At 43.7% G+C, this 57,671-nt stretch carries 50 protein-coding genes (1 of these 50 running past the window's edge); 31 read left to right on the top strand and 19 right to left on the bottom strand.

Going from position 1 to position 57,671, the window contains the following annotated elements; translation table 11 throughout:
* From ACFQZS_RS19060 to feoB, 12 genes are all read left to right on the top strand, one after another.
* Positions 1 to 814, top strand: the end of a protein-coding gene (locus ACFQZS_RS19060) for a PAS domain S-box protein (protein WP_377102622.1). Its footprint begins 1,517 nt before the window's first position; only the last 814 of its 2,331 coding nucleotides appear in the window; the start codon falls outside the window, past its left edge; the stop codon is at positions 812 to 814.
* 300 nt (positions 815 to 1,114) lie between these two features.
* Complete coding sequence (locus ACFQZS_RS19055) at positions 1,115 to 1,849, top strand: ROK family protein (RefSeq protein ID WP_377102621.1); 735 nt, start codon at positions 1,115 to 1,117, stop codon at positions 1,847 to 1,849.
* A gap of 31 nt (positions 1,850 to 1,880) precedes the next feature.
* Complete coding sequence (gene tkt / locus ACFQZS_RS19050; protein WP_377102620.1) at positions 1,881 to 3,878, top strand: transketolase; 1,998 nt, start codon at positions 1,881 to 1,883, stop codon at positions 3,876 to 3,878.
* A 76-nt stretch (positions 3,879 to 3,954) separates the two neighbouring features.
* Complete coding sequence (gene rpiA, locus ACFQZS_RS19045; protein WP_377102619.1) at positions 3,955 to 4,653, top strand: ribose 5-phosphate isomerase A; 699 nt, start codon at positions 3,955 to 3,957, stop codon at positions 4,651 to 4,653.
* Between the two features lie 102 nt (positions 4,654 to 4,755).
* Positions 4,756 to 5,847, top strand: a complete 1,092-nt coding sequence (gene tal / locus ACFQZS_RS19040) for a transaldolase (RefSeq protein WP_377102618.1) — start codon at positions 4,756 to 4,758, stop codon at positions 5,845 to 5,847.
* A 12-nt stretch (positions 5,848 to 5,859) separates the two neighbouring features.
* Complete coding sequence (locus ACFQZS_RS19035) at positions 5,860 to 6,483, top strand: HAD family hydrolase (protein WP_377102617.1); 624 nt, start codon at positions 5,860 to 5,862, stop codon at positions 6,481 to 6,483.
* A 3-nt stretch (positions 6,484 to 6,486) separates the two neighbouring features.
* On the top strand, positions 6,487 to 7,908 hold the full coding sequence (gndA, locus tag ACFQZS_RS19030; protein ID WP_377102615.1) for an NADP-dependent phosphogluconate dehydrogenase: 1,422 nt from the start codon (positions 6,487 to 6,489) through the stop codon (positions 7,906 to 7,908).
* 34 nt (positions 7,909 to 7,942) lie between these two features.
* Complete coding sequence (gene zwf, locus ACFQZS_RS19025; RefSeq protein WP_377102613.1) at positions 7,943 to 9,466, top strand: glucose-6-phosphate dehydrogenase; 1,524 nt, start codon at positions 7,943 to 7,945, stop codon at positions 9,464 to 9,466.
* Between the two features lie 101 nt (positions 9,467 to 9,567).
* The gene (gene pgl / locus ACFQZS_RS19020) at positions 9,568 to 10,299 is read left to right on the top strand and encodes a 6-phosphogluconolactonase (protein ID WP_377102612.1); all 732 of its coding nucleotides are present in this window, start codon (positions 9,568 to 9,570) and stop codon (positions 10,297 to 10,299) included.
* A 51-nt stretch (positions 10,300 to 10,350) separates the two neighbouring features.
* Positions 10,351 to 11,277: a carboxylesterase family protein gene (locus ACFQZS_RS19015; protein WP_377102610.1), complete on the top strand. Its 927-nt coding sequence runs from the start codon at positions 10,351 to 10,353 to the stop codon at positions 11,275 to 11,277.
* Between the two features lie 492 nt (positions 11,278 to 11,769).
* Positions 11,770 to 11,991, top strand: coding sequence for a FeoA family protein (locus ACFQZS_RS19010; RefSeq protein WP_377102608.1), 222 nt, complete (start codon positions 11,770 to 11,772; stop codon positions 11,989 to 11,991).
* Positions 11,992 to 14,106, top strand: a complete 2,115-nt coding sequence (feoB, locus tag ACFQZS_RS19005; RefSeq protein ID WP_377102606.1) for a ferrous iron transport protein B — start codon at positions 11,992 to 11,994, stop codon at positions 14,104 to 14,106.
* A gap of 3 nt (positions 14,107 to 14,109) precedes the next feature.
* On the opposite strand, the gene ACFQZS_RS19000 is transcribed toward feoB, so the two are convergent.
* Positions 14,110 to 16,329, bottom strand: coding sequence for a transglycosylase domain-containing protein (locus ACFQZS_RS19000; RefSeq protein ID WP_377102605.1), 2,220 nt, complete (start codon positions 16,327 to 16,329; stop codon positions 14,110 to 14,112).
* Between the two features lie 226 nt (positions 16,330 to 16,555).
* Between ACFQZS_RS19000 and ACFQZS_RS18995 the strand changes: the two genes are divergently transcribed.
* The gene (locus tag ACFQZS_RS18995) at positions 16,556 to 16,783 is read left to right on the top strand and encodes a hypothetical protein (protein WP_377102603.1); all 228 of its coding nucleotides are present in this window, start codon (positions 16,556 to 16,558) and stop codon (positions 16,781 to 16,783) included.
* Positions 16,784 to 16,786: 3 nt separating this feature from the next.
* Here the strand turns inward: ACFQZS_RS18995 and ACFQZS_RS18990 are convergent, their stop codons facing one another.
* The 3 genes from ACFQZS_RS18990 to ACFQZS_RS18980 form a co-directional block, all read right to left on the bottom strand.
* A complete protein-coding gene (locus ACFQZS_RS18990; RefSeq protein WP_377102601.1) occupies positions 16,787 to 17,590 on the bottom strand; it encodes a M90 family metallopeptidase in 804 nt (267 codons plus the stop codon).
* 66 nt (positions 17,591 to 17,656) lie between these two features.
* On the bottom strand, positions 17,657 to 18,787 hold the full coding sequence (locus ACFQZS_RS18985; RefSeq protein ID WP_377102600.1) for an alpha/beta hydrolase fold domain-containing protein: 1,131 nt from the start codon (positions 18,785 to 18,787) through the stop codon (positions 17,657 to 17,659).
* A 10-nt stretch (positions 18,788 to 18,797) separates the two neighbouring features.
* On the bottom strand, positions 18,798 to 19,409 hold the full coding sequence (locus ACFQZS_RS18980; protein ID WP_377102598.1) for a SprT-like domain-containing protein: 612 nt from the start codon (positions 19,407 to 19,409) through the stop codon (positions 18,798 to 18,800).
* A 91-nt stretch (positions 19,410 to 19,500) separates the two neighbouring features.
* Between ACFQZS_RS18980 and ACFQZS_RS18975 the strand changes: the two genes are divergently transcribed.
* Together ACFQZS_RS18975 and ACFQZS_RS18970 are read left to right on the top strand one after the other, a co-directional pair.
* Entirely contained in the window at positions 19,501 to 19,866 is a 366-nt protein-coding gene (locus ACFQZS_RS18975; RefSeq protein WP_377102597.1) for a response regulator, read from the top strand.
* 109 nt (positions 19,867 to 19,975) lie between these two features.
* Complete coding sequence (locus ACFQZS_RS18970) at positions 19,976 to 21,118, top strand: YncE family protein (protein ID WP_377102595.1); 1,143 nt, start codon at positions 19,976 to 19,978, stop codon at positions 21,116 to 21,118.
* Between the two features lie 121 nt (positions 21,119 to 21,239).
* On the opposite strand, the gene ACFQZS_RS18965 is transcribed toward ACFQZS_RS18970, so the two are convergent.
* Entirely contained in the window at positions 21,240 to 22,022 is a 783-nt protein-coding gene (locus ACFQZS_RS18965; protein WP_377102594.1) for a cupin domain-containing protein, read from the bottom strand.
* Positions 22,023 to 22,099: 77 nt separating this feature from the next.
* Positions 22,100 to 23,110, bottom strand: a complete 1,011-nt coding sequence (locus ACFQZS_RS18960) for a tetratricopeptide repeat protein (protein WP_377102593.1) — start codon at positions 23,108 to 23,110, stop codon at positions 22,100 to 22,102.
* A 112-nt stretch (positions 23,111 to 23,222) separates the two neighbouring features.
* Between ACFQZS_RS18960 and ACFQZS_RS18955 the strand changes: the two genes are divergently transcribed.
* The 7 genes from ACFQZS_RS18955 (at position 23,223) to ACFQZS_RS18925 (ending at position 29,002) form a co-directional block, all read left to right on the top strand.
* Complete coding sequence (locus tag ACFQZS_RS18955) at positions 23,223 to 24,431, top strand: serine hydrolase domain-containing protein (protein WP_377102714.1); 1,209 nt, start codon at positions 23,223 to 23,225, stop codon at positions 24,429 to 24,431.
* A gap of 96 nt (positions 24,432 to 24,527) precedes the next feature.
* Positions 24,528 to 24,833, top strand: coding sequence for a YbaB/EbfC family nucleoid-associated protein (locus ACFQZS_RS18950; RefSeq protein WP_377102592.1), 306 nt, complete (start codon positions 24,528 to 24,530; stop codon positions 24,831 to 24,833).
* 107 nt (positions 24,834 to 24,940) lie between these two features.
* Entirely contained in the window at positions 24,941 to 25,618 is a 678-nt protein-coding gene (locus tag ACFQZS_RS18945) for a metal-dependent hydrolase (protein ID WP_377102591.1), read from the top strand.
* Positions 25,619 to 25,778: 160 nt separating this feature from the next.
* Positions 25,779 to 26,183, top strand: a complete 405-nt coding sequence (locus ACFQZS_RS18940) for a response regulator (RefSeq protein WP_377102590.1) — start codon at positions 25,779 to 25,781, stop codon at positions 26,181 to 26,183.
* Positions 26,184 to 26,400: 217 nt separating this feature from the next.
* The gene (locus ACFQZS_RS18935; RefSeq protein ID WP_377102589.1) at positions 26,401 to 27,078 is read left to right on the top strand and encodes an OmpA family protein; all 678 of its coding nucleotides are present in this window, start codon (positions 26,401 to 26,403) and stop codon (positions 27,076 to 27,078) included.
* Between the two features lie 102 nt (positions 27,079 to 27,180).
* Positions 27,181 to 27,567, top strand: a complete 387-nt coding sequence (locus ACFQZS_RS18930) for a hypothetical protein (protein ID WP_377102588.1) — start codon at positions 27,181 to 27,183, stop codon at positions 27,565 to 27,567.
* Between the two features lie 82 nt (positions 27,568 to 27,649).
* On the top strand, positions 27,650 to 29,002 hold the full coding sequence (locus ACFQZS_RS18925; protein ID WP_377102586.1) for a hypothetical protein: 1,353 nt from the start codon (positions 27,650 to 27,652) through the stop codon (positions 29,000 to 29,002).
* A 129-nt stretch (positions 29,003 to 29,131) separates the two neighbouring features.
* On the opposite strand, the gene ACFQZS_RS18920 is transcribed toward ACFQZS_RS18925, so the two are convergent.
* Complete coding sequence (locus tag ACFQZS_RS18920) at positions 29,132 to 30,067, bottom strand: hydrogen peroxide-inducible genes activator (RefSeq protein ID WP_377102585.1); 936 nt, start codon at positions 30,065 to 30,067, stop codon at positions 29,132 to 29,134.
* 361 nt (positions 30,068 to 30,428) lie between these two features.
* On the opposite strand from ACFQZS_RS18920, the gene ACFQZS_RS18915 reads away from it, so the two are divergent.
* From ACFQZS_RS18915 to polA, 3 genes are all read left to right on the top strand, one after another.
* Positions 30,429 to 30,986: a DNA-3-methyladenine glycosylase I gene (locus tag ACFQZS_RS18915; RefSeq protein ID WP_377102584.1), complete on the top strand. Its 558-nt coding sequence runs from the start codon at positions 30,429 to 30,431 to the stop codon at positions 30,984 to 30,986.
* Positions 30,987 to 31,048: 62 nt separating this feature from the next.
* The gene (locus ACFQZS_RS18910; protein ID WP_377102583.1) at positions 31,049 to 32,914 is read left to right on the top strand and encodes a carboxypeptidase regulatory-like domain-containing protein; all 1,866 of its coding nucleotides are present in this window, start codon (positions 31,049 to 31,051) and stop codon (positions 32,912 to 32,914) included.
* A 138-nt stretch (positions 32,915 to 33,052) separates the two neighbouring features.
* On the top strand, positions 33,053 to 35,869 hold the full coding sequence (polA, locus tag ACFQZS_RS18905; protein WP_377102582.1) for a DNA polymerase I: 2,817 nt from the start codon (positions 33,053 to 33,055) through the stop codon (positions 35,867 to 35,869).
* A gap of 504 nt (positions 35,870 to 36,373) precedes the next feature.
* On the opposite strand, the gene ACFQZS_RS18900 is transcribed toward polA, so the two are convergent.
* The 4 genes from ACFQZS_RS18900 to kbl are packed head-to-tail and all read right to left on the bottom strand — an operon-like array spanning position 36,374 to position 39,643.
* On the bottom strand, positions 36,374 to 36,955 hold the full coding sequence (locus ACFQZS_RS18900; protein WP_377102581.1) for a TetR/AcrR family transcriptional regulator: 582 nt from the start codon (positions 36,953 to 36,955) through the stop codon (positions 36,374 to 36,376).
* A gap of 5 nt (positions 36,956 to 36,960) precedes the next feature.
* Positions 36,961 to 37,377 (bottom strand): hypothetical protein, encoded by a 417-nt coding sequence (locus ACFQZS_RS18895; protein WP_377102580.1) that lies wholly within the window; start codon positions 37,375 to 37,377, stop codon positions 36,961 to 36,963.
* Positions 37,377 to 38,411 carry a phenylalanine--tRNA ligase subunit alpha gene (gene pheS / locus ACFQZS_RS18890; RefSeq protein ID WP_377102578.1) on the bottom strand — a complete coding sequence of 345 codons (1,035 nt, stop codon included), beginning with the start codon at positions 38,409 to 38,411 and terminating at the stop codon, positions 37,377 to 37,379. The genes ACFQZS_RS18895 and pheS overlap by 1 nt, the downstream gene beginning before the upstream one ends.
* A gap of 41 nt (positions 38,412 to 38,452) precedes the next feature.
* Positions 38,453 to 39,643: a glycine C-acetyltransferase gene (gene kbl / locus ACFQZS_RS18885; protein ID WP_377102577.1), complete on the bottom strand. Its 1,191-nt coding sequence runs from the start codon at positions 39,641 to 39,643 to the stop codon at positions 38,453 to 38,455.
* 126 nt (positions 39,644 to 39,769) lie between these two features.
* Between kbl and ACFQZS_RS18880 the strand changes: the two genes are divergently transcribed.
* A complete protein-coding gene (locus ACFQZS_RS18880) occupies positions 39,770 to 42,259 on the top strand; it encodes a DUF5686 and carboxypeptidase regulatory-like domain-containing protein (protein WP_377102576.1) in 2,490 nt (829 codons plus the stop codon).
* Here the strand turns inward: ACFQZS_RS18880 and ACFQZS_RS18875 are convergent, their stop codons facing one another.
* The 4 genes from ACFQZS_RS18875 to ACFQZS_RS18860 all read right to left on the bottom strand — a co-directional run bounded on the left by ACFQZS_RS18875 (position 42,260) and on the right by ACFQZS_RS18860 (position 46,052).
* A complete protein-coding gene (locus ACFQZS_RS18875; RefSeq protein WP_377102574.1) occupies positions 42,260 to 43,570 on the bottom strand; it encodes a UDP-N-acetylmuramoyl-tripeptide--D-alanyl-D-alanine ligase in 1,311 nt (436 codons plus the stop codon).
* A 200-nt stretch (positions 43,571 to 43,770) separates the two neighbouring features.
* On the bottom strand, positions 43,771 to 44,511 hold the full coding sequence (locus tag ACFQZS_RS18870; protein ID WP_377102573.1) for a ferritin-like domain-containing protein: 741 nt from the start codon (positions 44,509 to 44,511) through the stop codon (positions 43,771 to 43,773).
* Positions 44,512 to 45,114: 603 nt separating this feature from the next.
* Complete coding sequence (locus ACFQZS_RS18865; protein WP_377102572.1) at positions 45,115 to 45,423, bottom strand: winged helix-turn-helix domain-containing protein; 309 nt, start codon at positions 45,421 to 45,423, stop codon at positions 45,115 to 45,117.
* Complete coding sequence (locus ACFQZS_RS18860) at positions 45,420 to 46,052, bottom strand: hypothetical protein (RefSeq protein ID WP_377102570.1); 633 nt, start codon at positions 46,050 to 46,052, stop codon at positions 45,420 to 45,422. Before ACFQZS_RS18860 ends, ACFQZS_RS18865 begins: the two co-directional genes overlap by 4 nt.
* A 162-nt stretch (positions 46,053 to 46,214) precedes the next feature.
* Here ACFQZS_RS18860 and epsC point away from each other — a divergent pair, with 162 nt between their 5' ends.
* The 3 genes from epsC to ACFQZS_RS18845 all read left to right on the top strand — a co-directional run bounded on the left by epsC (position 46,215) and on the right by ACFQZS_RS18845 (position 48,331).
* Positions 46,215 to 47,030 carry a serine O-acetyltransferase EpsC gene (gene epsC, locus ACFQZS_RS18855; RefSeq protein WP_377102569.1) on the top strand — a complete coding sequence of 272 codons (816 nt, stop codon included), beginning with the start codon at positions 46,215 to 46,217 and terminating at the stop codon, positions 47,028 to 47,030.
* A 1-nt stretch (position 47,031) separates the two neighbouring features.
* Positions 47,032 to 47,904: a cysteine synthase CysM gene (gene cysM / locus ACFQZS_RS18850; RefSeq protein WP_377102568.1), complete on the top strand. Its 873-nt coding sequence runs from the start codon at positions 47,032 to 47,034 to the stop codon at positions 47,902 to 47,904.
* Between the two features lie 91 nt (positions 47,905 to 47,995).
* A complete protein-coding gene (locus ACFQZS_RS18845) occupies positions 47,996 to 48,331 on the top strand; it encodes a GIY-YIG nuclease family protein (protein ID WP_377102567.1) in 336 nt (111 codons plus the stop codon).
* A 560-nt stretch (positions 48,332 to 48,891) separates the two neighbouring features.
* Here ACFQZS_RS18845 and ACFQZS_RS18840 read toward each other — a convergent pair.
* From ACFQZS_RS18840 to ACFQZS_RS18825, 4 genes are all read right to left on the bottom strand, one after another.
* A complete protein-coding gene (locus ACFQZS_RS18840) occupies positions 48,892 to 50,124 on the bottom strand; it encodes a DEAD/DEAH box helicase (protein WP_377102566.1) in 1,233 nt (410 codons plus the stop codon).
* A 54-nt stretch (positions 50,125 to 50,178) separates the two neighbouring features.
* A complete protein-coding gene (locus tag ACFQZS_RS18835) occupies positions 50,179 to 50,607 on the bottom strand; it encodes a CBS domain-containing protein (protein ID WP_377102565.1) in 429 nt (142 codons plus the stop codon).
* Between the two features lie 211 nt (positions 50,608 to 50,818).
* A complete protein-coding gene (locus ACFQZS_RS18830) occupies positions 50,819 to 52,399 on the bottom strand; it encodes a glycoside hydrolase family 43 protein (RefSeq protein ID WP_377102564.1) in 1,581 nt (526 codons plus the stop codon).
* Between the two features lie 48 nt (positions 52,400 to 52,447).
* The gene (locus ACFQZS_RS18825) at positions 52,448 to 52,783 is read right to left on the bottom strand and encodes an L-rhamnose mutarotase (protein WP_377102563.1); all 336 of its coding nucleotides are present in this window, start codon (positions 52,781 to 52,783) and stop codon (positions 52,448 to 52,450) included.
* A 183-nt stretch (positions 52,784 to 52,966) separates the two neighbouring features.
* On the opposite strand from ACFQZS_RS18825, the gene ACFQZS_RS18820 reads away from it, so the two are divergent.
* The gene (locus ACFQZS_RS18820; RefSeq protein ID WP_377102562.1) at positions 52,967 to 55,120 is read left to right on the top strand and encodes an alpha-L-arabinofuranosidase C-terminal domain-containing protein; all 2,154 of its coding nucleotides are present in this window, start codon (positions 52,967 to 52,969) and stop codon (positions 55,118 to 55,120) included.
* 170 nt (positions 55,121 to 55,290) lie between these two features.
* Entirely contained in the window at positions 55,291 to 57,663 is a 2,373-nt protein-coding gene (locus tag ACFQZS_RS18815; protein WP_377102561.1) for a beta-L-arabinofuranosidase domain-containing protein, read from the top strand.
* The last annotated feature ends 8 nt before the right edge of the window (positions 57,664 to 57,671 follow it).

The following is a 57,671-nucleotide window of genomic DNA, read 5'->3' as shown; positions in this document are numbered from 1 at the left end:
GGCTACAGTAACACCTGTTAAAAATATAGCTGGCGCGGTTAGCGGTTACCTCTTTATCTTTTTTGATATTACTTTACTTAAAGATGCCGAGCGCGAGATAACCTCCCTGCTTGACGTAACCCGCGAACAAAATAACCGCCTGCTTAATTTTGCTCATATCGTATCGCATAACCTTCGCTCTCATTCGGGCAACATCAGCATGGTGCTTGAACTAATGAAAGAAGAGACGCCCGCAAGCACGCAAAATGAGTTTTATCCCTTGCTTCAAAAAGCATCCGGCAACCTTACTGATACTATTGCGCACCTTAATGAAATAGTGCTGATGAACACCGGCATTAACAAAAACATGGTGCCGCTAAATCTTTTTGACTATGTAGAAAAAGCGGAGTTGGCCATACAGGCTATTTTGTCAGAAAACCAAGCTACCATACAAAATGAAGTTGCAAAAGACTTGTTCGTCCAGGCAATTCCTGCCTATCTGGAAAGCATAATTCTTAACCTTTTAACCAATGCCCTTAAGTATAAATCGCCATTCAGAAAACCGGTTATAAATATCGGGGCACAGGCAGATGGCAATTACGTAAGCATTACAGTTAGCGACAACGGCAGCGGCATAGACCTAAAACTGCATGGCAATAAACTCTTTGGTATGTATAAAACTTTTCACGGTAACCGCGACGCGCGCGGCATTGGCTTGTTTATAACAAAAAACCAGGTTGAAGCCATGGGCGGAACCATACAGGCCGAGAGCGAGATAAATGTGGGAACAGTGTTTACCGTGCACTTGCAAAAGCAAATTTTTACCGGCAATTAGAACCCAATTATTTCTGATAAAAATAAAGACAGTGGGTGTACAATGTACGCTATTGTTTTTCTATGACCTAAAATAGGGTTTTATGCCCATGTTATCGATTGCAAAGGCACTTTTTAGACCAGATTCATAATTATTTTTGGCCTTTTTAAAAAAAAAGTTGCTTGTTTTTTTATCAGAAAAGTGCCTTTACGATATCAGAAAAACGATTTAGTAAAATTATTTGCCGCAGGCAATGATTTATTGACATTAAGTTTGTTACATATTAACAAAATACATGTTACTTTTGCCTTCCGTATAGTTATGAAAACCACCTCATCTCAGCTTAAAATATTGGCCATTGACATAGGCGGCTCCCATGTTAAAGCCACCGTTTTGGACAAAAACGGCGAAATGCTGAGTGACTATATAAAAGCAGATACGCCGTTACCGGCCAATCCCGACAATATTTTAGAAGCAATTAAAGAGCTTGTTAAAGAGCTTTCTTTTGATCGCGTATCAGTAGGTTTTCCGGGTTACGTGCGCAATAACATTGTTGGCACAGCGCCCAACCTTGACGATAAGGCCTGGAGAAATTACGACCTGGGCAAACGATTGGAAGCAGAATTAGGCAAACCCGCCCGCGTTGTTAATGATGCCGATATGCAGGGGCTTGGCATTGCAGCCGGCCAAGGCCTGGAGATGGTGGTAACCCTGGGCACCGGTTTTGGTACCGCTTTGATATTGGATGGCGTGCTTTTACCTCACCTGGAAATAGCGCATCACCCTATAACAAAAACAAAAGATTATGACGCCTACATGGGCGATAAGGAACTTGATAAAATTGGCAAAAAGAAATGGAACCTAAGGATGAAACGTGTTTTCAAAACCTTAAAAACCGTTTTCAATTATGATCATTTATACATAGGCGGCGGTAATTCGCGTTTGCTTACTATAAAGCTGGATGATAATATGACCATTGTATCCAACAAAGATGGCATAAAAGGCGGGGCCAGACTTTGGGGAAATGAAGCAAAATCCCGTTCATCAAAAAAGTAAATCACCTGACAATAACAATAAAAAACAAGAAATGAGTTCAAATCAAAACATTGAAAAATTAGCGATAGATACCGTTAGGATATTATCGGCTGATGCTGTTCAGAAAGCCAACTCGGGCCACCCTGGTACCGCTATGGCACTTGCGCCGGTAGGCCACGTATTATGGAAAGAGTTTATCAACTTTAATCCTAAAAACCCTGATTGGGCTAACCGCGACAGGTTTATACTTTCTGCAGGTCACGCATGTATTTTACAGTACAGCTTTTTGCATTTGTTAGGTTATGATCTTTCTTTAGATGATATTAAAAACTTCCGCCAGTTGCACAGCAAAACCGCGGGTCACCCAGAGTATGGTTTGGCTCCCGGTGTTGATGTTACAACCGGTCCGTTGGGCCAGGGGTTTGCTAATGGCGTTGGTTTCGCAATCGGTCAAAAACATTTGGCTGCCCGTTACAACAAACCAGGCTTTAACCTTTTTGATTACCACGTGTACGCCATCTGCTCAGACGGCGACTTAATGGAAGGTGTTACTGCAGAGGCTGCTTCATTAGCCGGCCACCTGGAGTTAGGCAACATTATTTATGTTTATGATGATAACAAGATCTCAATAGAAGGCAGCACAGACATCACCTTTAACGAGGATGTTGACGCGCGTTTCCGTTCATACGGCTGGCATGTACAGTCTGTTGAGGATGCAAACGATATACACGCATTGCAATTGGCATTAACCAATGCTAAAGCAGAGAAGCAAAAACCATCATTGATCCGCGTTCGCTCATTGATCGCTTACGGCAGCCCTAACAAATCAGGCACTGCAGGTTCACACGGTTCTCCGCTGGGAGCTGATGAGATCAAGCTGGTAAAAGAATTCTTTGGTTTTGATCCTGAAAAATCATTCAACGTTCCTGCTGAGGTTGCTGAATACTACAGCAAAATTGGTTCACGTGGTATTGCTTACGAGGACAACTGGAACAAACTATTTGCTGACTACGCTGCTAAATTCCCTGAATTGGCAGCAGAATACACCGCTTCTGCTAATGACGAATTACCTGCAGGCTGGTTAGAAAAATTACCGGTATTTGCCGCAGGTACTAAATTAGCTACCCGCCAGGCATCTGGTAAAGTATTGAACGCTATTGCAGGCAGCTTCCCTAACCTTATTGGTGGTGCAGCCGACTTAGCTCCATCAACAGAAACTACTTTAAAAGAATCAACTTCCTTTACATCTGAGGACCGTACAGGCCGCAACTTCCACTTTGGTATCCGCGAGCATGCTATGGGTTCTGCATTAAACGGTTTGGCTTTAACAAAAGGTATCAAGCCTTTCGGAGCTACCTTCCTGATGTTCTCTGAGTACATGCGCCCGCCTATCCGTTTGGCGTCCATTATGAAGATAAGCCCGATATTTGTTTACACCCACGATAGTATAGGTTTAGGCGAGGACGGTACTACCCACCAGCCAATTGAGCAATTAGCTTCTTTGCGCTCTATACCAAACATTACTGTTATCCGCCCGGCTGATGCTAACGAGAGCGCGCATGCATGGCGTGTAGCTATCGAGAAAAAAGGTGGCCCAACTGTATTGATCTTTACCCGCCAGGCATTACCTGTGTTAGATCAGGATAAATATGCTAAAGCAAGCAACCTTGAAAAAGGCGCTTACGTGCTTTCTGATGCGGAAAACGCTCAATTAATATTGATTGCTACAGGATCAGAAGTTGCTTTGGCAATGGATACCCAGGCTAAATTGGCAGAAGAAGGTATCGCTTCACGCGTAGTGAGCATGCCATCATGGGAGTTGTTTGAGAAACAAGATGCTGCTTACAAAGAAAGCGTGTTCCCTAAAACATTGAAAAAACGTTTAGCTATTGAAATGGCTTCGCCAATGGGCTGGCATAAATACACTACAGACGAAGGTGACACGCTTTGCATGGAAACATTCGGCGAATCAGCTCCGGCAGATGAGCTTTACAAATACTTCGGCTTTACTGTAGATAACGCGGTTAAAAAAGCGAAAGCTTTGTTATAGCGGGTTATTGTTGTAGGTTGTAAGTTATAAGTTGTATGCTTTAACTTACAACCTACAACTTACAACACACAACCTAATGAACTGGAACAGCGACATATTAAACAACCTGGCCTGGAACGCCACCATAAGCAACCGCGAGAGCAAGCAGAAGGTAGCTGACCAGATTGCCGCCAAAGTAAAAGAAGGCGACATTATTGGCGTGGGTTCGGGCTCAACCTCGTACCTGGCGCTATTGGCCATTGGTGAGAAAATTAAGGCAGAAAAGCTGAATGTTTTAGCTATACCAACTTCAATTGAGATTGCTTTAACCTGCAGCAAATTAGGCATACCCACTACCAGCCTTTATGAGTACAAACCCGACTGGTACTTTGACGGCGCCGATGAGGTTGACCCTAACAAGCACCTTATTAAAGGCCGCGGTGGTGCCATGTTTAAAGAAAAACTGATAATGACTGCCAGTGCACGCAACTACATTATTGTGGATGACAGTAAGCTGGTTGATGTAATAGGTTCAAAGTTCCCGGTTCCGGTTGAGGTTTTTCCGCAGGCATTGATGGTAGCAGAGGCAGGTTTGAAAAAACTTGGCGCTACAGAAATTGCGCTGCGCCCGGCTACAGGTAAAGACGGACCTATTATATCAGAGAACGGCAACCTGATACTGGATGTACGGTTTGAGCATATTGACAAGGACATGGAATTTAAGATTAAATGCATAGCCGGTGTTATTGAAAGCGGACTTTTTCAGAACCAGCCCGCCGAGATATTAGTGGCATAACAATTTGAAGGTCATCTTTTAAAATCTATTTAAAAGAGGTTGTTAACGGTACGCTTATTGAGGATTTTAGAACCAATTGATTAAATAAACACATAGTAAATAATGGAAAATAACGTAAAAAAAATACACAGTTTCGGCCAAAGCATTTGGCTCGACTTTATTGACCGTGGCTTTATCAGCGACGGCCGCTTACAATCATTAATTGATGTTGACGGTGTTAGAGGTGTAACTTCAAACCCTGCCATTTTTGAAAAAGCCATCAGCAGCAGCGATATGTATGATGGTGACATTGCAGAATTATCTGACGGAAAAAGAACTACTGAAGAAGTTTTCTTCGGTTTAGCTATAAAAGACATCCAGACCGCTTGCGACTTGTTTAAGGACCTATACGTTGAAAGCAAAAAAGTTGACGGTTACGTATCTTTAGAAGTATCTCCGTTTTTAGCATTAAAAGGCGAAGAAACTTTTGAGCAGGCTAAATTGCTTTGGAAACAAGTTGACCGCGAGAACGTAATGATCAAAATTCCGGGTACACAACCGGGCTTAGATGCCATCCGCAAATCTATCGCGCAAGGCATCAACATCAACGTTACTTTATTATTCGGTTTGCCACGTTACGAAGAAGTTGCTTTGGCTTACATAGCAGGTTTGGAAGATCATTTGGCTGCCGGTCATGAAATTGCGCACATATCATCAGTAGCCAGCTTCTTCCTGAGCCGTATTGACGTATTGGTTGACCCAATGCTTGACGAAAAAGGCTTAGGCGAATACAAAGGCGAAGTTGCTATCGCATCAGCTAAAAAAGCTTACGAAATTTACAAACGCGTATTCAGCGGCGAACGTTGGGAAAAATTAGCGGCTAAAGGCGCGCAGCCACAACGCTTACTTTGGGCCAGCACAAGCAGCAAAAACCCTGCGTTTAAAGACACTAAATATGTTGAGGCTTTGATCGGTCCGGATACTGTTGATACTGTTCCTTTGGAAACTATCGAAGCTTTCCGTGATCATGGTGTAGCTGCTAATACTTTAGAGGATGGTTTAGACCAGGCAACTTTAATATTAGAAAAATTAGCTGCTGCGGGTATTGATATCCATGCTTTAACACAGCAATTAGAAGACGAAGGTGTTGAGAAATTTAACGCTCCGTTTGACAAATTGTTAAAAGCTATTGAAGCACAGGCTGCCAAAGCTTAATTAGCCACGCTAATGACAAAAAACAACCTTAAGATCCTCCTTTTTGATATCGGGGGCATTTTGCTCAGCAATGGCTGGGGGCATCAATCGCGTAAGCTGGCTTCAGAGAAATTTGGGCTGGATTACACAGAGATAAACGAACTGCACAACTTCATCTTCAATGTATATGAAATTGGCAGCATCACGTTAGATGAGTACCTGGACAGGGTAATATTTACCCGTCCCCGCGATTTTACAAAAGAGGATTTTAAGGCTTTTATTTACGAACAATCTGTTGAGCTGCCAACGTTAAAGTGGCTCAAAGAATGGAAACGCGATTGCGGTTTCCGTGTTATTTCGGTTAACAACGAGGGCAAGGAACTGAACGACTATCGCGTAAAGAAATTTAAACTCCACGAGTTTTTTGATGCATTCGTATCCTCATGCGAGGTAAAAATGCGTAAGCCCGATCCGGGTATATGGCAGCTGGCCATGGGTATAGCCCAGGCATCGCCTGATCAGTGTGTATATTTTGACGACCGGATAATGTTTGTTGAGGCTGCCACAAGGTTAGGCATACGCTCTTTTCAGCATACAGACCTGGAATCGACAAAAAAAATACTGGAACAACTAAAAGAAGAAAACCACAACAAATAAAAAATGAGCACACCAGAAAAATTTGATTTCGGGATGATCGGTTTAGGGGTAATGGGTCGCAACCTGCTGCTGAACATGGGAGATCATGGCGTGAAGGGAGCCGGTTTTGATAAAGACGCGAGCAAAGGCGATCTATTAGAAAAAGAAAGCACTAACGGTAACCTGAAGGGCTTTAGCGATGTAAAGGAGTTTGTAGCCAGCCTGAACAAGCCCCGTGCTATTATGATGCTGGTGCCTGCCGGAAAAATTGTTGATGACGTTATAGAAGAACTATTGCCATTGGTTGAAAAGGGAGACCTTATTATTGATGGTGGTAATACCTATTATACAGATACTAACCGCCGTTTTGATTATTTGAACAGCAAAGGCATCCACTTTTTTGGTATGGGTGTATCTGGCGGCGAAGAAGGCGCGCGCCGTGGCCCAAGCATGATGCCGGGCGGCGACAAAGAAGCCTACAATGTTGTAAAACCTATTTTTGAATCAATAGCCGCCAAAGTTGATGGCGAGCCTTGCGTTACCTATTGTGGTACAGGCTCTGCCGGTAACTTTGTTAAAATGGTGCATAACGGTATTGAATATGGGGTAATGCAACTATTGGCAGAAACCTATGAGATACTAAAAAAAGGTTTGGGTCTGGATAATACCGAGATAGAAAAGATCTTTACAAAGTGGAACGAAGGCCGGTTAAAATCTTTCCTGGTTGAAGTTACCCGCGATGTGTTCAGATATAAAGAACCAGGTGCAGACCATTTATTATTAGATGATATAAAAGACGAGGCCCGCGCCAAAGGCACAGGTAAATGGACATCACAGGTAGCAATGGACCTGCAGGCACCTATCCCTACGGTTGATTCATCAGTTGCCATGCGCGACCTATCCAAATATAAAGAACTGCGTGTAGAGGCCGAAGGTATTTACGGTGGCGTTGAAGCGCAATTAAGCGTTAATAAAGATGAGTTTTTAGCTGCTTTAGAGAACGCGTTCTATTTCAACATGATCATCAGCTATGCGCAAGGTATACACATGTTAACCAACGCGTCTGCCGAGTTTAAGTACGGTTTAAACCTGGCAGAGATAGCTAAAATATGGAGAGGCGGCTGTATCATCCGTTCATTGTTCCTGCAAAATATTTACGAAGCATTTACAGCTAACCCGGGTTTAGAGCACTTGCTGTTAGATAAGGGTGTGGCCAACGAAGTTAAAGGCGCTGTTGGCGGTGCGCGCACTGTTGTATCGGCTGTTACCGCTGCCGGTATTGCCGCGCCATGCTACGCTACATCATTAAGTTATTTTGATGCTTTCCGCAGCGGCCGCATGCCATCAAACCTTATACAGGCGCAACGCGACTATTTTGGCGCGCATACTTACGAGCTGATTGGCAAAGAAGGCAAGTTCCACACCCAATGGGTGCCTAAAAATTAATATCCGATACTGAAAAGACTTAACGCACAACAACATGTCATCAAAAGCAACTTCAGATCCTACCATATTCATCATTTTTGGTGGTACCGGCGATCTGAACGCCCGTAAACTGGCACCAGCACTTTATAATTTATTTTTAGATGGCTGGATGCCTAAAAAATTCTCTATCATCGGTACAGGTCGTACAAAAATGAGCGATGAGGAATTTAGAGCAAAATTATTAGAAGATATTAACCAGTTTTCGCGCAGCGGCAAAGCCGTTAAAGAAAAATGGGACGAATTTATAAAGAATGTTTACTACCAGGTGTCTGACGCTAAAGACGCGGAGACCTACAAAGAATTTGGTAAACGTATAGACGCGCACAACGCCGAGTGGAAAACAAAAGCTAACGTTATTTATTACCTGGCTGTAGCACCAGAGTTTTTCCCGATAATAGCAACCAACATAGCTAAAGCCAAACTGGCCGAAGACAAAAAGCGTGTTCGTGTGGTAATTGAAAAACCATTCGGCCATGACCTGGAGTCGGCGCAGGAATTGAACAAGCTGATATCAAGCTTGTATGATGATTGCCAGATCTACCTTATAGATCACTATTTGGGTAAAGAGACTGTTCAAAATATTATGGCCTTCCGTTTCGCCAACTCTATTTTAGAGCCCATATGGAACCGTAATTTTATTGAACACGTTCAGATCTCGGTTACAGAACAGCTGGGCGTACAGGATCGCGGTCCGTATTACGAAGGATCCGGCGCGTTGCGCGATATGATCCAGAATCACTTGTTACAATTGCTTTGCTTTGTGGCAATGGAAGCACCTAATAGCTTTAACGCGGAAGAATTACGTAACCGTAAAGTTGATGTGCTAAGGGCCATGCGTCCATTCTCTCCGGAAGATGTGCGTACCTCTGCCGTGCGCGGTCAGTACGGACCGGGATGGATACAGGGCGAAGAAGTACCGGGCTATCGCCAGGAAACCAAAGTTGACCCTAACTCAAACACCGAAACATTTGCAGCAATAAAATTCTTTGTTGATAACTGGCGCTGGCACGGTGTACCGTTCTACGTGCGTACGGGTAAACGTATGCACCAGTCGGCATCAACCATTACCATACAATTTAAAGATGTGCCGCACCTGGTGTTCCCGCCGGAGGCTACTGACAGCTGGCAGCAAAACAGGCTGATAATAAGCATACAGCCCGAAATGAGCATCCGCTTACAAGTACAGGCTAAACGCCCGGGCATTGATATGGTGCTGAACACGGTTGATATGGTGTTTGATTATAAAGGCACCTATACCAACGAAGCCCCGGAGGCTTATGAGACGCTATTGTTAGATACCATGGCAGGCGACCAGACCCTGTTTATGCGTGGCGACCAGGTTGAGGCGGCATGGGATCTGATTATGCCGATATTAAAAACCTGGGAGGGTAAAAAGAGCCTGAGCTTCCCTAACTATTCAGCAGATTCATGGGGACCTGAAGTTGCAGAGGCATTAATTGCCCGTGATGGTTTCCATTGGTTTACCCTGCCGGTTAACGGCAAAAAGGGTAAGCATTAATTGTTAGAGATTAGTTGATTGGTGATTAGAGATTAGTTACCAATTTGCTTGTATTGTTGACAGGCACTAATCTCTGATTAACTAATCTCTAATCAACTAACATGAAACTCAACATCTTCCAAACACCCGACGAAGTAGTATATGCCCTTGCAGAACACTTTGTACAGGTAGCAAATGAATCAATTGCCGCGGGCGGCCGTTTTTCGGTAGCGCTTTCCGGTGGCAGCTCTCCAAAAAAAGTGTATGAGCTGTTAGCCTCAACCAGCTTTGCCGACAGGGTAGACTGGACCAAAACCTATTTCTTTTTTGGTGATGAACGCAACGTTCCGCAGGACGATGCTGACAGCAATTACCTGATGGCAAAAAAAGCTTTGTTCGCGCCGTTGATGATCGAAGGTGATAATATTTTTGCGGTTGATACCTCCCTTACCCCTAACGAAGCCGCTCAAAAATACGCTGAGCAGATAGCGGAGTTTTTTAACGATGAAGAAATGAGCTTTGACCTGGTGCTTTTAGGCCTGGGCGATGACACACACACTGCATCGCTATTCCCGCATACAGAAGCGCTTAATGATGTTACCCCGTCTGTTAAGGCTAATTATTTGCCCGAAAAAGATATTTACCGCATTACCTTTAATGCGCCATTAATAAACGAGGCCAAAAATATAGCATTTTTAGTTTATGGCGAAAGCAAAGCACCTGCTGTTTATAATGCCTTAGAAGCTGATGAAGATATTGAAACCTATCCGGCGCAATTGATAGATGCTATAATTGGTGAGGTACAGTGGTTTTTAGATGAGGCCGCTGCTGCTGATCTGAAAGAGGAATATTAAGGCTGCCTAAACGAGCGCAAATATTATATTTGATCATCAATAAGCCTCGTTATGAAATTTAAGCATATAATTTTATTTGCGCTTGCAGCCTGCCTGTCAGTAAACTGCGCATCTGGTCAACAAGTGCCCTCGAAAAGGGTGATATTGTTCGGAACGACTATTGATCCCATTGAGCAACAAAAAGCCTCCGCGCAGTTAGCCAAATCAGTTGGCGATACCAAAGCGACCAATTGGCGTGCTAAAGGCGATCAAAAAAGTAAATATGCATTTGCTGATGCGGGCATGGATATGCCTTACCGCTTATACATACCATCAGCCTGGGATGGTAAATCGCAGCTCCCGCTGGTAATGTTTCTGCATGGCGCGTTTAATGACGAAAACTCCTACGTAGATGCCGATGATAAATTAATGGTTAAACTTGCTGAGCAACACGGATTTGCGTTGGTATCGGTATTGGGCTACACTAAATTGGGCGCTTATGGCACAAGCTTAAAGCTTCCGGCCGTGTTTGGTAACGCCGAAGCGGCGGTAAAGTTAAGAACCGCTGTAACGCCCGAACTTGAAAAAACATTGGAGTTAAGCGAAAAAGACGTGATAAACGTGCTGGAAATAGTGAAAAACGAATACCCCATTGATAAGAATGCAATGTTTTTAACCGGCCATTCAATGGGAAGCGGCGGCACATGGTACATAGGGGCTAAGTATAACCAATATTGGAAAGCCATTGCACCCATGTCCGGTCCATTTGTTGAGGAAGCTACTTATCCGTGGGAGCGAATTAAGGATAAATATATTTTTATTACCGAAGGCACCGGTGCCACACCCTCATTTGAAGCGAGCCGTAAAATGTATGCCTGGATGAAGGAGAAAGGCTTTAAAGTAGACTATAAAGAAGTGAACGCTGACCATGGCGGAATGGTGCATTTGGTTTTGCCTGATGTATTTGACTTTTTTGACCATGCTCTAAAAGCAAAATAGATCTGCGTTTACAAGCATTCCGGATTGCTTTGAAACGTGAGACAAAAAAGTAAATTTTCACAACACTTCTGTCAATCAGCAACTTAAGTAAATTTTACAGCTAATTTTCCTGACGAATAAGTAGTCTCACTTTGTCCCAGGGCAAAACCGTAAGGTGTTGATGAATAATCAATTACAAAATATTCTGTCTCAGATTGTCCCACTTTGTCTCACACATACGTGGGACAAACACCGCAAAAGGGTTTAAAAACAAAGTCCCCTTACACTCGCTGCTTGGGGACTTCAACCTAAACCTTATCACAATGTGGGTTTTGGACCCACATAAACACTAACGTAAGTTTTTACCTTTTGGATGTCTGCCACTATGTTTTTTTATGCATCTTGATATTTATATGACAATATAAGCCGTAATGTAATTTTTTAAACATCAACGCTATTCTTATTTGGATTTGTTTTAAATAAGATTTACTTTTGAAGACTATTAATTGAATTATGAAGCTATCGCAACTTGAAGTAGGACAAAAAGGTATAGTAAAAGAGTTTACCGATTTAGAAATGTCTGTAAAGTTGATGGAAATGGGTTGCCTGCCCGGTGAAGAGATAAGGGTTGACCGCATTGCACCGCTTGGCGATCCGATAGCTATCCGTGTATCCGGATATCAGCTTAGTTTACGTAAGTTTGAAGCTTCAACTATTATACTACATAAAAACTAATTGAAAGCCGATATACGTGTTGCACTTGTTGGAAACCCTAACACGGGCAAATCTACCCTGTTTAACGTATTAACCGGCTTAAATCAAAAAATCGGCAACTTCCCCGGGGTTACTGTTGATAAGAAAGTTGGCTATACCCAATTACCTGATGGTCGTACAGCCGAAATTGTAGACCTCCCGGGTACTTACAGCCTCTATCCAAAAAGCAAGGACGAATCCATTGTATTTTCTGTGTTAGCCGATAGGTCAAACCCGTTGGTACCCGATCTGGTTGTGATTATACTGGATGCCAGCAGCCTTAAGCGAAACCTGCTGTTATATACCCAGGTAGCTGATCTGAAGATCCCTACTATAATAGCCCTTAACATGATGGATATGGCTGCAAAGGCCGGCATCGAAATTCAAATAAACGCGCTTGCTGTACAATTGGGCGTACCTATTGTTCCAATATCGGCGCGCAAGTCAGAGGGTATTGATAAGCTGAAACAGGCAATCTCATTTTCAAATAAAGTAGCGTTACAGCAAAGCAGTATTGACGTAAGAAGCATTGCCCCCCGGCTAATTGATAGCATAAGCAGCGAACTGAAGATAGACAATCCTTACCTTGCACTACAACTGGCGCATCAGCACGAGCATTTAAGATTTCTTACGCCGGAGGAGTCTGAGAGGATAGAGCAACTGGAGCACGAGCATGGTTTCCATTCGCAAAAAGCCCAGGGTACGGAGACCATTGCGCGTTACGCGTACATTAATGAGTTGATGTACGATACCGTTAAAATCCCTGCCACCGCTCATGACGAAACCTTCAGCAATAAAATAGACCGGGTGCTTACCCACAAAATATTCGGCTTTATTATATTCTTTGCCATACTGCTATTCATGTTCCAGGCTATTTTCTCGTGGGCCTCGTATCCGATGGACCTGATTGAAAGCTTTTTTATGTGGGCCCAGGATAGCTTGAACAACACCCTGCCTGCGGGGCCGCTAACCAGCCTGCTGGTTGATGGGGTTGTGGCCGGTTTAAGCGGGGTATTAGTGTTTATACCGCAGATAGCTATACTGTTTGCCTTTATATCTATTCTGGAAGATACGGGCTATATGTCGCGCGTTACGTTTATGATGGATAGGCTGATGCGCAAAGTAGGGCTGAATGGAAAATCAGTAGTGCCTTTAATTGGGGGTTTTGCCTGTGCCGTACCATCTATTATGAGTACGCGCACCATAGAGAACTGGAAAGATCGTATGATAACCATCATGGTTACTCCACTGGTGGCTTGCTCGGCGCGTTTGCCCGTTTACACCCTGTTAATAGCATTGGTTGTACCGGATGACAAGGTATGGGGCATTTTTAGCCTGCAGGGGCTTGCCTTAACCGCCATGTATGTATTTAGTCTCCTATCGGCAATAATTGTGGCCTGGGTGTTTAAACTGATATTAAAATCGCGCGAAAGGGGTTACTTTATTATGGAGCTGCCGGTATACCGTATGCCGCGGTGGAGCAATGTGGCTTTTTCGATGTATGACAGGTCAAAATCTTTCGTGTTTGAGGCCGGCAAGGTAATTATAGCCATTTCAATAATTCTGTGGGTATTAGCTTCCTACGGCCCCGGCGACCGTTTTGAAAAACTAGACCAAAAGTACGCCCGCGCGGAGTACACGCTTAGTTTGACCCCAGAGCAATTGCAAACCGCAATAGCCACAGAAAAATTGGAAAACTCTTACGCCGGCGCCCTTGGCCATTTTATTGAGCCTGCTATCCGCCCGCTGGGTTATGATTGGAAAATAGGCATAGCATTGATCACTTCGTTTGCCGCGCGCGAGGTTTTTGTGGGTACCATGGCCACTATATACAGCGTTAGCGGTGGTGATGGAAATACCGCATCGGTACTGCAAAAAATGCGCGATGCCAAAAACCCTAAAACGCAACAGCCGGTTTTTACCCTGGCGGTAGCATTCTCACTAATGATGTTTTACGCTTTTGCCATGCAGTGCGCAAGTACGGTGGCAATAGTATACCGCGAAACAAAAAGCTGGCGCTGGCCCGCCATTCAGTTTGCGTATATGACTGTGCTGGCTTATGTAGTGAGTTTCATCACCTATCACCTGCTTAAATAACTGCTAAAGCAATCCTTGCTTTTCCAAAGCTTTTCGCCGCTCTTTTTCCTGTCGCTTTATTTCGCGTTTTTCCTGCCGTATCTGCTTATTGGTTTTGCCGGCACTGTCAATATGGTTAAGGCGAAACTCCTCTTCCCGCTTTAGCCGGTCTTTAAGGTTTTCGGCAACAGTATCTTTTTTGCCCCCGCCAAATATTCGTTGCAGTAAACCAGGCTTCTTTTCTACCTCCGGAGCAGGGGCGGGTACATTAATTACAGGATTATCATCTTCCGGCAAAGCATTCAATATCTGTTCCGCTTCGGCAGAATCTACCGGCGCAATTTCACTACGTAATCCTTCGCGCAGCCGTACGTCATAAAAACCATACGCCCCGGTAGTATCGCGGTCTATATAACGTTGACCGGCCATTAATCGCCCCAACGAATTAAAGTAAAATATTCTGCTTGGGCGTAGCGTGCCATCCGGCAAAAATGAATACAAACCCTTGCGCGGGCTTGGCACTATACTGGCCAGATAAATACTTTCGCCTACTGAAAGCTCTGAGGGGCTTTTTCCAAAATAGTAGTTAGCGGCCTCGCGTATGCCATATATATTGTTGCCCCATTCAATAATGTTAAAATAGATCTCCAGCATCCGGCTCTTGCTCATTAAATTATTGTTCTCAATCATCCAAACAATCAATATCTCCTCCATTTTGCGGGCAAGCGTTTTTTCCATGCTTAAAAAAGAGTTTTTAACCAGCTGCATTGATATCGTGCTGCCGCCACGTTTAAACGCTTTCTCTTTAATATCAGTGGCTATTGATTTGCGTATAGCCTCCTCTACAAAGCCGTGGTGCTGGTAAAATGTAGGGTCCTCGGCGGTCATTACCGCGTTGCGCAGGTAAGGCGAGATCTCCGGCAGGGGTGTATATCCGGGGTTCTCAGGGCCCACCATCATGGTACGCACTGCTTTCCCTTTTACGTAAGGCGTATACAAAAATGGCCTGTTCAACTTGCCCAGGTCTGTTTTACCGTAACGTAAGATCTTAAAATCAGCATCCTTATCCAATCTCGACTCGAACACCACTCCATCCGGGTTTTCTTTATCTAAACTGAAATTCAGACTGTAATTAAGTTTTCCCGCTAACTTTATCCCTTCAAAAGACTCAAATGTTCCGGAGGGGAAAGAGTCAAAAATATCCTGCGCGTTCTGCCAACCGGTAGTCAATTTAAGGTCGTAAAGTTTTTTGGGCGAGAGCGTATATTTAAGATAAGGGTGGGCTGTTAATTTTTTAAGATGGATAACCGAAGAACTATCCAGCGATATAAAATTGCGGCCAACTAATATATCGGCATCCAAAGCGCCGTTTTGCACAACAATATCGCTTGAGGACAGGCCTGCCTGATGAATGAGCAAGTTGCTTACACCCCATGAACTCACAATCTGCGTTTCGCCATCGCTGTGGTCAACGTCGTTAAGCTTAAAGTTTACACTCTCAAAATTAACCCGCGCTTTATATCGCTGCTCAATAAATGGGATTTCCACTTTTCCCCCATCAGCATATAGTTTAACGTCTATTTCCTTATCAGAAGGGTGCATAGTACCAGCGAAGTGCCATGTAGCCGCGCCATCGTTTACTTTTATGGTCGAGGTTAGATCACCATCGTCAATAAGGGCTTGTTGCGTAAGCAATTTAAGGCTGGTGCTGTCCCTGGTGTACGACACCATGAAGTTCTTCATATCCAGGTTATCCGGTATTTTATAAAGCACCTCATTTACCACGTTATTGGCCAGTAAGGATAGGTCTGATTTAGTTTTGTTGGATGGGTTATCTCTTTTCTTTCTAAAAAGAAAATCAAAGTTTTTTACGCCATTTTTATCTGTAAGATGAACGTAACCATTTTGCAGCTTAACGCCTGCCAGCTTTATTTTGCCAAAAATTATCGGTAGTATCTTTACACTCACCTCAAAATTATCCATGCGCAATAAGCTATCGCGATGCTGGGGCACTATCGTAATTTCGTCGCAGCTTACGGTGGCTAACCCGGTAAAACGGGCATTGGTTACATTCAGATCAAGCTGGTAATCGCGCTTTAGCTTGGCCTTGGCCTTAACTAGCGCGCTTTGCAACAACGCCTCGCGCTTACTAAAAACAATAAGTCCTGCAATAAATAAAAAAACAAGTAACGAAGCGGCAACTACAGCGGCAATACGAACATATTTGGGATTAAGGCGACGCATCCAATAAATTTCTTCAAAACTAAACTAAATCTCTTCCGTAACAAACGTAAGCTCAAGCAAAATGTTTCCCTGCCGTCGGGTTCCTTAATATATAAACACGTTTCTATAATTACAATGCTGACAATTGGCTCCGATACTGACTTATAAGTCAGAACGTATGTAAATTTTCTTCCAAGGCTTCCTGTTTTTATATATTTGATGTATTAACTGATCGCCTTATAGAGAAATGGACCAAGATACTGCCGAAGAATTCCTGAGGAATTACTGTGAAACCTATCACATTGCCGATGCAAAAGGCGCGTTGTGGAAATGGCTTGTTTTAAGCTGCAAAGACGATTCCAGCCTTAACGCTCACGTACAAACAAGAGAGTTTACAGAGTTTTATGATGAGCTGAACAAGCTTATCAGCTCGGTGTATACTGTTTATAAATCAGAGCTTAACGCGATAAGATAGCCGCTATTTGCTAAACCAGCTGCGTTTCTTTGCGGGCGTTTGTCTGAATATCTGGCTTAACTGCAGATATAACTCAGGATGCCTTTGCTCAAATCGTCCGGGCTTTCCAAAAAAATATTCGGCGGCTACCGCAAAAAACTCCGCTTCGTTAGTTAACGCGTATGGGTCAATGTCTGATTTTCCCTCTTTTATCCGATGCATTTCCTGGTGCATCAGTTTAAGCCACGGATCTGCATAAGCATGAGGCATTAAATGCTCCGGTACGCCATCTGTAGCACCATCCGTTTTATCCACCAAATGCACAAACTCATGTATAGCTGTGTTCTGCGCGCCCGATGCAGATGAGAAACCTTTATGCAGCGCGCTTCGCGATAACAACATCTGTCCGTTCATATAACCCGTGCCAACCATTCCCATTATATTACGCTTGCCGCCTTCAAACTGGTATTCGCTATCAAACGTATCAGGGTATAGAATAACGTTGGTCAAATTAGGATATTCCCAATCGCCAAAGGCAAAAACCGGAATAACAGCGCTTGATGCCACCAACACACGGTCAAGATCTGTAATTTCCACTCCTACACCTTCAATGTTTACATATTGCAAAAAGCGGGCTACGTGGCTTTGAAAACGTTTTTTAGCTTTCGCATCAAGATCCCGGTAGTAATCAACATTGGCATTCAATAACGAAATAAGTGATCTATCCAATGGTTGTAGCGGAGCACTGCGCTTTTTGTTGTTCTGGTGGAAAATGATCCAGGCTAAAAGTGCAAGTATTGGAATGGTAATAACGAAATAAAGAATCATAATGCTTTAACAGCGGATATTAAAAAACGTTATAATAATTATTTAAAACTTTCTGTCCTCCCCCTTTTAGGGGGTCGGGGGGCTAACACTATCTAAAAACCGCGTTACAGCATAAGTAGATAACTGCCCGCCGGGCCCGGTCAAATTAAAATCAAACCCGTGGGTGGCCCAGGGCAACTTTAACCAGTAGTGTTTTACACCGTATTGCTCTAACTTCAGATCAAGGCGGCGGCTATGTTCATAAGCTACCAAAACGTCGTTCTCTCCATGAATAATTAGTGTAGGTGTAGAGGTTCTGTTTACAAACTCAAGCGGCGAACTGTCGAAATAGCTTTTCTGAGCATTATTGTAGGTGCCTCCAAGATAACGCTCCATTACACCACGCGAATCCATAACCAGCGGACTGGCCGGAACAGAATAACCCCACACCATATCGGCTGGGCCATAAAAATCAATCACCCCCTTAATACCGCTATCTTTTAATGTGTACGCCGCTACTAAAGCTATCTGTGCCCCGGCTGATCGCCCGAGCAAAACAAAGTTATTGGTGTCAATGTGCAGGTTATTGGCGTGAGCTTTCAGGTAGTTCATCGCGTTTCTAACATCCTCAACCGGGAAGGGGCTTTGGTATTGCGGTGCCATGCGGTAATTAATAGCAGCCACATTGTAGCCTGATTGGGCCAGGTAACTATTCAGTTCGGGTACCTGTTTACTATCTCCGCTGCTCCAGGAGCCACCATGAATAACAACAACGCAAGGGCGCTTTCCGCCAACCTGCGCCTGGTAAAAATCAAGGTTTAATTGAATGTCGGGATAATTGACATAGGTTATACTTGTATAGGCAACTTTGGGTACAGAAGAAAGCATTTTAACTACGCTAAAAGGCTTATCTGTTTTGCCCAGGGAGTTTACATGCAGACTGGCGTCTATTTGTTTTTGCAAACTACCGGCTAAAACATACGCGCGTACTATTGGCGATAAAAACAATACCAGCGCAACAACGCCAATTATTGTACCTGCTAATTGATACTTGTGTATCCAAAACCCCATTATTAACAAGGCGGCCACAATAGCTGCGAAAACCAGCGGATACTCTGTTACCCCAATAGCCAACAGCCACAAATAATACATAGGCGCCTTGAATACCGACAAAAGCGATATCATGAAAAAAATAATGATCAGAACAAGGCGCGTCATTTTATAAAAATTAATCCTGTATCAATTCAACTTCGGCTACCGGGCTGAACAGGTAAAGGCGTTTGGTGCTTATCTCTGTACACTTGTACCTTTTCCGTAGCTTTTCTTCCTTACGGAAGATGCGGCCGTCTTTTAATTTAAAAAGTGCGTGTACGGGTATTTTTTCTACGGTATGCATTGCCTCTTTGGGTGGATCGTATTTACGCAGGGAGCGATAAAGGCTCAGATCAGAACAACTTGAAGCCGCAGGATTATTAAGATAGCTTACAATAGCCTGCTTTACATCAGGTGGAAAAACTTCCTTTTCAAAAAAAGGCTGCATCATGCGTTTAAAATTACCTTTCCACTCGGTGCCGTGCGGCTTTGCATTATGCTTATGCTCATTCCAGGTATGCAGATGCGCAAACTCATGCACAGTAGTTACTAAAAACGCGTAGGGATTAAGATCATAATTTACCGATATACGATGCCCCTTTCCGTCATGCGGCGGGCGGTAATCGCCAAACTTGCTGTTACGATTACGCGATATTTTAAATTCGCACTTAAAGTAATCTATCCATCGGCCTATAAGCGGAGCAGCTTGCGGCGGCAGGTAGCGTTCTAATATTTTTACTTTATCCAATTTTACCTCGACTGTAAAGATAACAATTTGCCTATCAGTTTAAAAACCATGGCACAGCATTTGTCTATACTTATTATAAATAAGATATATCATGACAAAGCGGATATTAATAGTGGATGACAACGAGTTCATGGTAGAGGTAATGACCTATATATTAAACAGTAAGGGGTATGAAGTTATACCTTTATATACAGGTAATCAGGTATTTAATACTATTAAAATAGATCACCCTGACTTGGTTATATTAGACCTTGCATTACCCGATCTGGATGGCCGCGACATATGCAAACTGCTTAAATTAAATAGCTCTACCAAAGATCTTCCGGTTATTTTGTGCTCCGGTGCAGAAGACCTTGACGAAGCGCTTAAGCTCCCCGGCGCTCCTAATGATGTACTGCATAAACCCTTCGACTTAAACTCCCTTGTTCAAAAAGTAGAGTATCAATTAGCTGCTTAATAAGTTAGTTATCTTAATATCTTCAATATTTGCAGTTGCGGCGGCTTCTTGTTAGGTTTGGTATTCAGTTATTAAACTAAAAACGCTATTTCTTTAAATCAACCTCGTCATGAAAACCAGGATCAATCTTATTATTGCCGTTGTTTTAGTGTGCATTATTCATTTAAGCACAGGTTGGAATGAGCCGGTGAAAGAGATAAAGGCAAAAAAAGCACCGGCTGCACTTAACGGGCGGTATCTTTTTGTAGCGGTACCCGGCATACGCGATTACCTGGGTTATGGGGGCCACGGTTTGCTGGTTTTTGATATTACCAATGGCCATAAGTTTGTTAAGCGCATTTCTACGCAAGGCATGCACCCCAATGGCCTGCCATCAAACGTTAAAGGTATTGCAGCAAGCGTACCGCTCAATAGTGTATACATAACCACGTGGGAGTCTTTACAACGCATAGATATAGGCACGGGCAAATTGGTTTGGGAGAAACTAATACCCGGCGGATGCGACAGGTTAGCCGTATCGCCTGATGGAAAAACCATTTACCTGCCTGCTTTTGAAGGGCATACCTGGACGGTTGTAGATGCCAAAACCGGCGATGTGATTAAACAGTTGGATGGTTTCAATAAATCACACAATACAGTTTACGGCCTTTCGGGCGACCGGGTATATATGTCAGACATAGCCAATACCATTGTTAAAGTAGCTGATACAAAAACCAACCAGATCATATCGCAGATAGGGCCATTCTCTGCCCCTGTGCGCCCATTCACTATTAACGGTGCCGAAACAACCATTTATGTTAACTGTAATGATCTGTTGGGCTTTGAAGTAGGCGATCTGAAAACCGGGCAGCGTACAGCAAAAGTTGTTGTTCAGGGTTGGGAAAAAGGCACGGTGAGAAGACACGGCTGCCCAAGCCATGGCATAGGCTTAACACCTGATGAAAAAGAAATTTGGGTTTGCGATGGCTTTAATATGCGCATGCATGTTTTTGCAAACAAGCCTCCTTACCAGCAATTAACCACCATTCCGTTGCGTGATATGCCCGGATGGATCACTTTCAGCAAGGATGGCAAATATGCCTACCCATCAAGTGGCGAAGTATTGGATACAAAAACCCGCAAAGTTTTAACGTATTTGACCGACGAGAACAACAACGCGGTTGGCAGCGAGAAAATGATTGAGGTGTTTATGGCCAATAACAACGCCACAAGCATAGCCGATCAGTTTGGTGTTGGAAGAATAACAAAATAAAAAGGAGGCGTAGGCCTGTAAATTATTCCCTGCACCATCAGCTATTGCAATGGAGGGGGGGCTCAGAGCCACGTGAACCCCTGTGAGCCGGCGTGAGCCCCTGTGAGCCCCCCCCTCGTTTTTAATCCTTTTTTAGCAAATGCCATTGTATGGCGTAGTAACCGCATGGTTTGCTGCCGATATTTTGCGCAGCGTGCAGCACTTTTGAACCCATTAAAACAGCATCCCCGTTTTGCGCCATAAATTTTTCCTGGCCTATCTGAAACTGGCATTCGCCGTCTATCATCAGTATCAGTTCCTCCGCGCGGTGCGTATGCGGATCATGGCTGTTAAAGCCGTTGTTTAATACCGTGGCATGTACATCAAAACGCTCAAACATGGTGGTTGGCCTGTCATAAACATTGCGTGTTTCGCCTTTGCCTGTTTTTGTTACTTTAAGCGCGTTCCAGTCTTTTATAAAGGATGGCCCGGCATCATGCCCACGTTTTATATCTTCCAGTTTGGTTTTATAACTCATGGCGTACCAGCTAACAGGCCCCATGGTATTGTTTTCAAAAGTCATTTTGTCGCCGGCTAAAACCAAAGCCAAGCTGCCCGGGCCAACGGTTTTGCTGCTATCGCCCACAGTTAATTTGATGGTTCCGCTTTTTACGACTATTAGTTGCTCAAACTTACTGTCGGCATTTGTTGAGGTGTATTTCTTTCCCGCGGGCAGCGTGTTTACATAAACATCAAACTGCTTAATATCCAATGTAGGGCCAGATGCTACCAGGCGTTTCTCTAACACACCCACCTTTTGCACTTTAGAGTTGCTTAACTTATAAACAGCAGCGTGTAACGAGTCGATAGCGGCCATTGCGCTGGTTGTGGCCAGCAGACACACGGCCAGAAATAATTTTTTCATAATAAGTATAATTGGGGCTTAAAGGTATTTAAAAAAGGTACGAAGCACCGTTTGAGGCGCGCTTTTTTATTAGTTAGTCACCTCGGCGTGCCGTTTACCCACTCATCAAAAGCACTTACCTTTGATGCGTTGTTTTGCCGCCATTTTTCATACGCCGCGCCGTCAGCGTTTTTATTGATCAACTGCGACAGCGCTTCGGCATTGTTGCTTTGCGCCAGCTTATAAAAGTAGCTCACAAAAAATTTATCAAAAAAACTTTTATCAGCCTTTTTAGCCGTCGCCTGCCAGGCAAATACAAAAATGTTTTTAAGCTGATATTCCAGCAATGGCACGCCTGAAAGTTTTTGCGCTGCGGTGGAGTTAATAACCGTTGTTATGCCCGCATTGAATATGGCTGCTTCTTTGGCTTCGGCGGTCGATAGCTCTTTGGTATCGGCTCCTTTTAATACACCTCCCTTTAAAATGCTTTGTATATTGGTGTAGGCTTCCTCCGCCCTCGGCGAGTTAGGGTCCGTTAATAAAAAGCTGCAAAGCCCTAATAGAGCGTTCATTCTTTTATTCTGATGAAAAGCTACCAGCGCATACAGGCGCTGACTGTTGGCATGTTCTACAGCCAGCTTTATGGCCTCAATGGCAGCCTTCTCCGCTTCAGCATATTGTTTATCCCTAAAGAAGGCCAGCCCTATATTGAACCACATGTTTTGGTCGGTCGGAAATTTTTTTAAGCCTTCGCTATAAACAGTAATGGCTTTTGCAGCTTGCGCTGATGCATCGTAAATCCCCCCCAAAAGGCTGTAAGCTGCGGCCGTATAGTTGGAGTTTGTATTGGTGACTTTTTCGGCGTAGGGTATTGCTTCGTTGCCATTTTTTACTGCAACCAGGCTAAACGCCAGCTGATAGTTTGCCGCTGCATTATCCGGTTCTGTTTGAAGCACCTCTTTAAATTTTGATGCCGCCTCTGCATGTTTGCCTGCCTTTTGCAGTTCAAGCCCTTCGCTCAATAAAGCAGCTTCTTTACCCTGGGCGAAAATTATTGTTGAACAAAAAACAAGAAAAGCTGTTAATAGTGGTTTAAAAACGGTTTGCATTACTTAAGGTTAAGAGCCGGTTAACTAAAGCTATAAATTGTTTAAAACTTTAGTTTTATCGTCATTATTTAATTTTCAAATTGCGGGCTTAATTTTTCATCATCATATACCTATACAATACGTGAATCTACGCACTACTGTTTTTATTCCACTGTTGGCTTTAATTGCCTCCTGTTCTTCCGGCTCAGAAAAAACCGCTACCGCGGCATCAAATAGTATAAATTTTGACACTACCGCCCTGCTAAGTTATAACGCCCAAAAGGCCGATAAACGTATTGATGAATATATGCAAAAACTGCATAAAACCCGGGGCTTTAATGGCAATGTGCTGGTTGCAAAAAAAGGAAAAATAATTTATGAGAATGCTATTGGCTGGGCTGACTACCTGCACAGAGATAGCTTGAAAATAAACTCTGTGTTTGAGCTGGCGTCCATATCAAAAACCATGACGGGTACGGCCATTTTAATGCTGATGGAGCGTGGCAAGCTTAAGCTTGAGGATGATGTGAGAAAGTTTTTTCCAAACTTTCCGTACGAGGGCGTTACCATACGTTTATTACTTACGCACCGCTCGGGCATGATGAACTATGTTTATTTTGTGGATGATATTTTCCGTAAAGAAAAGCGCGATCAGAAGAAGGGCCTCACCAATATGCAGGCTATGGATATGATAGCGCAGTATAAACCCGCGCGTTATAACAAGCCCGATGTTTCCTTTCATTACAACAACTCCAACTTTATGGTGTTAGGTGCCATAATTGAAAAAGTGAGCGGCATGCCTTATGCGCAGTTTATGAAAGAGAACGTATTTAAACCGGCCCGTATGGCCCATACCAATGTTTATTCAAAAGCCAATTACGATAAAATTCCGGTTGATGTGGTAGGGCACGACAGGGGCAGCTGGAGATACTCGGTAGTGCAAAACTTTTTAGATGGCCCGGTGGGCGACAAGGGGGTATACAGCACGGTTAGCGACCTCTTTCTGTTTGACCGGGCATTACGCGCGGGTCTGTTATTAAAAAAGCAAACGCTCGACTCGGCCTACGCCCCGCATAATAAGTGGATCAGAGGGCACTTTAATTATGGGTATGGATGGCGTATATTTGAGTCGCCGGGCCAAAAAGTGGTGTACCATACGGGCTGGTGGCACGGGTTTAAACATATTTACCTGCGCGATATGAAAAATGATATTACGATAGTGTTGTTGTCAAACCTGTCTAACGGTAGTTTGTTACAGTTAGACGATCTGTTTAAAATTACCGGCATGCCTGTGGTTAGAAAAGGGGCCTATACCGGTAACGGGGATACGAGTGAGGATTAGCCTTAGCCCCCCGACCCCCTAAAGGGGAGTTGATGCGTGAACAAATAAATTGAATAACTTTATATAAAAAATCCCCTTTAGGGGGTTAGGGGGCATATGTTCGATAAAATAATGGAGGCCCAGCAAAAGGCTGGCGAGATAAAAAAGAGATTAGATGCTATTACCGTTACCGGCACTGCCGAAGGTGGTAAAATAACAGTGACCGCAAATGCCAACAAGCTTGTGCAAAGCGTTGTAATTGACGAGGCTTTTTTAAAAGATGCCGACCGCGAAGAACTCGAGGAGCTTTTGGTAGTAGCCATTAACAAAGCCCTGCAACAGGCCGACAATGTTAGCCAAAGCGAAATGGCTGCCGCTACCAAAGATATGTTTGGCGGGCTTGGCGGTATGTTTGGCAAATAGCACCTTGATTTTAGGTTTGTTTGATTGACTTGATATTTACAATGTTTATCGCCAGGCTATAATCTTAAAATTCTTTAATCATAAAAATCTTAGTTCAGACAAACACCATGAAAACCACATACTACGGGCAGTCAACCATAATGATTGAAACTGAAGGAAAAAAGCTATTGTTTGATCCTTTTATTACCCCTAATCCGGCAGCAAAACAAATAGATATTAATGCCTTGCAGCCGGATTATATTTTGGTTTCCCATGGACACGGCGACCATGTTGCCGATCTGATAGCCATACAAAAAAGCAGCGGGGCTAAGGTTATATGCATTGCAGAAATTGCCGACTGGCTTAACAAGCAGGGAATTGAAAATGTGCACGGTATGAATATTGGCGGTGGCTTTAATTTTGATTTTGGCCGTGTTAAGATGGTTAACGCAGTGCACTCCAGCACCTTGCCTGATGGTTCATCCGGAGGTAATCCTGCTGGTTTTGTTTTATACGCTGAAGGCAAAAAAATATATTTTGCAGGTGATACCGCCCTTACTTACGATATGAAACTGTTGGAAGATGAAAATCTTGACTGGGCGTTTTTACCCATTGGCGACAATTACACCATGGGTGTTGATGATGCCATTAAAGCTACCCGGTTCATCAATTGTAATAACGTTATCGGGGTTCATTACGATACATTCCCTGTTATTAGCATAGATAAGGATGACGCGATTGAAAAATTTATAAAAGCAGGCGTAAATATTAAGTTGCCGGCTATTGGTGAGGAGACCGCTTTGTAACTTTTTTGATAAGATTGAACTGCATTCACATTTTATCAGCCAGAACTAACTGATAAACAGCATTTTAAATTACCGTTAGTAATTACCCTCTCGCACGGCGCTGAAATCTCTGCTGCTAAATGCTATATTGGAGCGTAATTAATAAGCCCCCTCACAATTAATGAAAAAAATAGACATTGCCTGCGTAATTGACGATGATGATATATACACGTTCACGGTAAAAAAGATCATTGACAATTCGCAATTAGCAGAAAAGACCCTCTTTTTCCCAAACGGGAAGCTGGCATTGGATTTTTTTAATGAATATCTTCATCAAACCACGCATCTTCCTGATCTTATTTTGCTTGACATTAATATGCCCGTGCTGGATGGCTGGCAATTTATGGATGAGTTTATTAAACTTAGCCCCCTTATTAATAAACGCATAGTAGTTTATATTGTAAGTTCATCAATTGATCAGGCAGATTTTAATAAGGCAAAAGGCTACGAGCAAATATCTGATTTTATTGTAAAGCCGGTAACTGCCGCTATGTTCCGCAAGATGGTGGAAGATATCGCTGCATAAATTTTCAGACAAACTTACTGTATAGCGTTTTTTTGATTGATATTGTACTAAAAAACAGTCATTTTGGCTGTTTGTGCCGTATTGAGCACAGTTGCTTGTCTTATAAAATTTCTCAATTATTAAAATTTTATTGTTTAAGTAGCATTACATGCCATTAATATTATAATATCATTTTGGCACTCGCTTTGAATATGTTATATCACATATCAATAATATTATGAAAACATATAGATTAAAAGTAGCTACAATAGGATTAGCAATGTCTGCCGCAGCCTTTATGGGTGCAGGTTGCAGCTCAATGAACAAAACGCAAAAAGGCGCAGCCATAGGTGTGGGTGCAGGTGGCGCAATTGGCGCTATAATTGGTAAAAGCGCAGGTAATACTGCTTTAGGCGCTATTATAGGTGGTGCGGTTGGCGGTACAGCCGGCGCTCTGATTGGTCGCCGTATGGATAAACAAGCTGCCGAAATAAAAAATACAGTACCCGGCGCAACCGTAATAAGAGATGGCGAAGGTATATTGGTTAAATTCGACTCGGGTATTTTGTTTGATACCGATAAGGCAGATGTAAAATCAGCAGCGCAAACCAACTTGCAAAATTTAGCCACCTCGCTAAAAAGCAATCCGGAAACAAATATCATGATCATTGGTCATACTGATGATACCGGTTCTGACAGCCATAACATGGATCTTTCTGTACGAAGGGCCGAGTCTGTTAAATCATATTTGGCTATGAATAGCGTAAGTAGTTCTCGTTTAAGCACAACCGGTAAAGGCGAGTCTGAGCCGATAGCCGCAAACACTAGCGTTGATGGCCGCGCTCAAAACCGTAGAGTTGAGATAGTTATCTTAGCTAACGATAAAATGAAAGCGGACGCTAAACAAGGCAATTAAGATTTAATATACCATATAGTTTTTTAAGGAACCGGGCATAAATGCCCGGTTTTTTATTTTTATGGTATTGATATTAATAGTTTATCACCTACATTTGTTGCGATGAAAAAGTTTGCAGTATTATTCATGATCCTGCTGTACGGGGCAACCGGTACAGGCTTCGCCATGAACCTGCACTTTTGCGGCGGAACAGTAGCCGCTATCAAAATAAATGGTCCCGCCCCTGTTTGCAGCCCTGACGGCGAAAAAATGAAAGGCTGTACCGACAAGAAAGTTACTGTAAAGGTAAAAGACGCCCATCAGGCTGAAGTATCATCTAAGGCACCTGGCATTTCAAGTTTTGAACTGCTTGGATTTTCGTTAAGCGATTTTATGCCCGCGGCGCACCAGGCTTTACTTGAAAAACTTTTTGATAAAACACCACCTCCCGCTCCACCGCCTCCATCAAAGACGGAGCCTTTTTTAAAGAACCGCAATCTGCGTATCTGATAATTATTGAACGTTTGCTGCATTAAACTTTGCATTGCTATCGCTTTGCAAAAATTTTTATTACGATCAATTTTTTATTCAGATGAAACAAATAATAATTGCTGCCGCGTTGGTATTGGCCTGTGCTGATTCGCTTTTCGCGCAGCATCAAAACCATACTACCGATAATACAAAAACGCAACATACTGATGACGGCCCGCCAATGACGAGCAAGTTCTCGTTGGATCTGCCCATGAACCGGGATGGCTCCGGAACATCATGGGTGCCTGATGAAACACCGATATACGCATACATGATACATGGCAAAAAATGGATGACCATGATACATGGCGACTTTTTTTTACGCTACAACAAACAGGATGTTTTTAATTCCGGCTCGCGCGGCGGTGCCAAATTTGATGCCCCTAACATGATTATGTTAATGAGCCAAAGGCGGGTTGGGCGCAACGGGTTGTTCTCTGTTAATACCATGCTATCATTTGACCCCTTTACCGTTGGCAATGGCGGCTATCCGCTGCTGTATCAAACCGGCGAAAGCTACAAAGGAAACATACTGGTTGACCGCCAGCACCCGCATGATCTGTTTGCTAACTTAAGCATTGCATATACACACAGGGTAGCCAAAAGCACTGATCTGTCGTTGTCGGTAGGCTATCCTGCGGAGCCTGCCCTAGGGCCGCCTGTGTTTATGCACCGCATGTCTGGTTGGAACAGTCCCGATGCCGTATTGGGTCATCATTATCAGGATGCTACACATATTGCTTTTGGCGTGGCTACATTGGGGTTAAGGCATAAGAATTTCAAGCTGGAAGGCTCGGTGTTTACCGGGCGAGAACCGGATGAGTTTCGTTATGGTTTTGATAAGGCCCGGTTCGACTCCTATTCGGTGCGTTTATCCTACAACCCAACATCGCAATGGGCGTTCCAGGTGTCAAACGGCTGGCTCCATAATCCGGAAGAAGCCCATAATGGTAACGTGAATCGCTTTACAGCATCGGCCATCCACACCAAAATGCTTAGCGCAAGCAGCTATGTGGCAACTACATTGGTTTATGGCCAGAACAAACATGCCGGGCATGGCCCTGCAGAGCCGTCGGTACTGCTTGAAAGTACGATGCAATGGACCAAAACAGCGTTGTATGGCAGGTATGAGTTTGTACAAAAAAATGCCGAAGCGCTGGGGCTTGATAACGTTTTACCTGCCAACCCCAACTTAAATATCAATGCTATAACTTTAGGCACCAACTACATGTTAGGCACTTTTAAGCAAACCAATATTACTGCCGGAGTACAGGGCACGCTGAACGTATCCCCCTCTGCTGTTAAAAATATTTATGGTTCAGCGCCTATGGCACTACAGGTTTATTTGCGTATTAATCCTTCTATGCTGAAATTGGGAAGACCGCGCAACATGATAATGGATATGGACATGTAATATTTTTCGAAAAATGTTTGTCATATTGAGCGACAGCGAAATATCTTATACGCCTTGCTAACCGAGCGCTTGGTATAACATGGTTTACAGGATTCTTCGCTGTCGCTCAGAATGACAACCAAGAGGCCGTTATATCTCCATCACTTCCTTTTTCTTCTTTGTCCTCATCCGTTTAGGCACCAGCTCCAGTATCTCGTTCCTTAACGCTTCTATCATCCGGCGCTTCAAGAAGTTTTTCTGAATAACAATGCTCACCTCGCGGGCGGGTTCAGGCGATTTAAAGTAGTGTACCCTTTCCATTTGTTTTTCGCTCATGTCGGCCAGCGCCAGCTCAGGTAAAATGGTGGCACCATTATTTTGCTCAACCATGCGCTTTAGTGTTTCCACACTGCCTGTATTGTACTCAAAATGCTGAAAACCCTGGGTTGATCTGCGCCGCTGGCAGATGTTAAGCACCTGTTCGCGCATGCAATGTCCTTCGTTTAACACCCAGATCTCCTCCATGTCAATATCATCAGGCGTTATGTTTTTCTTTTTTGATAGCTTGCTGTTTTTTGAAGCGTAGGCCACAAAATTCTCGTAAAAAACCGGGATCTCTTTTAACGCACTTTCCCTAAGCGGGGTAGAAAGTATGCCGCAATCCAACGTGCCTAATTTTAACTGCTGAATGATCTGCTCTGTGGTTTGCTCCCAAACGATCAGCTTTACCTGCGGATATCGCTCAATAAAGCCCTTTATCACTTTAGGCAATATATACGGCGATATTGTTGGGATGATACCCACCTTCAACTCGCCAGACAGGTCGCGCTGTCTGTCTGATATGATCTCTTTTATCTTCTCACTTTCAGCTAATAGTACCCTGGCTTGTTGAATGATGTCAACGCCAATTTCAGTAGGCGTTACCGGCTGCTTACTGCGGTCAAAGAGTTTTACGCCAAGCGTGTCCTCCAGCTTTTGCACCTGCATACTCAGTGTAGGTTGGGTTACAAAACACTTCTCTGCGGCTATTACAAAACTGCGGTAAGTATCAACCGCAACTATGTATTCTAATTGAACTATCGTCATATCAATAAAATCTATTGTAAATGTAATAAATAATTGATTCAATCTATATCCATAAATAAATACGATTATTTTTGACTGGCGCAAACACAGTTGCTCAGGGAAATCGCTTTTAAAACTTTTGGCCTTCGCAGTTTTGTGCTAAAGCCACCTGTCTTTTTCAACTTCCCCGTTGGCTAAAGCCAACGGCAATGACAAGCCTATGTTTTAATTTCATTGCCGTCCCCTTTAGGGGGCGGATAACCTAAAACAGACAAGTGGCTTTAGCCAAATAATTTTAGAAAGTTAAAGCGATCCCCTGCGCGATTGCTAAAAAAATTGGCATTTTAAATCCGTTTGCTATATTTAAACTTTATTTGCTGACATGGAAGACCGAAACCTAAAAAGATGTGCATGGTGCGGCACAGACGCACTATATATGAAATACCACGATGAAGAGTGGGGACGGGAAGTACATGATGACAAGATATTGTTTGAGTTTCTGATCTTAGAATCGGCGCAGGCCGGTTTAAGCTGGATAACTATTCTTCGTCGCCGCGAAAACTATCGTAAAGCCTTTGCCAATTTTGATGTGCAGAAAGTAGCCGCCTTTACAAATGATGATGTAGAGCGGTTGATGCAGGATGCAGGCATTATCCGTAACCGCCAAAAAATTAAGGCGGCCATTAAAAGCGCCAACTTATTTTTACAGGTGCAGCAAGATTTTGGGTCGTTTAATAATTATCTGTACAGCTTTATGCCTGATGGCAAACCCATCAACAATACATCAGGCACAACCCCAGTTACCACATCCATATCCGACGCAATAAGTAAGGATATGAAAAAGCGCGGTTTTACCTTTTTTGGCAGTATAATATGTTACGCCTATATGCAGGCTGTTGGTATGGTGAATGACCATGTGCCGGGCTGTGGGTTTAAATAGGATTTTTTTATATTATTCACTTTGTTGATTAATTATTATCTTGCTTATCCTATCACATTGAGATGAAGCTGAAAGTTTTTTTCCTGAGCATAGTTGTTTTATCGCTCTTAATAGGATGTAAAAAAGAACAAAGTGCCCCTGTGGCGCAAAAAACCGGAAACCTAACAGGTGTTATTACCAATAGTTACGGCCAGCCAATTGAAGGTGCGCAAGTTTCGCTTGATTCCTATTCTACTGTTTCAACCTATAATGGATCTTATTCATTTAACGACAAACCAGTAAAAAAATATTCGTTAACTGTTTCAAAAAGTTCATACCTCACTAAGATTGAAAGTATAGATATAGTTGAAAATAAAACGATAGAAAAAAAAATTGTATTAGAAGCCGGGGAGCCCTATTTGAATATTTCTGAAACAACGTTTAAGGCTAACCCAAATGGCTCTGGTTTTTATGTGCAAGTGCTATCAAATGTTGACTGGATGGTACAAATTGGTTCTAAATGGATCTCAAGCGAAAAGACCGTTGGAAAAGGTAATGAAAGAATAACTATTAGTTACGCCACTAATGATAATTCATCTAACAGAACAGACACAGTATACTTTATTTCGGGTAATATTAAAAAATCGTTGGTTATTAGTCAGAGCGTATTGCTGAAGCTGTCATCGTTTGAGGGTATTATTGGGAACGGAGAAATGAATATACTGGATTCGGTTCATCTGAGTTTTAATAAGCCGATAAGTACAATAACAATCCAAAGCAATTTCGGCCTTTGCGTTACAGATATAAAATATACCCTCGCAAATAGTAATGAGGATGTTTATTTTTCGTACGGTTGTGCAAAGTTGGGCGATAGCTTTCCATTCACCATAACAGCAACGGATGCAGAAGGCGGTCGTTTAGTAAGCAACGTCAATGTCCCATTTTATAAATTTAAGCGCACCATAACTGGATTTATCACAGATTATATTTTAGTTAATCAGGAAAAGGAAATGATCATTGCAGCATACAATCCTAGTAAGCTTATAAGGTATTCTATTGAAAAGGACTCTGTCCTGCAAACCTATGATTTATCAAACGCAATATCACCTGTTAAACTTTCCTATAATCCATATGACGGTAAGGTTTATATTATGGGGTCTGACCCCTCAATTGATCATCGCGATATAACTGTAAACCGTTCTGATATTTATACATTAAATCTAACCAGCGGGCAGGTAGTAAAAGCCTTAACTATAAACCCTAGTGTTAATGATTCTCAATCACTCCCATATAACATCCCCTATGGAATTGGTTTCACCCGATCCGGGCATGGGGTTCTGCTTATTCATTCCAAATACTCGAGCGGAATTACATGGCGCTTGATTGATTGTACTAATAATTATGCTGTTAGTGAATACCCTTATCCCATAAGCGATGCAGAATATCTGGATGGTGTTTATATGAATTTTGATCAAACTAAATTGATTTTTACTCAAACATATACCGGTTCTTGCAACTATGGTATATTTGATGGTGGCACTCAAAAGATGTCTATCATAAGACCAAGCTCAGTAACCAGAAGCGTGTTTATCACGCCAAGTAGAAAAGATGATAAAATATATTTTGGTCAGTTGTACGATCAATTTATTATGGATCCGAAAGGCAACATGAGTCAAATATCCTACATAGATAATAGAGTTAATGCGAGTGCTGACTTCAGTTACAGGGCTGGCGAAAACAACTTTATTTATTTCTGCGAGGAAAATTATTTAAAAATATTGGATTATAGTCGTTCTAAGACAATAATGTGGTGTGATATGACTTATGGGGCTAAAAAATTCACTTCGACAGTAAATGGAAAATTAGCGATAGCTTATAAGCAAAATCAGGATTTAACAAGCTCCTTTTATGTGTTTGACATTAACTCGTTGTACCGCCACACAAAATAATACATTGATTGAGTTTCTATCATTAAGCTTAGGCTGACCTATATTCTCAGCATTAATTGTATTTTTGAAATCACCGATTGGGTTGGATGATGGTATCAATTTCATCAAACCAATCAAATAAATCAGCGATTCTGACAAATGAAAAAACTATTCCTTTTAGATGGTATGGCGCTTATTTACCGGGCGCATTTTGCTTTGAGTAAAACGCCGCGGTTTACGTCGGGCGGGTTTAATACCTCGGCAGTACTTGGGTTTACCAATACCCTGCTAGATGTGCTCAAAAAGGAAAACCCTACCCATATGGCGGTGGTTTTTGATACCGAAGCCCCTACTGAAAGACACACAGAGTTTGCCGCTTACAAAGCACACCGCGAGGCTATGCCCGAGGATCTTTCAAAAGCGCTGCCTTATATATTTAAGCTGATATTAGGTTTTAATATTCCTGTTATTACATCAGACGGATACGAGGCCGACGATATTATAGGCACCCTTGCCAAAAAAGCCGAGCAGAAGGGCTACCATGTTTATTGTATGACACCCGATAAGGATTTCGGGCAATTAGTGTCTGACAATATTTTCATCTACAAACCCGGCCGCCAGGGTAACGAAATGGAGATTTTGGGCGTTAAGGAAATTTTGGCCAAATGGGAAATTGCACGTGTCGACCAGGTTATAGACATTCTTGGCCTTTGGGGTGATGCTGTAGATGGCATACCCGGCATACCCGGCGTTGGCGAAAAAACAGCCAAAACGCTTATCAAACAATATGATTCGATGGAGGGAATTTTTGCCAACAGCCACGAGTTAAAGGGTAAGCTGAAAGAAAACATTGAGGCATTTAAAGAACAAGGTCTGCTGTCAAAAAAGCTGGCTACTATATTATTGAATGTTCCGGTTGAGTTGGATGAGGAGGGGTTAGAAATTTGCGCCCCAAGCAAAGAGCTGCTGGAGCCCCTTTTTGCCGAACTGGAGTTCAGAACTTTAGGTCGCCGTGTTTTTGGGGATGATTTTAGTATTACCGAAATAAAGGCCGTATCTGCAGGTACGCAGATAGACATGTTTGGCGCACCTGTAGCTGAGGGGCGAACAACTTTAACGGTAGACGTGCAGGATATCAAGGAGCCTGAGTTTGAACCGGCCGGCAAGAACATTGGTAATACCCCGCACGAATATCACCTGGCTGATACCAAAGAAAAACGTGCGGAACTCATCGCTCTGCTAAAACAACAAAAAAGTTTCTGCTTTGATACTGAGACAACCGGTACCGATGCCAATAACTGTGAATTGGTGGGCCTATCCTTTTCTGTTAAAGCAGGCGAAGGCTGGTATGTCCCTGTTCCGTTGGATGAGAAAGAAATAACGGCTATAGTACACGAGTTTAAGGAAGTGATGGAGGACCCTGCCATTGGCAAGATTGGCCAGAACATTAAGTTTGATATCCTGATGATGAAATGGTACGGCGTGCAGTTGCATGGCGACCTGTTTGATACCATGATGGCGCACTACATCATTGACCCTGACACCCGCCATAACATGGATGTGTTGAGCGAGAATTACCTGGGTTATAAACCGGTGTCAATTACAGAACTTATCGGACCAAAAGGGAAGAACCAAGGCAGCATGCGCGATGTGGAGATAGAAAAAATAAAAGAATACGCCGCCGAGGATGCCGACATCACCCTGCAACTAAAAGAAGTTTTTGAACCCAAGATAAAAGCAGCCGGAGCGGTTGAGCTGCTGCATAAAATTGAGAATCCGCTGATCTATGTTTTGGCTGATATGGAGCACGAAGGTGTGCGTATTGACCACGATACACTCAAAGAATTCTCTAAAGAACTGGAAACCGATATTGCCAAGTTAGAGAAAACGGTTTACGAGAAAGCCGGGGTGCGTTTCAACATCGCATCGCCAAAGCAATTGGGCGAGGTGTTGTTTGAAAAACTGATGCTTGATCCTAAAGCGAAAAAAACAAAAACCGGGCAGTACCAAACCGGCGAGGATGTGCTGCTATCATTAGCCGCCAAGAGCGATATTGTACGCGATATATTGGATTACCGCCAGCTGCAAAAGCTAAAATCAACCTACGTTGATGCGCTACCAACCATGGTGAATCAAAAAACCGGCAGGGTGCATACCAGCTATAACCAGGCTGTGGCTGCAACAGGGCGCTTAAGCTCAACCAACCCGAACCTTCAAAACATCCCCATCCGTACCGAGCGTGGACGCGAGGTTCGTAAGGCCTTTATTCCGAGGGATGATAACCACACCATAGTATCTGCGGATTATTCGCAGATAGAGCTGCGCATTATTGCCGAAATAAGCAAGGATGCTAACATGATGGAGGCCTTTGTGCAGGGCATTGATATCCACACCGCAACTGCCGCTAACGTTTATGGTGTACCGGTAGCAGAGGTAGACAGCACCCAGCGCCGCAATGCCAAGGCGGTAAACTTTGGTATTATTTACGGGCAGTCGGCATTTGGGTTATCGCAGAATCTGGGTATACCACGCAAAGAGGCTGCGGAGATCATTGAGAACTACTTCGCGCAGTTCCCGGGTATTAAGCAGTACATGGCTGATACCATGAACTTTGCCCGCGAGAACGGTTATGTCACTACGTTAATGGGCCGTCGCCGTTACCTGAGAGATATTAACTCGGCCAACCAAACCGTACGTGGTTTTGCTGAACGAAATGCCATAAACGCGCCGATACAAGGCTCGGCTGCGGACATGATAAAGATCGCCATGATCAATATCCATCGGGAGTTTAAGGCCCGCAAGCTGGATGCCCGCATGACCATGCAGGTGCATGACGAGTTGGTGTTTGACGTGCCCAACCACGAGGTGGAGATAGTTAAACCCATCATCGTAGAGATGATGCGCAGCGCCATTAAAACCGAAGTGCCTATTTTGGTAGAGATAGGCACGGGGAAGAATTGGCTGGAAGCGCATTAAGCTTGGTCTTTGGTCATTTCGCTGCGCTGTCATTGGTCTTTGATTTAGTGGGGAGTGGGCAGTGCACAGTTTGACCTGTACAGGTGTTGCAGAACAATATAGCAACACTTGCAACGCTTTGCAACAGCATTTTTTGCAAGTATTTGGTTGTTAGCTGTTTGCAACTATTGCATGTTTAAACATGCAACGATTTGCAACAGACATATTCGTCAGTAAATTTAGCTGTAAATACTTCTTAATATGCTGATTTTAAACCAATTACATATTCGAAATTTTACTCTTTTTTTGCAACAGCTTTTGCAACACCTTAACCTTACTAAATTGTCTCTGTTAACTTCCTAAAATTAAATATCCCCTTCAGCATAATTACGCGGCCCGGTATAAAAAATGATGCGGTGGTTGAGGGGTTGGCTGATATATCAAAGGATTTGATATTGGTAAGCTTCCACCCGGAACGAAAGTTAAGATTAATATAACCGACTAAATCTTTTTAAGCGCCACTGGCTAAATAGTGATAGCCGCCTTAACCAGATATGGCAGTACATCCTTTTGGAAGGATACAAAGTTTTTGCGCACGTCGCTGTCGCTTACAGAGGTGAATGCGAAACTAAACACAATGCTTTTGCTGCAGGTGATGAGGAAACGCAGGCGCTGCATATAATTGCCATCTCTGCGTATGTGGGATATCCGGGCGAAGGAAGACATCAGCATATCCTCCAGCTCGTTACTCAAATTCTTTAAAAACTCCTGCGAGTTTGTTGATTCACGAATGAAATCCCAGCCGATAAACTCATTACAAACGGTATAACTCAGCCGGCATGTTTTCATGATGAGGCCGCTCAGGTGCTTTTCTTCATCTTCATCCGGACTGCTTTTGCTTATCAGGTCGTCAACGCTAACGCGTATGTAGTCCATCAGCAGGGTATGCAGTAATTCTTCCTTGCTTTCAAAATATTTGTAGATGGTGGCTTTGGCTATGCGCGCACGTTTGGCAATTTCGTTAACGCTGGTTTTATGGTACCCAAATTTCCGAAAAAGCTCCTGCGCGGCCCGCTTAATGCTGTCTTTTATTTTTTCGGCTTCCATCCAGATCAGTTAGACACGGTTAAGTAATTGCGTGACGCGTCAATATACACATTATATGCCCTAAGTGAACGTACTGCGGGTGCTTTATTAGGCGTACCGTCCTGCAATAGCCATTTTGAGCCGCTGCATGGGTCGGTAACCAGTAGTTTGTTATCATCTATAGTTACCGCGCAGCGTTTTTCGGGTTCGTAAGCGCTGCACCTGTCATAAGCCACATAGCCATTAACCGTATTGGCAACAATAACACCAACAACACCGCGCCCGTCAACCACAACAGCACTGCCCACAGCACGCAGCGGGCTATATTTAGGGTCATTCAACTGCAACTGAAAATTAACAGCCACGTAAGGCACAACATTACCCTGCTTACCGCATGCAGAAACAGCGAACAACAATAACAGCGCTATGCCCAATCTTTTCATTATATAATTTCAGATTGAAATTGTTTAAGGAAACGTACATCGTTCTCAGAGAACAGGCGCAAGTCCTTTATAACGTACTTTAGGTTAGTTATACGCTCAATACCCATACCAAAAGCGAAGCCGGTGTATTTTTTACTATCTATTCCACAGTTTTCCAGCACATTGGGATCAACCATTCCGCAACCTAATATCTCCACCCAGCCGCTGTATTTACACATGTTGCAGCCGCTGCCTTTACAAATGGTGCATGATACATCCATCTCTGCAGAGGGTTCGGTAAACGGAAAATAGGATGGACGAAAACGTACTTTAGTGCCCTCACCATACAACTCCTGTACAAAGTGATAAAGCGTTTGCTTCAGGTCGGCAAAGGATACATTTTCATCAACATACAAACCCTCCACCTGGTGAAAGAAGCAATGCGCGCGGGCAGATATAGCCTCGTTACGATAAACACGGCCCGGCATAATAGCGCGGAAAGGTGGTTTGCCGTTCTCCATCATGCGCACCTGTACTGATGATGTGTGTGTACGCAGCGCGATATCATCGGTACCGCTGGTCTTTTTGATGAAGAAAGTATCCTGCATATCGCGGGCCGGATGTTCCTCAGGGAAGTTAAGGGCCGAGAAGTTGTGCCAGTCGTCTTCAATCTCCGGGCCTTCCGCAACAACAAAGCCCAGGCGCTTAAACACATCTATAATCTCGTTACGTACAAGTGTTAAGGGGTGGCGCGAGCCTAATTCAAAGCCATCGCCGGGTAAGGTTTTATCTATTTCCGAGGTCGAGTTTTCGATGTTGGACGTAGTCGCCTCTTTAAGTTCATTGTAACGCTCCTCGGCTAATTGCTTAAACTGGTTAAGTACCTTACCAAAGGTGCGTTTCTCTTCCGGACCAACTGTTTTAAATTGGTCGAACAGATCTTTAATGATGCCCTTAGTACCTAAAAATTTTATCCGGAAGGCTTCCAACTCATCCGCCTTAGTAGCCGCGAATGCCTTTATCTCGGCGGTATATTTATCTATAGTTTCCTGCATTATAATAGGATTGCAAGCGCAAATTTAACAAACTAAAGCCATTATTTAAGTACGCCCAGCTCCTTACCTACTTTAGTAAACGCTGCAATAGCCTTATCCAAGTGCTCCGACTCATGCGCGGCAGATAACTGTACCCTTATTCTGGCCTTACCTTGCGGCACTACCGGGTAGTAAAAACCTATCACATATATACCCTCATCCAGCATTTTGGCGGCAAATTGCTGCGCCAGTTTGGCATCATACAGCATTACAGGCACTATAGGATGAACGCCCGGCTTAATATCAAAGCCTGCTTCCGTCATCGCTTTGCGAAAGTATTGCGTGTTTTGCTCCAGCTTATCGCGCAGCTGCGTAGTTTTACTTAGCATGTCAAGCACCGCTATAGATGCGCCCGCAATGGCCGGGGCCAACGTGTTGCTAAACAGGTAGGGCCGCGACCGCTGGCGCAGCAGATCAATAATTTCCTTTTTACCCGATGTAAACCCGCCCGACGCGCCACCCAGCGCTTTGCCTAATGTGCCCGTAATAATATCTATCTTATCAATTACATTATGATGCTCGTGCGTGCCCCTGCCGGTTTTGCCCATAAAGCCGCTGCAATGGCTCTCGTCAATCATCACCAAGGCGTTGTATTGTTCTGATAGGGCGCAAATTTTATCCAGTTGGGCAATGGTGCCATCCATGCTAAAGGCGCCGTCTGTAACAATAATTCTATGCCTGCAGTCTTGTGTAGCTTTTAGTTTTTCTTCCAGGTCAGCCATATCATCGTGCTTGTAGCGTTGTCGCTGCGCTTTGCACAGGCGCACACCATCAATAATTGATGCATGGTTCAACTCGTCAGATATAATGGCATCCTGCTCATTAAACAGCGGTTCAAACACCCCTCCGTTGGCATCAAATGCCGCGGCGTAAAGTATGGTATCTTCGGTGCCTAAAAACTCCGCTATCTTTTTTTCCAGTGTTTTATGGATATCCTGCGTACCACAAATAAAACGCACGGAGGATAGTCCGTATCCATGCGTATCCATCGCAGCTTTGGCGGCTTCTATAACCTGTTGGTTACCAGATAGGCCCAGGTAGTTGTTGGCGCAAAAGTTAATCACCTCCTTTCCGCCCTGAACCGTTATTTCTGCACCCTGCGGTGATGTGATGATCCTTTCTTTTTTATATAATCCGGCCTTTTCAATATCAGCAAGCTCCTGCTGTAATACCGGTTTTAGGGTGTTATACATATCAAAAAATTAAGATTACAAAACTAAGCATTCATGCTGTTAAACATGGTTAAGTGGTGGCTTCAAATAATATTAGCAGTGAAAGCAAACATTTGTTTATAAAAAACCTTTAATAGGATGGTTTATATGAAGATACGTTTACTCTTACTTTACCTTTTTTTAACAGCTTTTATAATTAAAGCTGAAGCACAGCAATTTGTTTTATCGGGCCGGATTGTTAATGAGCAAAACAAGCCGGTTTCTTTCGTATCTATCTACATCCGCAACTCTACTTACGGCACCACCACTAACGACGAGGGAAATTATACGCTTAAGTTGGAAGCCGGTACCTACAAAATAGTGTACCGTTTTGTAGGATTTAAAGAGCAAACACAAACCGTTACTATTGCCGGGCAGGACCAGCGCCTGAATATCAAACTGGAAAAGGAAATCTATCAGCCCCGGGCAATTGACCGTCAGGCACGCAACGGCCGCGATACCTCTGCAATGAATATTATGCAAAAGGTGATAGATAAACGTCAGTATTATCTAAACGAGGTAAATTCCTATTCATGTTCAGTTTATATTAAAGGGGTGCAAAAATTAATAGACGCACCTAACGCATTAATGCGGGGCGGGGTGGCTAATGTGTTATCATTAGACAGCAACGGCAAGGGGGTTTTGTATCAGTCAGAAATGCTTTCCACATTCACATCCGCAAGGCCCAACAAAATAAAGGAAGAAACTATAGCGCAGCGCATGGCCGGTATAACACCGTCATTCAGCTACTCAAAAGCTTCCGACCTGTCAGCCAATTTTTACGATAATATCTTCGCCGTACAGGGCTTAAGCAGCAGGGGCTTTGTTTCACCTATTGCATCAAATGCTTTTTCGTACTACCGTTATAAACTGGTGGGTACCGCAGTTAGCAACGGTAAAAATATTGATAAAATTGAGCTGATACCCAAGCATGCTCACGACCCCGTTTTTCGTGGGCACATTTATATTGTTGAAGGCGACTGGCGGCTTTACAGCGTTGATCTGGTACTGACCGACGAAGCCAACTTCCTTAATCTGGTTGATACCATGCGCATTAGTCAGCAATATGTGCCTATTCGCGACAGCACGTGGATGCCTTCATCAATAGAGTATGATTACAGCGGCAATGTATTCGGATTTAAATTTGAGGGGTATTACATCGGCTTATATAACAACTACAAATTTGATCTTAAAATACCGGACGGTTATTTCACCGGGGAAATTTTGCGCATAGATACCGCCGCTAATGTTAAAACGCCGTTGTACTGGACCAATCAGCGCCCGGTTCCGCTTACCCGGGATGAAAGTGTGGATGCCAGAAAACGGGATAGTATTGTAGCCATTCAAAGCACCCAAGCCTACCAAGACTCGCTGCAGCGAAGTAATAATCATCTTTCGCCATTACCTTATCTGGTAACCGGCCATACCATAATTAACCGCGCGGCAAAGGACACATTATATTTATATCCTTTTTTGCAGACCTTTTTTTACAATACGGTTGAGGGTTGGGGAGTTAATGCCAGGGTGAGGTACTCTAAACTTTTTGATGATTACCGGTCATATAGCGTTTCGCCAAGCATACGCTACGGCACGGCCAATAAATTGCTTAGCGCTAATGTGCGGTCATCCTATACGTACGATCTGTTTAACGCCGGGATGTTCTTTTTTGATGCCGGAAGCGATGTATTAGATCTTAACAATGCGGGTACGCGGTCGCTTTATTTTAACACATTGAGTACTTTACTGAGCGAGCGAAACTTTGTCAAGTATTATCGTTCTGTATTCGGCAATTTTGGGTGGCAGCGTGAAGTGAGTAACGGTATAAGGTTTAATGTAAACCTGGGATATTCAGATCGTACCCAGCTTTTCAACAACTCTTACAACCACATATTTGATAACAAAAACCGGGAGTTTACCTCAAACAATCCGCTGGCACCTGAAAATGCGCCTGCTGATGACCGCTCCATACTGTTTCCGCAGCATCAGGCGCTTACATTGAACGCTTCGGTAAGGTTTACCTTTGCACAACCGTTTATAACCCGCCCAACGGGCCGCATTTTTTTACAATCGGCCTATCCCGTATTGACGGTAAATTACCGCAAGGGTATCAGTGGCGTATTGGGTTCTGATGTTAATTACGATTTTACGTCGGTTACTGTAACTCAGGACAGGATAAGGCTTGGCTTAACCGGCTATTCGTCTTTCAAACTGGCTGCGGGTACTTTCTTAAATAAAAAGACGCTGTACTTCCCTGATTTTTATCACTTTATTGGTAACCAAGGCACTACTTTTGACCCAACCGATGTGGGCAGCTTCCATTTTTTACCTTTTTACAGGTTTAGCGCCAACAGTTCATTTGTTGAGGCGCACTATCAGCATAATTTTTCGGGATCAATTTTAAGGCGGATACCTTTTGTGCGCAGGCTAAAACTGGAAGAAATTGTTGGGGCAAATTACCTTACCATGAGAAATAACCCCAACTACTCTGAGTTTTATGTAGGCATTCAACGCCTCATTTTCCGGGTAGATTATGGTATCTCATTCACCGGTAACCAGCGTTATATCCAGGGGATAAGATTATTTTATGGTATAAGGTAATTAAAACAGCTCTACCAGCTTCTCTAACGCCATACCTCTTGATCCTTTTATAAGGATGGTACTGTTGGTTATTGGCCGCTGTTTCAAACCTTCCGCAGCATCATCCCGGGTTTCATAAAACTCAACGGGGAGTGCATCATCCTTCAGCTTATAAAACTCTTTGCCAATTATTACGCGCCTGTTAACAGGGGTAGCCAATGCTTTTTCTAATATGGCTTTGTGTTCTGCTTTGGCCTCCGTGCCCAGCTCAAACATATCTCCTAAAACGAGAACTTTATTGTCGGCAGCAAGTTCGCCCATATTGCCAATGGCCGCGGCCATACTGGTTGGGTTGGCGTTGTAATAATCGCAAATAAGGGTGTTGCTGGCGGTTTGCACCACCTGCGAGCGGTTATTTTTAGGCTGATAGTTGCTTATGCCCTTGTTTATCTGTTCGGGCGATAGATTAAAATGTACACCTATACAGATCGCCGCCAATATATTATCCAGATTATATGCACCGGTAAGTTGGGTTTTTACCTCATAGCTTTCGCCTGATGTGTTATTGGTCCATTTAAGCGACAGGTAAGGCGCGTTACCTGTTATCTCGCCGCTTACCAGGTCGTCAATGGCATCGCCGTAAAAAACCGGCGGCGTCTGAAACCTGCGGGCCGCCTGCATTGTCATCAATATGGGGTTATTGCTGTTGATGAATGCCTGTTGGTTATTGGCGCTTAAAAAATCGTACAGCTCCCCTTTGGCTTTTTTCACTCCCTCCAAACTGCCAAAACCTTCCAGATGCGCTTTACCTACATTGGTGATAAGCCCGTGTGTGGGTTGCGATATGCTGCTTAATAGGGCTATTTCGCCAACATGGTTGGCACCCATCTCTATAACCGCCGCCTGGTGCGATGTATTAATATTAAGTAGGGTTAATGGCACCCCAATATGGTTATTCAGGTTGCCCTGGGTGGCCAGCGTGTTAAACTGCTCAGACAATACAGCATTGATCAACTCCTTGGTGGTGGTTTTACCATTGGTGCCGGTAAGGCCAACCACCGGAATACTTAACTGCCTGCGGTGATGACGTGCCAGATCCTGCAAGGCAGCCAGTACATCATCTATTAAAATATATTTTTCGCCTGCTTTATATTCAGCGTTATCAATAATGGCGTATGCCGCGCCGGCTTCAATTGCCTGGGCTGCGAAGGTATTAGCATCAAAGTTTTCGCCTTTTAAGGCGAAAAATAAGCTGCCCGGGGTTATTTTACGGGTATCGGTAGTAATAACCGGGTGTTGCAGGTATATCTGGTAAAGTTGTTCGGTATTCATAATCAATAGTGGTAAAGTTATGATTTAACGGAATGTAAACATAAAAAAACCACTTTCGTTTTGGAGGGGATGTTTGTGGGGGTGGCTCAGGTTTTGTGTGAGCCAATGTGAGCCCCCGTGAGCCCCCTGCCATATTTTGTCTTCTGCTTTGATGCAATGAGACCGCAAACTGAGAGCGAAGGAACACAGAGAACTACACACTAAACCCACATGGGCTCACCACGTTCTGTTATAATTTTTAATGTTTTAGTGTACTTAAGTTCCATCTTTCTCCGGTAAGTAGCAAATGTATTACCACCAGCTTTAAACAGCTTGCGATGCGCAAACCATACCAAACCTGATGTGGCAATAAAAAAGTATTTATACGCCGTTATGCGCCACCATTTAGAGAACGCATTCTTATCATCAAAGATGATGGCAAGCCTTTCGGTTTGGAAGGTGATGTGATATGCCTCGTCAATCAATATATCGGTGCATATCTGTTTCAGCAATGTGCATTCCGTAGCATCCTTTAGTGCCTGGTAAAATATCTGCGCTGTACTTTCAACAACAATAACAGCCAGCGTCCATAGTTCCATACTGGTATTATAATACCGCACTTTTCTGAAAAGCGAATCACCCCAATCTTTTTTTATACGTGGAACGCCTATAGTATCCAGATAACAGCCTAAGTTATTGCCGTGCTTTTGCTCCTCCTTAATAAAAAGCTTAACTGCATCTATGTAAGCCACATCGCCAATTTTATGGGCGTACTTCGTAGCGGCAGCTATAAGGTGTTTACCTTCAGATGTTTCGCCCAATTGCCATGCCTGCAATGAGGCTTTGATGGTATCCAACTCGGCAATGGTTAATGCCGGTCTTACTTCCCAATTAACACGCTGTTCTAACGCGTTTGCCTTAAAATGATTTATCCAGTACTGGCTGGTGAAATATGTATTCATATGTGATAAGGTTAGTGTTTGCTAAGTTCTATTTTTAGTAATGTATATATCAACTTGAGATATAGCATTTTCGTCCGCATTGACTCCTTGAGTCGCGTAAAGGGTTTTTGTGGTTCTGTCATGTTGTTAAGTTTTCTTGGTTACATATTAAGTTGGGTAGGTTGTAGAACTGGATGCACAGTAAAGCGCACCCTAAATATGGACCTGACACTTCCCAGAAGAATTGTGTAGTTATAAAGTCAATGCCAGATTCATGCAATCCGAACAAGGTCAGGAAAGTAAAAAACACTAGCAGAAAGGCGGTAATCTGTACTATGGCTTTATAAAGCCCTACATCAAGGTCCGATTTTAACAGAATGTAAACACTTATACAAAATAGCACCGATGTAAAGCTGGAAAATAGAAGGCCCGCTAACGTCAAAATGAAATAAAAAGACACGGCTTCGTCCAAATGGAAAAAAGATGTTTGTGGACTCAAATAATCGATACTAATTAGAAATACAGGGGCGGTTAATGCGGTTGTAAACCATATTTTAAGTGCATATTTTATAGCTTCTATCATTTTAAAAGTACTTTTAATTTCAAAGTAAATGGGTAAAAAAATTATTTTATGTTTTGCTGAGCTAAAATCAGCTTTTCTAAAGCGTCTAAGTGGCTTTTAAAGGCCTGTTTACCTGCTGCTGTAGCTTCATAATTGGTATTGGGCTTACGGCCCAAAAAAGATTTATTCACCAGTATGTATTCCTCTTTCTCTAAAGCCTTAAGGTGCGATGCCAGGTTGCCGTCTGTAACATCCAGCAGCTCTTTTAACGAGTTAAAATCATAGCGCTGGTTAGCCACCAACACACTCATTATCTGCAAGCGTACGCGGTTCTCAAAAGCCTTATCTAATTTATCAAATGGTACTTTCACCTGTCGTATTTAAAATACATTACGCTGCCATACACTATATGCAGCACCCCAAAACCAAACGCCCAAAATACTAAACCGTATCCGGGTAAGCAAGCCGCTAAAAGGCCCAAAATCACCTCACACAATCCCAAAAACTTAACATCGGTAAAGGTAAAATTACTGGCACCAATTAAAGCCAGTCCGTAAAAAATAAGCGATGCCGGGGCTATAATGCCAAAGTAACCGCGGTAAAGCAGTATCAACATCAGGCCGCCACCTGCCAATAAAGGTACACTCATGTTAAAAATCAATTCCCGGCTTACCCGTCCTAACAATGGCTGGCCCTTGCGTTTAGCTTTTTTATAGCTTAAGTATACGCCTGTACCAATAGAAAGAACTAAAACCGCAGCGGCTATTAACAATAGCTGAACAACCAAAGCATCGTTAAACAAGGCAAAACCGGCTCCGTCTGGTATAGTATATATGCGCGAGTTGTTGCTGTACAATAGGTTGTAAGCTAATGCAGCGCCTGCAAGCGCGTATACCCCCGCCAGCACACCCGAGAGGCCGCTAAGCGAAATAAATTTTGACGACCGCTCCATCAGGTTGCGGATAGAGGCCAGATCGTTCTGAATTTCGTTGTTCTCCATTGAAAAGCACTTTGTAATTCAAAGTAACGATTTGTATTTCTTATTGTCAAGTGTTAAGGGAAATATTTTTGCTCTTTGTTTTGTTAGCCGGACCCGAGCGTTTTTTTTACCTGCAAACAACAATTTTTTATTTAAACTTGTGCGGCAATGGTATAACCACGAATGAACGACGATTTTTACAGGCAAATTTTAGATAAACAGCAGCAGGCCGCGGCGTTGCCCTCTAACAAAGAGATAACCGCCTGGGGTTTGCAGGTTATTCGTTTGTTATATCCCGAGCAATCAAAAAAGGTTTTTTTTACGCTACCCCAGCTACACGAAGAATTTGCGCGACTGAACGATGAGCTTTGCCATATAATGGATGCCACCCGCGAGTGCAGCGATTGCGACAATAAAAAGGTGGCCAACGCATTTTTTGATGGATTACCCGCGCTTTACAATATTTTAAATACCGATATACAAGCCATTTTTAATGGCGACCCGGCCGCCCGCAGCGAATTTGAGGTAGTGCGTACCTACCCGGGGTTCTATGCCATTTCATTTTACCGGCTGGCTAATTGCCTGGTTAAACTGGATGTGCCGTTGCTACCGCGAATTTTGACAGAACACGCGCACTCAAAAACAGGTATTGATATACATCCGGCAGCAGAAATTGACGAATACTTCCATATTGACCACGGCACCGGCATTGTAATTGGCGAAACCAGCCAGATAGGCAAAAATGTAAAGCTTTACCAGGGCGTAACCCTTGGCGCGCTTAGCGTAGCAAAAAACATGGCCCATACCAAGCGCCACCCAACGGTTGAGGATAATGTCGTGATCTACTCGGGCGCTACCATATTGGGCGGCAACACCGTTATTGGGCACGATAGTGTTATAGGCGGCAACGTTTGGATAACCGCCAGCGTTGAGCCGCACTCTACCGTTTATCATACCCCAATGATAAAGGTTTCAAAAAACACCGAAAAAACAGAATAGTATGGCAGGAATGCTTGACCTGATAGGTAATACGCCGCTGGTGGAGATCACCCGGCTTAACCCCAATCCTAAAGTAAAAATCTTTGGTAAGCTGGAGGGCAATAACCCCGGTGGAAGCGTTAAAGACCGCGCCGCTTACAGCATGATAAAGAACGCGTTGGAGCGCGGTGATATAAAACCAGGCACAAAACTGATTGAAGCAACCAGCGGTAACACCGGCATTGCTTTAGCCATGATAGCAGGCCTTTTTGGTATTGAGATAGAATTAGTGCTACCATCCAACTCAACCCGCGAACGCACCCTCACCATGGAGGCCTTTGGCGCTAAGGTGGTTTTATTAGAGGGCATAGAAGCCTGCCGTGACTATGCGGAAGAAAAGGGGGCAACCGGCGAGTATTTTTTATTGAACCAGTTTGCCAATGCCGATAATTACATGGCGCATTACCGCACCACCGCGCCCGAAATATGGCGCGATACCAACCAGGGCATTACGCATTTTGTAAGCGCCATGGGTACTACCGGTACCATAATGGGATGCTCTAAGTTTTTAAAGGAAGTTAACCCCAACATACAAATTGTAGGCTGCCAGCCAACCGAAGGTTCGTCTATACCCGGCATACGCCGCTGGCCCGAAGCATATTTGCCTAAAATATTTGATCCAAGTCGCGTTGACAGGGTAATGGATATTGCAGAAGAAGATGCCATACAAATGACCCGCAAAATGGCCCGTGAAGAGGGCATTTTTGCAGGCATGAGCAGCGGCGGCGCATTATCGGCAGCGATAAAACTTGCTGAAGAACTAGAGGAAGGTGTTATAGTCTTCATCTGCTGCGACCGTGGCGACAGGTATTTGAGCAGCGAGTTGTTTGGGTAATATGTTCTATCTTATTGTCATTGCGAGGTACGAAGCAATCGCGAACTATGCATAGCGAACCTTTCTCCGTGCGATTGCTTCGTACCTCGCAATGACAGAAAATCGATTTTTGATAATGCCTAAAACTCATCTCTATTACGTTTACATGCTTACCAATAAAGGTAATACCGTGATCTATATTGGTGTAACTAATGATGTCCAAAGGCGGGTTTGGGAACATAAACAAGGGATTTACAAAGGCTTTTCTAAGAAATACGCGTGCCATAAGTTGGTTTATTATGAAGAATACCAATGGATACAAGATGCAATAGCGCGCGAAAAGCAACTCAAAGCCGGTTCAAGGCAAAACAAGATTGACCTCGTAAATTCTGAAAATCCTGATTGGAATGACCTAAGTTTAGATTGGTACGAGGGTTGGGGGACATAGCAAACTTGTCATTTCGCCCGGGCTCGCCCTGCTCAATTGGCGCGGAGCCTGTTACGTTTTTCGTGAGTTGTTGTTTTTAAGGCACTCAAGAAGGCTACGCCGTTTGGCTTGATCCAAAAGTAACCAAAAGATCAAGTCAGGCTGATCGCTGCCATTACACAGGCCAGACTCCCGGCTGCGCACCCTGACAGGCCAACGCTTCTTTATTTTTCATTGTGTATCGTTATTTCTTTATCTGAACATAATCAGTCAGCAGATAAGCTTCGGGTGAAATCAGGCAAAACTGCAGGCCCGTGCGGTGGTAGGGGCATAGTAACCTTTTGCTGAAGCGGGGGTCTGTGCGAGCGATAGCAGGGCAAAATTTTACAGCCCGTGGTTTTACCTGATTTGCAGGTAAAGGCCTTGTGCGGCAAAGAAGCCTCTCTGCTGACTTGATTTTTGTTTCTTTTTATCAAGAAAAAGAAAAAGGCCATCCGCGGCCCTAGCGGGGCAAGATAAGCGCGGTAATGGCCTAACCAAGCGACAAAAAGGGCGCGAGTCTATTAACTAGTTAAAAGCAATTACCCTTTATTTCCCCCCGGCTTCCTATTCCCTTTAAAAGGCTTCCTGCGATTATTATTGCCCCTGTTAGGTTTGGCTTCGTGCGCGGTTTTAACTTCGGCAATGCTTAAAATATGCTCAGGGATAGGGTGCTGCGTAATTTTGCGGTCCATCAATTCCTCAATACTTTTCAGCCTGCGTTCGTCGCGGTGATTTACAAAAGTTATAGCGGTACCTGTGGTTTCGGCACGTGCTGTACGGCCAATGCGGTGGATATAATCCTCGGCGTCGCCTGGCACATCAAAATTCACCACCAGGTCTATCCCCTCTACATCAATCCCCCGCGAAAGCGCGTCGGTACCGATAATAACAGGTAGCTGCCTGTTTTTAAATTGTAGTAGTATTTCCTCGCGTTCGCGCTGTTCCAGATCTGAGTGAAAGGCTTCCACTTTTATCCCCGCCGCCTTAAGTTCCTTTGCTAATGATCGCACTATTTCTTTGCGCGATGCAAATACTATTGTGCTAACGTAATTGCCTTCTTTTAAAATATGCCTTAACAAAGGCACCTTCTGCTGGTCGTGCGGGCGGTAAATCTGTTGGTCTATGCCAACAGCAGGCTGAGATATAGCAATGTTGATCTGTTCGGGATCGGTCAGTATTTTCTTTGCCAAAGTGCGGATACGGCCCGGCATAGTCGCTGAGAAAAGCAGGGTTTGCCGTTGTTTAGGCAGATAGCTTATGATACGCATTATATCATCGCTAAAGCCCATGTCCAACATGCGGTCGGCTTCGTCTAATATTAAATACTTTATTTTATTCAGCTTAAGCACGCCGGATGTAAGGTGCGCTATTAATCTGCCCGGAGTTGCAATAATGATGTTAACATTGTTCTGTATGCCGCGTCGCTGCTGCTCATAAACACTGCCATCGCCGCCACCAAATACGGCTATTGAGGTTACGCCTGTAAAATAAGCTAAGCCTTCGGCCTGCTGGTCTATCTGTTGGGCCAGCTCGCGTGTTGGGGTAAGCACCAGGGCAAGGGTTTCATCCGCGTCAACGCGTCCTATAAGCTCCATTACCGGCAGCAAAAACGATGCGGTTTTGCCTGTGCCGGTTTGAGCGCAGGCTATCAGATCTTTACCATCTAATATGGCGGGGATAGCCATGGCCTGGATTGGGGTAGCCTGGGTATAACCCATGCTGCTGATGCCATCTGCTAATTGTTCGTTAAAATTAAATTCCTGAAACGTCACTCTTTATATGTAAAAGTGCCAAGTTAGCTAAAATTAAGCGCAATCCGGTTATCGCTAAGAATGGATATAGCTCTGCAGGTGCTCAATGGTTTGCTCGTGCAGTAAAATAGTTTCTGCAACCACATCATTTATTGATATAATGCCTATCTGTTTATCGCCATCAAAAACCGGCAGGTACCTTACATTTCCCTCGCTCATCAGGTGCATACATTGGTCTATAGAATCGGCCTGTGCAACCTGGGGTATGCCGGTGCTCATAATATCGCGTACAATTGTTGCTTCAGATGAGCGCCCCATCAGGATAACCTTTCGTGCATAATCGCGCTCGGTTAAAATACCGGCGTACACACCATTTTCTGTAATAACAACCGAGCCGATGTTTTTTCCGGCCATTAATTTTAAAGCTTCTAAAACAGAGGTGCCGGCATCAATGCTGAATACATTCTGCCCTTTGCGACGGAGGATATCTGCAACTTTTCTCATAAGCGGGGTTATTTAATTGGTACATACTATATTACGATAAACAATTGAAATAAAAAAGGTTTCAATCTTTTATTTTAATATGAATATTGGGTAAGCATCATTATGCTTTTTGCCCACTTTTGTAACCCGCTGGTGCCAAAAAGAAAAAGCCACAATCACGCTAACAGATGGCGCAATTGTGGCTTTATGTGTTTTTCAGGCGATTAAAATTTTACTTTTTCGCGGTAATCTTATCACTAATTCTAAAGTAATCAAAATCAACATAACCGCCTGTGGTTTTAGTAGCATAGTTAAACAAACCAAAGCGGTAACCCATAAAGTGTGGCAGCGTGTACGACATTTTAAGCTCATTGCCAATTGCTGTCCAGGCTTTACCGTCAAGGCTATAATATAAATAGGCTTTATCGGCGCGGTTGGTAAAATCGCAGTCGGCCTTAAAGTAAACCACTTTTTGGTTGATAGGAATATTAGCCGCTTCAACTTCTTTGGCACCCTGTCCGTCGCCTACTACTATGGCTTTGCCTGTAGCGGTAGCCTTTACGCCAACCCATTCATATTTTTTTTGCAGCAGCAGTAACCCGGCGTAATCGCCATCCTTCATGTTGGTTACATCAATTGAAGTTGCTCCGGATGATGTAGGCCCGAATGTGCGTTGCGTTAAGGTGTTGCGTGCTTGTAAAACATTGCTGTCTATGCGGCCTGTAGTTAGCCTTAAATATCCAGGGCGGTCTGTAACAGACCATTTATCATTCACAGGGTTATGGTTCCACTGCCAAACCAATGGCAGGGCAGGATCGCTTTTTTTGCGGGTAAACTCATCGCTGTTAACTAAACCCGGTATTAAGCCTTTGCTTGCCGGAAGATTAAGATCTGCCGGGAATTTTCCATTATCGCCAATCACAGGCCAGCCATCCACCCACTTTACAGGCAGAATGTACGGCGCACGGCCAACTGATCCGTAATCGCGGAACAGGTAAGAAAACCACTCGCCTTTAGCATTGTCTACCAAACTGCCCTGCGCTACGCCCAGGTCCTGAAAAGCCAACTTACCTTCCCATGGTCCGGTAATTTTATCCGCACGGTGCATTACTTCGGTGCGCATACCGCCACGTGGCCAGGTAATATTGAACAGGTAATACTTACCGTCATGTTTTAAAAGTTGTGAGCCTTCGGCCTGCAGATTGATGTTTGTACCGGCAGGAAGGCTGGCGTTTGGTATAATTATCTGCTGGGTGTTAGGTTTAATACCCGATAGGTCCTCGTTTAGTTCCACCAGTGTTATGCGGCCTGCATTGTAAGCCATATATATTTTGCCGTCATCGTCAAAAAACAATGAGTGGTCGTGCAATGATGGTTTAAAGGAGTGCTCTACCCATGGGCCTTTTTCAATATTTTTTGATGTGAAAATATAGGTTTTGCCCGTAGTGCTTGAGAATGTGGTTACATAATAGGTGCCGTTATGGTAGCGCAAGCTGCTTGCCCATGATCCCTTGCCGTAGGCGTTCTTTTTACCTACTAGGTTAAGATCATCATTATCGCCTAAAGTTTGGTAAACATAGCCTACCAATTGCCAGTTCACCAGGTCCTTTGATTTCATAATAGGCAAACCGGGGTTCATGTGCATAGTGGTACTGCTCATATAATAAGTATCGCCAACGCGGATCATGGCCAGATCGGGCACATCAGCAAATACTACGGGTAACGGCTCGGGGGCCTTTTGGGCAACTGATGTCTGGATGCCGGCAACAGCCAATCCCACACCTAAAGTGAGGCACTTAAAAAAGGTATTCATATTGGTTTTATTTAGATCTCTATTTTAAACTGGTTCAGCGTAGTTAACTTATAATTGGAATATCAGCTTAGTGGCCAGCCACTTTTCGCCGGGTTTAGCCCAGGGCAAAGCCTGCTGAAATTTCCACATCAGTTGCTCCCACTCCTGCACTTTAGGGTTAGCCGCATCCATCTTCGCTTTTTGTTCTACCGAGTATTCGTCGGTTACTTCCATTATCATAAACAAACGGTTACCTGTGCGGTATATTTCCATCGCTGTAATATGCGCGTCTAAAATACTTTTCCGTATTTCGGGCCAACCGTTTTCGGCCTTGTGCCAGTGTTCGTATTCGGCTATTAATTTTTCGTCGTCTACCAGATCAAGGGCAAAGCAAAATCGTTCCATTTTTTGCAGATTTTAAATTGTTTTTTTAACCGTTTTAAAGTGTAACAAAGGCCTAAATAACAAACAACATTTGTATTTAAGGCTCCGTCACTAAATTAATACTTGGTTAGGTTTTGATGTTTCGAATATCCTATATAATTTCGAGAAAATTAAATGTAAAAAGTACATTTAAAAAATCTAATTATGAAACTTCACTTTTTTTATGCCGCGGTAGGGCTTGCTTGTTTTTGCAGCACCGTAAATGCCCAAAACACAAAATTAACGCTAGATTTAACTAAACCCGGCACAACGGTTAGCCCAATGCTGTATGGTTTAATGACGGAGGAGATAAACTATGCCTACGATGGCGGCTTATATGCCGAGCTGATACGCAACCGAATATTTAAAAACAACCCTGCCAAGCCTGATGCCTGGAGCCTTGTTAGCGAGGGTGATGCTAAAGCCGCCATTCAACTGGTTGGCGCTAACCCGCAAAATGTACCCAATGCCGAACGCGGCCACGCAATTAACGACGCGTTGACCACCTGCCTGAAATTAACGGTTGAACAACCAGGCACACGCGCAGGCATTGCTAATTCTGGTTTTTGGGGTATTCCTGTTAAGCCAGCCACAACTTACAGCGCGTCTTTTTATATAAAAGGAGCGGGCCAGGCACCGCCGCCCGCGCGGGGCGGTAACCGCCCGCCGCAGGCTAACGCTGTACCTATACCGGTTATTGAAAATAATACCGCAGGACCAATTACGGTTAGCCTGGAGAGCAATGACGGAAAAACCGTTTATGCATCGGGAACAATAAACCTGGAGAAAACGCCTTACTGGAAAAAATATGCTTTAAAGCTAACCACACAAGCCGGTATTACCCCAACTAAGGATGCCCACTTTGTAATATCAACCAACAGAACAGGTTTATACTATTTTAACCTGGTATCATTATTTCCGCCTACTTATGGCAACAGGCCAAACGGCAGCCGCACAGACCTGATGCAGCTGTTGGTAGATATGAAACCTGCATTTTTACGTTTCCCGGGGGGTAACTATCTTGAAGGACCTTACCTGGCCGACCGTTTTCCATGGAAAACTACTTTGGGCCCGTTGGAGCAAAGACCTGGTCACCCGGGCAGCTGGGGTTACCGCGCTACAGACGGCCTGGGCTTATATGAGTTTTTAGGATGGTGCGAGGATGCGCATATGGAACCTTTACTGGGTGTTTACGCAGGCTACTCGTTAAATGGCGACCATGTTGATGCAGGCCCCTTGCTGGAGCCTTATATTGAAGATGCTTTAGAAGAAATTGAATACATAATAGGCGATGCCAAAACTACTGTATGGGGTGCGCGCCGCGCTAAAGATGGCCACCCGGCACCATTTAAGCTACACTATGTAGAGGTGGGTAACGAGGATTGGTTTGACAAATCGGGCTCATACGATGGCAGATTTAACCAGTTCAGGGCTGCTATCAACAAAAAATATCCGCAGTTAAAAGTAATATCAACTATAGCCACTAAAGTTTATCCAACGCAAAGAGTAACCAGCGGCCCGCCGGTTGATATGGAGGACGAGCACTACTACCAAAACTCGTGGCAAATGCAGGAAGATGCCTTTAAATATGATAACTACGACCGTACAAAAGGGCCGAAGATATTTGTAGGCGAGTGGGCCACGCGCGAAGGATCGCCAACTACTAACTTGATCTCTGCCCTGGGCGATGCCGCGTTTATGACAGGCATGGAGCGCAATAGCGATATTGTGCTAATGTCTTGTTTCGCGCCATTATTTGTTAACGTTAACCCACGCAACCAGGCTACGGGCGAACCGGCAGGCATGCAATGGGCATCAGATCTGATAGGGCATGACGCCTTGACAAGCTATGGCTCACCATCGTACTATGTTCAAACCATGTTCAATAATAATATTGGTAACAAGGTTGTACCTGTTAGCGTTAGCAACCTGCCCATGCTGCACATTGATACAGCAGCTATTAACAAAACCCTGGCACCACAGCAACGCCGCGGAAGGCAGCAAAAACCCGAGCGCCCTTCTTTATACTATGTTGCCACTAAAGACAGCAAAACCGGAACCATCTATTTAAAAGTGGTAAATGTGGCCGACCACGCCGAGAATGTTACACTGGACCTGAAAGGAGCCGGAGCAGTTGCATCTACAGGTACGCTGATAGAGCTTAAAGGTGATAAACCGGAATCTACTAACTCTATTACCGACCCTAAACACATTGTACCGGTAACAACCAGCTTAAAGGGTTTGGGCAAATCATTCTCGCATTCGTTCAGTCCGTATTCTGTAAGTATTATTAAAATAAAAACAACGGTTGGTAAGTAACAAGCAATACCCCCGTTAAATAATTATGCGCCCCTATACTGTTATAAGTATCGGGGCGTTTTTATGAAACGATGTACTGGATATTAAAATTAATTGTTCTTAATACAGTTATAATTGTAATATTGAATTTTTAAATTCGCATACCAATTTTCTCTTTTAAAATAGATTTTATGAAAGCATTTTTTGCCATCGCTTTAATAAGCTGCAGCCTGACGGTTAAGGCCCAGATACCCTCAAAACCGGATGCGCCGGGGCTTAAGCTATTCCCGATAAAGGATGTGCATTTATTGCCCAGTCCGTTTAAATCTGCTGAAAGTGTCGATCTTAAATACATGCTAGCCATGGACCCCGACAGGCTGCTTGCACCGTTTTTGCGTGAAGCCGGATTACCTGCCAAGGCAAAAAGCTACACCAATTGGGAAAACACCGGGCTTGATGGCCACGTGGGCGGGCATTATCTTACCGCATTGGCGCTGATGTATGCTTCAAACGGAAGCCCGGAGGCGTTAAAGCGTTTAAATTATATGCTGGATGAGCTAAAGAGATGCCAGGATGCTAATGGCGATGGCTATGTTGGCGGCGTACCCGGCAGCAAAGAGCTATGGGCCGAGGTTTTTAAAGGAAATGTTGGTGCCATAGGCAAAAAATGGGTGCCTTTCTATAATATCCACAAAACTTTTGCTGGGCTGCGCGATGCTTATGTTTTAACAGGAAGCCAAACAGCTAAAAACATGTTCATTAAATTTGGCGATTGGTTTGTAAAGCTGAGCACAACTTTAACGCCGGAGCAACTGCAAACCATACTTAGAACAGAGCATGGCGGACCGAATGAAGAACTGGCCGACCTTTACGCATTAACCGGCGACAAAAAATATTTAACCGCGGCCTATAGCTTTTCGCACAAAGCTATATTGGAGCCGTTGGAAAAAGACGAAGATAAGTTAGACAACCTACACGCTAACACGCAAATACCAAAAGTTATCGGCTTTAAACGTATTGCCGACGTAAGTGGTGATAACCAATATGATGAGGCTGCGAGATTTTTTTGGAACACCGTAGTTAATAAGCGTACCGTTGCCATCGGCGGTAATAGCAGACGCGAGCTTTTTAACCCTGCTAATGATTTTTCGTCAATGATCACAGAAACGCAAGGTCCCGAAACTTGTAATACCTACAACATGCTAAAACTTACCGAGGCTCTGTTTTTAACAGATGCAACTTCGGGGTACATGGATTTTTATGAGCGTGCGCTTTACAATCATATCTTGTCATCGCAGCATCCAACAAAGGGTGGCTTTGTTTATTTTACGCCAATGCGCCCGGGCCATTACCGCATTTATTCGCAGCCCGAAACCAGTATGTGGTGCTGCGTAGGCTCGGGCATGGAAAACCACGCCAAGTATGCCGAAATGATCTATGCGCATGATGCTAATAACCTTTTTGTAAACCTGTTTATCCCATCAACAGTAAACTGGAAAGCAAAAGGCGTTGTTTTAACGCAGAATAACACCTTCCCCGAAACAGAAAAAACATCATTTACCGTAACAGAAACAAAAAGCGGACAGTTTACTATTCAGGTCAGATATCCATCATGGATAAAAGATAACGGATTGAAAGTTACCATAAACGGCAAAGCCTTTGCGGTAACAAAACAGGCTAACGGTTATGTAGCCATTAAACGGGCGTGGAAAAAAGGTGACAAGGTAACTGTTGACCTGCCAATGCAAACCAAAACCGAGCGCATGCCGGATAATTCTAATTACGAAGCAGTAATACACGGCCCTATTGTTATGGCTGCCGAAATAGGTAATAAAGACATCCCTGTGCTGTTTGCAGACGACAGCAGGATGGGCCATGCGCCCGCCGGTAAGATATTACCTTTGCAAAACATGCCGATGTTTGTAAGTACTGCTACAACCAACGATGCCAGCTTTATTAAGCCGGTTGGCAATCAACCACTCACCTATAGCATGAAGGGTTTGGTTTATCCTGAAAAATTCCAGTCGCTAAAACTTGTTCCTTTTTATAAGGTACACGAGAACCGTTATGTTATTTACTTTGAAAAGGAAACACCACAAAGTTTTGAGGTAATAAAACAAAAACTTGCCGCCGAAGAAGAGGCTGCCGCTAAATTGGCCGCCGCCACTGTTGATGTAATATATAGTGGAGAGCAACAACCGGAATCAGATCATTTTATTGAAAGTGAGAACTCTGCTACCGGTGTAACCCGCGGCCGTCAATTCCGCAATGCCAAAGGTTGGTTCAGCTATAAACTGGTTGATAAGAATAAAGAAGGAGCAACCATTCGCCTTACTTATTTAGGTAATGAGCGTAATAAGCAATTCAATATATTGGTTAACGACCAGTTTATTGGCAAAGTTGCGTTAGATGGCACCAACGGGAATGACTTCTTCACCGTTGATTACCCTATCCCTGCTGAAGTTTTAAGCAAGGCGATGAACGGCGGGTTGACCGTTAAATTTGCCGCTGCAGAAGGATCAACCACTGCCAATATCTATGAGGTAAGGTTATTGAAGAAATAATAGCCGGT

The organism is Mucilaginibacter calamicampi (assembly GCF_042676765.1).
Taxonomy (GTDB): domain Bacteria; phylum Bacteroidota; class Bacteroidia; order Sphingobacteriales; family Sphingobacteriaceae; genus Mucilaginibacter; species Mucilaginibacter calamicampi.
The sequence above is the reverse complement of the archived record's forward strand: the minus strand, read 5'-3'. Positions and strand labels throughout refer to the sequence as shown.

Coding starts and splice junctions, on each gene's coding strand:
- ACFQZS_RS18815 (WP_377102561.1), top strand. CDS start 55,291: ATGAAAGCATTTTTTGCCATCGCTTTAATAAGCTGCAGCCTGACGGTT.
- ACFQZS_RS18895 (WP_377102580.1), bottom strand. CDS start 37,377: ATGAAAAGATTGGGCATAGCGCTGTTATTGTTGTTCGCTGTTTCTGCA.
- ACFQZS_RS18970 (WP_377102595.1), top strand. CDS start 19,976: ATGAAAACCAGGATCAATCTTATTATTGCCGTTGTTTTAGTGTGCATT.
- rpiA (WP_377102619.1), top strand. CDS start 3,955: ATGAACTGGAACAGCGACATATTAAACAACCTGGCCTGGAACGCCACC.
- ACFQZS_RS18990 (WP_377102601.1), bottom strand. CDS start 17,590: ATGATTCTTTATTTCGTTATTACCATTCCAATACTTGCACTTTTAGCC.
- ACFQZS_RS19055 (WP_377102621.1), top strand. CDS start 1,115: ATGAAAACCACCTCATCTCAGCTTAAAATATTGGCCATTGACATAGGC.
- ACFQZS_RS18975 (WP_377102597.1), top strand. CDS start 19,501: ATGACAAAGCGGATATTAATAGTGGATGACAACGAGTTCATGGTAGAG.
- ACFQZS_RS18995 (WP_377102603.1), top strand. CDS start 16,556: ATGGACCAAGATACTGCCGAAGAATTCCTGAGGAATTACTGTGAAACC.
- gndA (WP_377102615.1), top strand. CDS start 6,487: ATGAGCACACCAGAAAAATTTGATTTCGGGATGATCGGTTTAGGGGTA.
- pheS (WP_377102578.1), bottom strand. CDS start 38,411: ATGCAGGAAACTATAGATAAATATACCGCCGAGATAAAGGCATTCGCG.
- ACFQZS_RS18820 (WP_377102562.1), top strand. CDS start 52,967: ATGAAACTTCACTTTTTTTATGCCGCGGTAGGGCTTGCTTGTTTTTGC.
- kbl (WP_377102577.1), bottom strand. CDS start 39,643: ATGTATAACACCCTAAAACCGGTATTACAGCAGGAGCTTGCTGATATT.
- tal (WP_377102618.1), top strand. CDS start 4,756: ATGGAAAATAACGTAAAAAAAATACACAGTTTCGGCCAAAGCATTTGG.
- ACFQZS_RS18930 (WP_377102588.1), top strand. CDS start 27,181: ATGAAAAAGTTTGCAGTATTATTCATGATCCTGCTGTACGGGGCAACC.
- ACFQZS_RS18940 (WP_377102590.1), top strand. CDS start 25,779: ATGAAAAAAATAGACATTGCCTGCGTAATTGACGATGATGATATATAC.
- ACFQZS_RS18835 (WP_377102565.1), bottom strand. CDS start 50,607: ATGAGAAAAGTTGCAGATATCCTCCGTCGCAAAGGGCAGAATGTATTC.
- ACFQZS_RS18985 (WP_377102600.1), bottom strand. CDS start 18,787: ATGACGCGCCTTGTTCTGATCATTATTTTTTTCATGATATCGCTTTTG.
- ACFQZS_RS18960 (WP_377102593.1), bottom strand. CDS start 23,110: ATGCAAACCGTTTTTAAACCACTATTAACAGCTTTTCTTGTTTTTTGT.
- ACFQZS_RS19035 (WP_377102617.1), top strand. CDS start 5,860: ATGACAAAAAACAACCTTAAGATCCTCCTTTTTGATATCGGGGGCATT.
- ACFQZS_RS18910 (WP_377102583.1), top strand. CDS start 31,049: ATGAAGCTGAAAGTTTTTTTCCTGAGCATAGTTGTTTTATCGCTCTTA.
- polA (WP_377102582.1), top strand. CDS start 33,053: ATGAAAAAACTATTCCTTTTAGATGGTATGGCGCTTATTTACCGGGCG.
- epsC (WP_377102569.1), top strand. CDS start 46,215: ATGAACGACGATTTTTACAGGCAAATTTTAGATAAACAGCAGCAGGCC.
- ACFQZS_RS18925 (WP_377102586.1), top strand. CDS start 27,650: ATGAAACAAATAATAATTGCTGCCGCGTTGGTATTGGCCTGTGCTGAT.
- ACFQZS_RS18915 (WP_377102584.1), top strand. CDS start 30,429: ATGGAAGACCGAAACCTAAAAAGATGTGCATGGTGCGGCACAGACGCA.
- ACFQZS_RS19010 (WP_377102608.1), top strand. CDS start 11,770: ATGAAGCTATCGCAACTTGAAGTAGGACAAAAAGGTATAGTAAAAGAG.
- ACFQZS_RS18920 (WP_377102585.1), bottom strand. CDS start 30,067: ATGACGATAGTTCAATTAGAATACATAGTTGCGGTTGATACTTACCGC.
- ACFQZS_RS19015 (WP_377102610.1), top strand. CDS start 10,351: ATGAAATTTAAGCATATAATTTTATTTGCGCTTGCAGCCTGCCTGTCA.
- ACFQZS_RS18965 (WP_377102594.1), bottom strand. CDS start 22,022: ATGAAAAAATTATTTCTGGCCGTGTGTCTGCTGGCCACAACCAGCGCA.
- ACFQZS_RS18825 (WP_377102563.1), bottom strand. CDS start 52,783: ATGGAACGATTTTGCTTTGCCCTTGATCTGGTAGACGACGAAAAATTA.
- ACFQZS_RS18950 (WP_377102592.1), top strand. CDS start 24,528: ATGTTCGATAAAATAATGGAGGCCCAGCAAAAGGCTGGCGAGATAAAA.
- ACFQZS_RS18860 (WP_377102570.1), bottom strand. CDS start 46,052: ATGGAGAACAACGAAATTCAGAACGATCTGGCCTCTATCCGCAACCTG.
- ACFQZS_RS18870 (WP_377102573.1), bottom strand. CDS start 44,511: ATGAATACATATTTCACCAGCCAGTACTGGATAAATCATTTTAAGGCA.
- ACFQZS_RS18875 (WP_377102574.1), bottom strand. CDS start 43,570: ATGAATACCGAACAACTTTACCAGATATACCTGCAACACCCGGTTATT.
- ACFQZS_RS18935 (WP_377102589.1), top strand. CDS start 26,401: ATGAAAACATATAGATTAAAAGTAGCTACAATAGGATTAGCAATGTCT.
- cysM (WP_377102568.1), top strand. CDS start 47,032: ATGGCAGGAATGCTTGACCTGATAGGTAATACGCCGCTGGTGGAGATC.
- ACFQZS_RS18880 (WP_377102576.1), top strand. CDS start 39,770: ATGAAGATACGTTTACTCTTACTTTACCTTTTTTTAACAGCTTTTATA.
- ACFQZS_RS18945 (WP_377102591.1), top strand. CDS start 24,941: ATGAAAACCACATACTACGGGCAGTCAACCATAATGATTGAAACTGAA.
- pgl (WP_377102612.1), top strand. CDS start 9,568: ATGAAACTCAACATCTTCCAAACACCCGACGAAGTAGTATATGCCCTT.
- ACFQZS_RS18900 (WP_377102581.1), bottom strand. CDS start 36,955: ATGGAAGCCGAAAAAATAAAAGACAGCATTAAGCGGGCCGCGCAGGAG.
- ACFQZS_RS19000 (WP_377102605.1), bottom strand. CDS start 16,329: ATGCGTCGCCTTAATCCCAAATATGTTCGTATTGCCGCTGTAGTTGCC.
- ACFQZS_RS18830 (WP_377102564.1), bottom strand. CDS start 52,399: ATGAATACCTTTTTTAAGTGCCTCACTTTAGGTGTGGGATTGGCTGTT.
- zwf (WP_377102613.1), top strand. CDS start 7,943: ATGTCATCAAAAGCAACTTCAGATCCTACCATATTCATCATTTTTGGT.
- tkt (WP_377102620.1), top strand. CDS start 1,881: ATGAGTTCAAATCAAAACATTGAAAAATTAGCGATAGATACCGTTAGG.
- ACFQZS_RS18845 (WP_377102567.1), top strand. CDS start 47,996: ATGACAGAAAATCGATTTTTGATAATGCCTAAAACTCATCTCTATTAC.